A 57,671-nucleotide genomic window follows, 5' to 3' on the forward strand; every position below is an offset into this window, starting at 1 on the left:
TGCGGGGGCCGGATTTGAACCGACGACCTTCGGGTTATGAGCCCGACGAGCTACCAGGCTGCTCCACCCCGCGTCCGTGGATGCGCACTATACGGATTACGCCGATCTTTGCAACCTTAAATTTTCAATAAACCGAAAAAAAGTCTATTTCTGGTTGATTATTACTCGTAAAGCCCTTTTTTTAGTCAATTTTTGCGGTGACGACGCTTTCCAGTTTTAATCTATTAGGTGCTCTGCTATCTTCGCCAACAGATATTGAGCGATAAGAGAGACTCATGAAATTCCCATTACTGAAATTAGCCGTAACAGGCTCATTGGTCGCGATACTACTCTCTGGATGCTCATCGAAGCCGACAGACCGGGGCCAACAATATAAAGATGGCAAAATTACGTCGGAATTTGCCTTGCGTAACCAGCCCAATGCGATTGGTGCACCGGTTAATGGCGGTGATTTTGTCTATCAGGTTCAGCAAATACAAGGGGCTTCATCACGCCTTTATCAGCGCCAGCAAAGTACCTTTAATGCCATTCAAAGTTGGTTGAATGCAGGGGGGGATACCCGTCAGCTTCGTAATTATGGGATTGAAGCGTGGCAAATGGAAGGGGCTGATGATTACGGCAATGTGCAATTTACCGGCTATTATACCCCAGTGATCCAGGCTCGCTACACGCGCCAAGGTGAGTTCCAATACCCGATTTATCGGATGCCGCCTAAACATGGTCGCTATAAACTGCCGCGTCGCGCTGACATCTATAATGGGGCGGTGGATTCTCGCTATGTTATCGCATGGAGTAATTCGTTAATCGATAACTTTATGATGGATGTACAAGGCAGCGGCTATGTTGATTATGGCGACGGAAGGCCACTCACATTCTTCGGTTATGGTGGAAAAAATGGCTGGGCCTATCACAGTATTGGCAAAGAGCTGATTGATCGAGGTGAAGTCAAGCGTGAAGACATGTCGATGCAGGCAATTCGTGACTGGGCCAACAATCATTCTTACGCTGAAGTCAGGCAACTGTTAGAAACCAATGACTCATTTGTCTTCTTCAAACCCGAACCTTTTACGCCCGTACGTGGTGCGAGTGCGGTTCCTCTGGTAGCGAAGGCCTCCGTCGCCGCTGATCGTTCATTGATACCACCAGGGTCAGTATTGCTGGCTGAGGTTCCTCAACTGAACGAAAAAGGCAAATTTAACGGTAAATATCAGTTACGCCTAATGGTTGCATTGGATGTGGGGGGAGCCATTAAAGGGCAACACTTCGACATCTATCAAGGTATTGGTGATGAAGCCGCCCATCTGGCAGGGTTCTATAACCACTACGGTAGAGTTTGGATCTTAAAGTCAGCACCGGGAACGGGGCTCTATTCGGCGAATCCAGTCTTTGGTCAGTAAGAGAATAGGGCGTTTTTTATGTTAAGAGTTGAATTACGATGACAGAAGCATGGCAGCAACGTTTTTCCGGTATTGAACGACTGTATGGTCGACAGGCCGCTTATTTTTTCTCTCAAGCCCATTTTTGTGTCATTGGTATTGGCGGGGTTGGGTCGTGGGCCGCTGAGGCCCTCGCTCGAACAGGAATTGGCCATATAACGCTTGTGGATATGGATGATGTTTGTGTTACCAACACGAATCGTCAGCTACATGCGTTGAAAGAAACGGTGGGCAGTCAGAAAATCGAGGTGATGGCTGAACGAATTCGGGCTATCAACCCAGAATGTCAGGTGACCTGCATCGACGATTTCATTACGCCGGAAAACGTTGCCGAGTATTTACATCAATCGTTCGACTATGTGATTGATGCGATTGATGCCATCCGCCCGAAAGCGGCACTGTTAGCCTATTGTCGACGTTACAAAATCCCGGTTATCACGGTAGGGGGAGCTGGTGGTCAGCTCGATCCTACGCAGATCTCTGTGGTGGATTTAGCCAAAACGATTCAAGACCCTTTAGCGGCTAAGTTACGAGAGCGATTAAAAAGCGATTTTAATATCGTTAAAAACAGTAAAGGAAAACTGGGCATCGACTGTGTTTTTTCGACGGAAGCGCTGCGTTACCCCCAAGCTGATGGCTCAGTCTGTCATGCACGGGCAACAGCGGAAGGCCCGAAACGTATGGACTGTGCTTCGGGATTCGGTGCAGTGACTATGGTCACTGCTTCCTTTGGTTTTGTTGCGGTTTCCCATGCACTGAAAAAATTTATTGCGCGTAAACAGCGACAACTGCCTCATTGATCGTGATGCAATGCGGCGCGTGCCGCATTGTTGATGGCTTCAGCGACCGCACGTAAACCACTATTGCGAGTTGTAGACAGATGTTGCGCTAACCCCAGTTGGCCAAATATCGCTAACAGATCGACATCGGCGATGTTCTGCGGCGGCTGCCCTTCACATTGACTCAATAAAATCGCCAATAACCCTTTTACAATCCGGCTTTCACTTTCCAATACAAAATGAAAATTACCTTGTGGCGTAAGGGTATAAGCCAGCCATACACGATTCTCACACCCAAAAATCTCATTGTCAGTGGTACGCCACGCTTCCGGTAACGTTGGCATTTTACGGCTTAGTCGAATCAATTCACGGTAGCGATCTTCCCAATGAGGGCTTTTATTCAGCGATTTTGCGATATCTTTAAGCGTGATCGCGGTACCAAACGGATGCTGGGGTAACTGCATGATTTCGGGCCTTACTCTTCTTCGGTTAACAATTGATAAGCAGAAGTTACGGCGCGCACTAATTGCTCTACATCATCGTAAGCATTATAGGCGGCGAATGAGGCTCTAAGCGTACCACTTACCCCTAATGCTTGCATTAAAGGTTGGGCACAATGTTGTCCGACCCGTAATGCGACGTTGTATTCGTTGATTAGACTGAAAAGATCATGACTATGGAGTTGCTCAAAAACAAAAGAGATAATCGGTGAGCCGGGTGCGTGGAAAAGTTTAATACCGGGCAGTTGGGCTAATTGTTTCACGGCATGTTCAGCAAGTTGACAGGTCCAGGCTTCAGCGGCTTGCCAATCGATGGCGCGATGAAAGTCGAGGGCGCTGCTCAGACCTATAACACCGGCGGTATTCGGTGTTCCGGGCTCAAAACACCAAGGAGCCTGTTGCAAGCGATAACCGTTAAAATCAACATGAGTAATCATCTTTCCTCCTCCTTGCACCGGACGCATTTGTGCTAAACGATCACTGCGCGCGTAGAGTATCCCGATACCGGTTGGCCCATATAATTTGTGGGCGGAAAAGAGATAAAAGTCAGCATCCAGCTGTTGCACATCCGTAGGCTGGTGCACGATGCCTTGTGCACCATCGATCACTACCGCGACCCCGGCCTTATGTGCTTGGTGAATTATTGCGGCCAAGGGGGGCCTATAACCAGTCACATTTGACATCTGCGTGACAGCCAGTAGCCGTGTACGTGGTGTGAGAAGGGGGGCTAAATCATCGACAGCCAGTTCCCCGTGTGCCGTGATTGGCCAACGCACCACTTTGGCGCCGGTTTTCTCGGCCAGCATCAACCAAGGTAAAAGATTGGCATGGTGCTCTAACTCGCTGACAATAATTTCATCGCCGGGATGCAGTAAAGGCTGAAGCCAAGATTGGGCAACTAAATTAATCGATTCAGTGCTACCCCGTGTCCAGATAATCTGCTCAGCTTGCGGGGCATTAATCAGCTCAGCCACTTGCTGACGACAGGCTTCGTAACGTTCAGTGAGCTGTTTGGCTTGCAAATAGTGGCTGCGATGAACGCTGCCTCCCGTTTGGTAAAACTGGTGAGTTGCGTCAATAACGGTTTGTGGGCACAGACTGGTTGCTGCGCTATCAAGGTAGCACTTCGATTCACGAAGTGCCGGGAACTGGTGACGGAACCCTTCAGGAGAGAATTTTCTCATAGTATGTGTGACAGCCCTTTTTTTAATCTCTACCCGTGGCAAATTTTACCGCTTGGCCTATGGTATTAATACGAACTAAAAAATAATCAGCGCTAGAGTGTCTGAAGATATACGATATGGAGATAATAAATGAAAAAACATCTTTTAGCTGTATTAGCGGTTGGTGGAGTCGTGTTTACCCTTGCGGGCTGTTCGAGTAATTACGTTATGCATACTAATGATGGCCAGACGATTGTGACTCAAGGTAAACCGGCAATTGATGAAGACACCGGACTTATTGTTTACAAAGACGGTACAGGTGTCAAACAACAGATTAACCGTTCAGATGTGAAAGATCTGACAGAAATCGGCCAATAATGACGTTTTGATACTGGCTTTTTTACAGAGCCAGTATCTCCTCTCTCTTCCTATCCCGACCTTTTTAGCATGAATTAAATCTATCCATGCTAACGCAAACGATTGGCATATTTCCCACTCCGATATCGGTAATCCTAGAAGACCGCGCATAGGTATAGGCAAAAAAAAACACCGCATAAGCGGTGTTATAAAAAATATACTATGGACAGACAGGGTGTATATCACAGGAAATTATGGACTCGAAACTTCCGAGTCAAATGCAAACACAACATCACCACCTAGAGCCGCTTTTAATAAATGTCTCACTCATTAAAAGACTACCGTCGGAAGTGGGCGCAACTATAGGTATTTAGTGGAAGTTACACAATGGACAAATTATAATGCTTCACATTATAAAAACTAATGCTGAGGTAGCAGCTTGCTATCCGCAAATCGAGCACCCTAGGTTATGTCAAAACGTCTTCCTCCTCTTAACGCACTCAAAGTCTTTGACGCTGCCGCTCGTCACTTAAGTTTTACCCGTGCTGCCGAAGAGTTATTTGTCACGCAGGCAGCAGTGAGTCATCAAATTAAAGGGTTAGAAGATTTTCTAGGCCTTAAACTTTTTCGTCGACGTAATCGCTCTTTGTTATTGACCGAAGAGGGGCAAAGTTACTATCTCGATATTAAAGAGATCTTCTCCGCCTTAAATGATGCCACCCGTAAATTACAGGCGCGCAGTGCCAAAGGTGCACTGACGGTTAGCTTACTTCCTAGTTTCGCTATTCAGTGGTTGGTACCACGATTGACCAGCTTTAACCAACAACATCCTGGGATTGATGTCCGTATCCAAGCGGTTGACCGTGAAGAAGATAAGTTGGCCGATGATGTCGATATCGCAATCTTTTATGGCAGAGGAAACTGGCCGGGATTACGGGTTGAAAAATTATATGCGGAATATTTATTACCTGTCTGTTCACCGGTATTGCTTACCGGCGAGCGTCCGTTACAATCCCCCGCAGATTTAGAGCACGTGACATTACTGCATGACGCTTCGCGTCGTGATTGGCAAAGCTGGGTAAGACAAGTCGGGTTACCCCATATCAATGTGCAGCAGGGGCCGATCTTTAGTCACAGTGCGATGGTGCTCCAAGCGGCTATTCATGGCCAAGGGATTGCTTTAGCGAATAACGTTATGGTGCAAAGCGAGCTCAGTTCTGGCCGTTTGGTCTGTCCGTTTAACGAGGTATTATCAAGTAAAAATGCTTTTTATTTGGTTTACCATGACAGTCAGGCAGAACTCGGTAAAATAGCCGCCTTTCGTCAATGGATTATTGATACCGCATCCCGCGAGCAAGACAGCATAAAGGCCTGACCGATTAGGGTGAGGGCTTAAAGAGGGCTTAAGATGAGTAGTCGAATGATCTATATTTTTGTTGCGATCAGTGGCTTTTTCCTGGTGGCATTCGGGGCTTTTGGTGCACATGTGCTAAGCCATATGTTAAGCAGTGAGCAACTGGCTTGGATTCATACAGGTCTCCAGTATCAGGCTTGGCACACCTTAGCGATATTGGGGTTGGGTACGGCAATGCAGACTCGCTGCAATATCTGGTTTTATTGGAGTACAGCGAGCATAGCGTTAGGGATTGTTCTATTTAGCGGTAGCTTATACAGCCTTGCGCTATCCCATCTTCATTTTCTTGTGTTTATTACGCCAATCGGGGGAATGTTTTTTCTGATTGGTTGGTTATTGATGTTAATTGGCGCACTGCGTCTGAGAAATAGGGCGAGTCGCCATGAATAAAGTATTACTGTATTGCCGACAAGGTTTCGAGAAAGAGTGTGCGGCAGAAATTTCGGCGAAAGCCGCAGAACACAATGTGTTTGGTTTTGCACGAGTGAAAGATAATTCTGGCTATGTCTTATACGAATGCTATCAATATGAAGATGCGGATCGACTGGTGCGTGAGTTACCTTTCGACAGTCTTATCTTCGCCCGTCAATTGTGTGTGGTGGGTGAGTTACTAAAAAATCTTCCCCCAGAGGATAGGATCACGCCGATTGTCGGTATGCTAACGGGCGTAGTTGAAAAGGCGGGAGATATTCGTGTTGAAGTGCCCGACACAAACGAAGCAAAAGAGCTTCTGAAATTCTGTCGTAAATTTACCGTACCTCTGCGTGCTGCCTTACGCCAAGAGGGATTACTCCTTAATTACGAAAGTGCCAAACGACCGGTTATCCATGTGTTCTTTATCGCACCGGGTACCTGCTATGTGGGTTACTCGTATTCCAATAACAACTCAGCGTTATTTATGGGGATCCCGCGATTAAAATTTCCCTCCGACGCACCGAGTCGCTCGACGTTAAAATTGGAAGAGGCTTTCCATGTATTCATTCCTGAAGATGAGTGGGAAGAACGATTAGCCAGTGGGATGTACGCTGTTGATTTAGGCGCTTGTCCGGGAGGATGGACTTATCAGTTGGTTAAACGATCAATGATGGTGTATGCCGTAGATAATGGCCCTATGGCACCGTCATTGATGGATACCGGGCAGGTCACACATCTGCAAGAAGATGGTTTCCGTTTCCAACCGCCGCGTAATAACATTAGTTGGTTAGTCTGTGACATGGTTGAAAAGCCGATTAAAGTGGCTCATCTCATGATGCGTTGGCTGGCTCAGGGGTGGTGTCGCGAAGCGATTTTTAACTTAAAGTTACCGATGAAAAAGCGTTATGAAGAGGTGACACAAATTTTGGCGTTGATGGAAACGACCCTTTCTGAGCAAGGGATCAACATCCAAATTCGTGCGCGTCATCTTTACCATGATCGTGAAGAAGTCACCGTCCATGTCCGCCGGATTTGGAGTGCTTGGGCAGGACGGTTAGACGAACGCTAACCTCCCGCTGGCGGGAGGTAACGTAACTGGCGTAAATTACCGCTAAGGATAAGGTCAGTTTTAAGTTGAGCGAGTTGGCGGCTTATAAATGCCAACTCGCGTCCCGCATCAAGTTTTGCTTGCCACTTAGCAGGAATCGCATCGCGGTTCTGATAGATCTGCTCTAACTGCCCATATTGGGCGATCAGTGCTTGGGCACTTTTCTGACCTATTCCTGGAACGCCCGGGATCTTACTGCTCGCTATTCCACACAATCCCCAATAATCCACAAGTTGTGAGGCAAGAACCCCATATTCTTGTTGAATAAAGGGAACATCTAACCAACGTTTTTGAAAATAATCGCGGATCTGGATCCGTGGCGAAAGTAACTGGCAGTAGCCTTTATCGGTAGAGACCAGTGTTACTTGATGGCCAGCGTGAGCCATTTTTGCAGCCAAAGTCGCAGCGAGATCATCGGCTTCTTCGTCAGGCGACGTCCAACTTTGAATTCCTAAATCGGCCAGTGCGGCTTCAATGTGAGGAAGTTGTTGTGCGAGGTCTTCCGGCATCGCGCTGCGTCCTGCTTTATAGTCAGGAAAGTATTGATGTCGCCAGCCGCTCTTTCTATCTGGATGATCAAAGACGGCGACAACATGTGTCGGTTGGCTATGATGGAGAAGCTGCTTGGCCGCAGAAAGACAACCGGATAAGCATTGACTGCCTTGTACCGCGTGTAAACGCCGAATTAAATTCAGCGCGTCAATAATCAACAGATGGTAAGTCATTAATTTTAAAATCTCTGAGGCTACGCCGGTAGCGTAGCCTTTTGAGTTAGCGGATAATTTTATAGCAGGGAACGTAAGCACTACCAGGAAGTTTCATGCGCTGTTGCGAGACAAAACCTTGTAGCATCTCATCCATTCTTGCCATGATGTCACTGTCACCATTAATCAAATATGGGCCATGTTGTGTGATTTCGCGGATACCGACTTCTTTGACATTCCCCGCGACAATACCTGAGAACATCCGCCGTAAGTCTGCCGCTAATTTTTCGACCGGCTGATCTTTAAATAATTTTAAGCTCGCCATGTTTTCATGAGAAGGGTAGAACGGGTGTTGAAGATCGCTATCGATATGTAATGACCAGTTAAAACTGTAGGCATCACCGGTATCGCGACGGTACTGTTTCACCGCGGGCATAGCCTCTTTCATGACCCGAGCAACTTCTGGAGCATCACCGATAATAATGCGATAGTGCTTCGTTGCGGCTTCACCCAGCGTATGACGAATAAATTCATCTAACATGGTGAAGTAGTCTTCACTCTCTTTGGGGCCAGTGAGTACAAGCGGCAAGACTTGCTGATCATTGTTTGGATGCATCATGATACCCAGCAAATACAGTAACTCTTCTGCTGTCCCCACGCCACCAGGGAAAATAATGATACCGTGCGCAATACGCACAAACGCTTCAAGCCGCTTTTCGATATCTGGCATGATAATCAGCTCATTCACCAGCGGATTCGGTGGCTCCGCGGCGATGATTGACGGTTCTGTCATGCCGATAAAGCGACTTTCATGGTAACGCTGCTGGGCATGTCCGACGGCGGCTCCTTTCATTGGGGCTTCCATCGCGCCCGGACCGCAACCGGTACAGACGTTAAGCTCGCGAAGCCCCAACTGTTTGCCCACTTCTCGGCAATATTGATATTCAATTGGATTAATAGAGTGACCGCCCCAACAAACGACCATATTGGGGAGTTCGCCGACATGTAACGCACGAGCGTTACGCAGTAAAGAAAACACCATGTTAGTGATGTATACGGAATCGGTCGGGGCGTGCTGTTTTATACGCTTGTCGGTATTTAGTTGTGCGGTGACGAAAACAATATCGCGAAGAACGGCAAATAGGTTGGCTTGCAGTGAGCGAATAAGGTGGCCGTCGACAAATGCGGCTTGTGGCGGGTTAATTAATTCAAGTTTTACACCACGTTCACGGCGCAACACATTAATTTCAAAGTCTTTATAAAGGGAAAGGATTGCCTCGCTACTGTCGGTCTGACTACCGGTGTTGAGTACGGCCAGAGAACAGTTGCGAAACAGATGATACAAGTCACTGCTCGCGGTATCTTTAAGCATATCGACTTCAAGTTGCGATAACAGATCCATCGCTCCTAACGGACTGACATGTGTAATCAAGTGAGCTCCTTAGTGTATTTCCAGAAAGTGTCGCGATTAGCCTCCACTTTCTGCGAGTGACGTCCAGACTACGGTGTGACAGTAACGATTAACAAACCCTTTTTAGTATAATGCTATTATTGTCGAGCTAGTCGACGATTATGTGGAGCAAAATGCTCATTCGTACGCCAAGGGTTAATATCTAAGCCTCCTCGCCGTGTATAACGCGCGTAAACCGTCAAGCTTTCCGGTTGGCAAAGTGCCATAACATCGGTAAAAATCCGTTCAACACACTGCTCGTGGAACTCATTATGCTGACGGAAAGAGAGCAGATACCGTAATAACGCTTCTCGATTAATCTTTTTACCTTTATAGCGGATCATCACCGAACCCCAATCGGGCTGCTGAGTGATTAAGCAGTTTGATTTTAGTAAGTGGCTGACTAAGGTCTCTTCCACGATATCGCCGGACGTTGCATTACGCAGATAATCTCGGTTGAATTGGTAGTTATCGATAGTGATCGCTTGCTCATCGATCACCTCTCCAGCAAAATCATCGATAGGTTGGGCGGTAAAATCCTGTAAGCGATGCAGGGTTACCCGCACATCACCCTGTGCACAGTTGCTCAAATCGCGCACCAATGTTTGCTCTACGTCTTGCCAATGGCTAAAGCGCGTTTGATTGAAGCTATTAAGGTAGAGCTTAAAACTTTTTGATTCGATCAAATTTTTGCTGGTGGCCGGTAGAGCGACATCACCAATTGCGACTTGCGGAATGCCGTGATCATTGAGCCAAGATAATTCATAAAGCGTCCAAAAGTCTTCACCGTGAAAAGGGAGCTTTTCTTCGTCTAACGCAAGGCTATCCCGGTTTAAACTTCTCGGCACAGCTTGTAATAGGTCAGGCTGATAATCGGCAATATAAGCGGTTGCTTTGCCTAACGTCAGTTCGGATAAGGAAGGATGGTTTTCGTAGTCGGCCATTGCATCTGTGCCCAAGTAAATGGATGATGGCCGTAATTGTAACTGATTCAGAGTAATAAATAGAATGTTAGATGAGACCTCTCAACAACTTAGCGAGTTTACACAGCGTTATTGTCAATTTTGGCAGCAAGCGAGTCACAGTGCACCCCGCAATACGTCGTTACTCGGCGTAGACTCTCCTTGCCTTGTCGCCACCTACGAACAAGAAATCACTTGGTTGCCCCAGCCTTTTACACTACCGAAAAATTTGGATGGGGTAGCAAAAGGGGTTGATCTTCTGTTGCAGCCTTCGGTCGTTGCTTTTTACACCACACAATTTGCTGCAGAAATGCCGGCAACGTTTGAGGGAACGCCAATTACTCTGCTTCAGGCGTGGAACGAAGAGGACTTTACGTTGTTACAACAGAATCTGTTAGGACATCTGGTGATGAAACGACGTTTAAAGCACAGCCCGACACTGTTTATCGCAACAACCGAAGACGATGAAACGATCATTACTGTAGAAAATATTTCTGGCCATGTCGTGCTGGAGACCTTAGGTCAGCAGCAATATAAGGTCTTAGCCCCATCGTTGACACATTTTCTTCAGTTACTTTCTCCTCGCCGATAACGCTGTTTTATTGGTAAAGGTGTAAATGAGAATGATCTTATTAAATTGATCTGGATCACTAAATCACACGATAAGTCAAACAAGCTATCTTATGAATTATATTTTGAATCAATTGGTTAAGTTTTTAACAATCAATAAATCAAGATTGTTAGGAAATACACTGAAATAATCTGGTTGTTTATCCCCAGAACTTTGAGAAAATAAGCGAACCAGAAGGATGTTATAAGTTCTAAGGATAGGCTCAAGGATGGAATCGCTTTACAGTGAGTGAAGCTCGGAAATAGCGGGTCAGGATGATGAGCTGTTTTCTAAACATTAGGGAATCTTCTGCAGAAGGATAAGCTACAAAGGAAATGTAGCTGAGTTCATAGGATTATGTAGTCAGGAAGACACATCCTTCTGGATTGTCGAATCCTATGAATTAGCAGGATGCATATAGCGGTAGGAAGCCGTATTAAATTAGGGAGTACCGAGCTTTCGGTACTCCCTTTTTTTCGTTTATCGTTACTAACATGCTATGATCAGCCATCGATGACCCAATGTGTATGTGTTTTAGCCGCCGGTCTAATCGTATATTAAGAATAGCTCCCGCATCCCTCATCACCTACGTGTTAAATACGGCCTTAATCGCGTTAAAAAGATGAGTTCGGAAAGGCATGGCTGAAGTAACTACCCTTTTTATCCCTAGGTAAATTTGTGCTCGAAATTATTTATCAAGATGAGTGGCTTATTGCCATCAATAAGCCGGCTAATATGTTAGTACACCGTAGCTGGTTAGCCCGCCACGAAACGCAGTTTGTTATGCAGACCTTACGCGACCAGATTGGTCAGCACGTTTTTACCGTTCATCGTTTAGACCGCCCAACTTCAGGCGTGCTGGTATTTGGTCTTTCCAGTGAGGCTGGACGTGAGCTGTCACAACTTTTTGAACAGCATAAAATGAGTAAAACCTATCATGCGATTGTTCGTGGCTGGCTAGAGGGCGAAGGGGTTATTGACTATCCTTTACGGGAAGAGCACGACAAAATTGCCGATAAGTTTGCTACGGGTGAACCGGTTACACAATCTGCGGTAACTGAGTATAAAACGCTCGCTCAAGTTGAGATGCCTTATCCAGTAGGACGTTATACCAGTTGTCGTTATAGCTGGGTTGAGCTAAAACCAAAAACAGGACGTAAGCATCAACTGCGCCGACATATGTCCCACTTACGTCATCCCATTATCGGTGATACGGCGCATGGTGATCTGAAGCAAAATCGTGGTGCTGCAGAACATTTTGGATGTCAGCGTTTAATGTTACATGCCTCAATGCTCTCTTTTACGCATCCCTTTACTCATCAGCCGCTGACTTTAGTGGCGAAAGTGGATGAGACGTGGCAACAGATGCAACAGCAGTTTGGCTGGGCTGGTTAGCATCCTGACCGGCGAAACGATCTAGGATATTATTTTTAACCAGTGAGATGTCATTGCGATGGTGCAATTTTATAAAGCAAAAAAAAATACGCCTACTCGGCAAAAGTTCGCCATCAGCGTAGAGGGTCTGGATCAATTTGGTCAGGGCGTTGGGCATTATCAAGGCAAGACCTGCTTTGTCGAAGGATTACTACCCGGTGAGTCTGGTGAGGTGGCGGTGATCGACAACAAGCGCCATTTTATTCGTGCCAAGTTAATCACGCTGACGCACACCAGTCCGGAACGCAGAAAACCACTTTGTCCTATTTATTCGCAATGTGGTGGCTGCCAACAGCAACACATCAGTGAAGCGTTGCAACATTCATCGAAAGCCGAGGCATTACTCAGGCTATTAAAGCCTGTTGGTGTCGAGAAAATGGATAGGGTGATCCACGGACAGAGTTGGCATTATCGTCGTCGTACCCGATTGAGCTTACGCGTTGATCAGGCAGGCCAGTTGGTCATGGGGTTTCGGCGTAAAAAAAGTAGCGAGATTATTGCGGTCAAAGAGTGTCCCGTTTTAGTGCATAAATTGAATACCTTACTGGTGCCGCTCCAACAGTGCCTTGCTCAACTTGATGCGGTAGCACAACTGGGTCACGTAGAACTGGTGGCGGGGGACAACGACAAGGTGACGGTAGTATTACGACACTTACGCCCACTTTCTGCGGCGGACTTAAAAATATTGGAACAGTTTTCGCATAACCATTCTGTTTCACTTTTCTTAGCCGATGGACAGCAACACACTCTGCTGAGTGGTGAAATGCCGTGGTATGGTATAAATCAATTAAATTTATACTTTAACCCCCAAGGGTTTATTCAAGTTAATGCGGAAATTAATCAACAAATGATTGATAACGCTATAAAATGGCTTGATATTAAACCGACCGACCGTATTCTTGATCTCTTTTGTGGGGTAGGAAACTTCACTCTTCCTTTAGCAAAATTCGCGAGATCAGTCACAGGCATTGAGGGTTTAGCAGAATTAGTATCAAAGGCGGCGTACAATGCTCAGCACAACGGCATCACGAATGTCGCCTTTTACCAACACGATTTGGAACAAGATGTATCGCGCCAATCATGGGCCAAAGAGGGCTTCGATAAAGTCCTGCTGGACCCAGCCCGTGCGGGGGCCGCTGAGATAATGCCTTATATCTGTGCGTTACAGCCAGAGCGTATTGTTTATATCTCGTGCAACCCTGCGACATTGGCACGGGATAGTCAACTTGCGCGCCAATTAGGATATCGAGTGATAAAAGTGACAATGTTGGATATGTTTCCACACACTGAACATCTTGAATCAATGGTGTTATTTGAACGTCATTAAGCATTAAGTCAACAGTTATGCGGGAGACATCATGGTTGCAGTAAGAAGTGCACACCTCAATCCGGCGGGGGAATTTGCCGCCGAGCAGTGGATTCAGAGCTTACATAATATCTCTGAGCCGACTGCGCAAACCCTGACTGCCTGCTGGAACTACTGTCACGAAAAAACTCTCCATCACCCATCACAGGCGATCTTACTCAGCCGTGGTATTGAGATGGTCGAGATTTTGACGACGCTGAGTATGGATTGTGACACCTTATGTGCAGCACTGATTTTCCCGCTAGCAAATGCCAAAGTGCTTGAAGCGGAGCAAATTGAGGCGTCTTACGGCACCAGTATTCTCTCCCTTGTCAATGGCGTACTGGATATGGACGCCATTCGTCAGCTCAAAGCTATTCAAAATGACTCGATGGCCTCTGAACAGGTCGATAATATTCGCCGTATGCTGCTGGCAATGGTGGAAGATTTTCGTTGCGTAGTCATTAAATTAGCAGAGCGTATTGCTTACTTACGCGAAATGAAAGATGCCCCGGAAGATGAAAGAGTCTTGGCGGCGAAAGAGAGTACCAATATTTATGCCCCTCTTGCTAACCGGCTTGGCATTGGGCAATTAAAATGGGAACTGGAAGATTATTGCTTCCGCTATCTACATCCTGAAGAGTACAAGCGCATTGCCAGTCTGTTACACGAACGGCGTATTGACCGCGAAATGTATATCGACAACTTCGTCACGCAAATCCGCGATATGATGAGCAAAGAAGGGGTACGAGCAGAAGTCTACGGCCGGCCTAAGCACATCTACAGTATTTGGCGAAAAATGCAGAAAAAATCGCTCGCCTTTGATGAGCTTTTTGATGTGCGAGCGGTACGGATCGTCGCTGAACGCCTTCAAGACTGTTACGGTGCGCTCGGTATTGTACATACTCTATTCCGCCACCTACCCAATGAGTTTGATGATTATGTGGCCAACCCTAAACCGAATGGCTACCAGTCGATTCACACTGTCGTCTTAGGCCCCAAAGGTCAAACCGTCGAAGTGCAAATTCGCACTAAGCAGATGCATGAAGATGCGGAGCTGGGTGTCGCAGCGCACTGGAAGTATAAAGAGGGCAGTGCCACACCAGCAGGTAGGGGCGCTGCGGGGCATGAGGGACGTATTGCTTGGTTACGCAAGCTCATTGCGTGGCAAGAAGAGATGGCTGACAACGGCGAAATGCTCGAAGAGGTTCGTAGCCAAGTCTTCGATGATAGGGTTTATGTTTACACCCCTAAAGGCGATGTTATCGACCTTCCCGCGGGGTCGACGCCACTTGATTTTGCTTACCATATTCACAGTGATATCGGCCATCGTTGTATCGGTGCGAAAATCAGTGGGCGGATTGTTCCTTTCACCTATCACCTCCAAATGGGCGATCAAGTTGAAGTTATTACCCAAAAACAGCCGAATCCAAGCCGTGACTGGCTCAATCCGCATTTAGGCTACATCACTACAAGCCGCGGTCGCGCAAAAGTTCATGCGTGGTTTAAGAAGCAAGACCGAGATAAAAATATTCTTGCCGGTAAGCAAATTTTAGATAACGAGCTTAACCAGCTTGATATTAGCTGGAAAGATGCGGAAAAATATCTATTGCCTCGTTATAACATGACCTCAATGGAAGAGATATTGGCGGCAATTGGTGGCGGTGATATTCGCCAAAACCAGATGGTCAATTACTTACAAGCGAAAGTCTATAAACCCAGCGCGGAAGAAGAAGATCAAAAGGCGTTAGCGCAGCTGACTCAAAAGTCGGCGAATAATCAAACCGCTCGTAAAGACAGCGGGCGGATAGTGGTTGAGGGGGTGGGTAACCTGATGCACCATATTGCGCGCTGCTGCCAGCCGATTCCGGGGGATGATATTACCGGGTTTATTACGCAAGGTCGTGGTATCTCGATTCACCGCGCCGATTGTGAGCAATTAGCTGAGTTAATTAATCATGCGCCGGAAAGAATTGTCGATGCGGTATGGGGCGAAAACTATTCCAGTGGTTACACTCTGGTTGTGCGTGTAATAGCGAATGACCGCAGCGGATTATTGCGCGATATCACCACAATTTTGGCCAATGAAAAAGTTAACGTACTGGGCGTATCTAGCCACAGTGATACGCGTAAACAACTTGCGACGATTGATATGGATATTGAAATCTATAATCAACAAGTGTTGGGCAGAATCATTTCGCGATTAAACCAAATTCCTGATGTCATCGATGCAAAGCGGCTTCACTAACATCAGCTAAGCCACTCTCAGGAGTGGCTTTTTATTATTAAGAGGTTTTTATGAGTGATTCATCATTATCGCAACTGCTTTCAGTCATGCAACGTTTGCGTGATCCTGAACAGGGCTGTGTGTGGGATAAACAGCAAACCTTCGCCTCCATTGCTCCCTACACTTTAGAGGAGTGTTATGAAGTTCTCGAAGCAATCTCCCGTCAGGACTTTACCGATCTAAAGCAAGAGCTTGGGGATTTACTCTTTCAAATTGTTTTTTATGCCCAGATGGCTTCAGAACAAGGGCATTTTAATTTTGATGATATTTGCCAAACGATTACACAAAAATTAATTCGCCGTCATCCTGAGCTGTTTCATCCACAGGGCCCTTCAGCAAGTTGGGAGCAGATTAAGCAGCAAGAGCGCCAAGAAAAACAACAATATTCACTTCTGGATAATATCCCACACGCGATGCCCGCACTGCTTAGAGCCGATAAAATCCAACAGCGCTGCCAAACCGTGGGGTTTGATTGGGAGACGCTAGGCCCGGTTGTTGATAAGGTCAAAGAAGAGCTCGAAGAGGTGATGGAGGAAGCGACTAAGCAGCCGCGTAATCCAGAGCGTTTGGAAGAAGAGCTGGGGGATTTGCTTTTTGCTACGGTTAATTTGACTCGCCATTTAGGCAGTCGTGCTGAGACGACGCTGCATAAAGCTAACGTGAAGTTTGAGCGCCGTTTTCGTCACGTCGAACAGATCATGGCTAAACAGGGGCTGACACTAGAGCAGGCAAGTTTAGCGCAGATGGAATCGGCCTGGCAGCAAGTTAAATACGAAGAAAAAGCAGAGAACGAGAGCCATGCTGAGTAATGCTGATTGAAATCAACAGAGAGCCGTGGCAGATTAGTGACCATCATTGTTAGTCAAACGGCGAAGGAGGGCGAATGAGCAATTGTGACCATTCACAGTTTCGGGTATACTGCTTTCCCGTCCTGGTGCATCCACCGTCTTTAAACCTAAACCTTCAGGTTCTGCATGACAACTAACTATATTTTTGTGACCGGCGGGGTCGTTTCCTCTCTGGGTAAAGGCATTGCCGCAGCCTCTCTGGCAGCCATTCTTGAAGCTCGTGGTCTAAAAGTGACCATTATGAAGCTCGATCCCTACATCAACGTCGATCCTGGGACAATGAGTCCTACTCAACATGGTGAAGTCTTTGTCACGGACGATGGTGCTGAAACTGATCTCGACCTTGGGCATTATGAGCGTTTTATTCGTACCCGCATGAGCCGTCGTAATAACTTTACGACTGGACGTATCTATTCTGAAGTTTTAAGAAAAGAGCGCCGTGGCGACTATTTGGGTGCAACAATCCAAGTTATTCCGCACATTACTAATGCTATCAAAGAACGTATCATCGAAGGTGGCGAAGGTCACGACGTCGTATTAGTTGAAATTGGTGGAACGGTGGGTGATATTGAATCACTGCCTTTCCTCGAAGCTATTCGCCAAATGGCAGTTGATGTTGGCCGTGAGCATACGCTTTATATGCATTTGACTCTGGTGCCATATATGGCAGCCGCTGGCGAAGTCAAAACAAAGCCTACGCAACACTCCGTTAAAGAACTGCTTTCTATCGGTATTCAGCCTGATATGTTGATCTGTCGTTCAGACCGTGCGGTTCCGGCTAATGAGCGGGCTAAGATCGCATTATTCTGTAACGTCCCCGAAAAAGCGGTTATTTCTCTAAAAGATGTTGATTCCATTTATAAAATCCCTGGAATGTTAAAATCACAAGGATTAGATGACTACATCTGTAAGCGCTTTAACCTTAACCCACCGGTTGCGGATCTCTCTGAATGGGAACAAGTCATCTATGAAGAGGCTAACCCAGGAGGCGAAGTAACGATTGGGATGGTCGGTAAGTACATCGAACTGCCAGATGCTTACAAATCTGTTATTGAAGCCTTAAAACATGCAGGCCTTAAAAACCGTGTCACCGTCAACATTAAACTGATCGATTCACAAGATGTTGAAACGCGGGGTACTGAGGTGCTGAAAGATCTGGATGCTATTCTCATTCCAGGTGGTTTCGGCTCGCGGGGTATTGAAGGTAAAATTATGACCGCTCAATACGCTCGCGAAAATAAAATTCCTTACCTGGGTATTTGCTTAGGTATGCAGATCGCTCTGATCGAGTTCGCACGTAACGTAGCCGGTATGAAAGGTGCAAACTCAACTGAATTTGATGCTAACTGCCAATCCCCGGTTGTTGCGCTAATCACAGAATGGCGTGACGAAGAAGGTAACGTTGAAGTGCGTGATGAGAAGAGTGACTTAGGCGGTACTATGCGCTTAGGAAGCCAACCTTGCCAGCTAAGCGATGACAGTATTGTGCGTAAACTTTACGGTTCAAGCACCATTGTTGAACGCCATCGTCACCGTTACGAAGTCAATAATTTCCTATTAAAACCTATTGAACAAGCAGGTCTGCGTATCGCAGGTCGTTCTGGTGATGATCAATTGGTAGAAATTATCGAAAACCCTAACCATCCGTGGTTCGTTGCGTGTCAATTCCATCCGGAATTTACGTCGACGCCTCGTGATGGCCACCCACTATTTTCAGGTTTCGTGGGCGCCGCGATAGATTTTCAAAAGCGGATGGATAAGTAAGCTTTTTGGTGCAGCCAGTGAACCTTTTGCTGGCTGTGTGTCTTAGATTTAAGAACGTTAGCTTAACTAGTACTGAGGAACAACGAATGTCCAAAATCGTAAAAATCATCGGTCGTGAAATTATTGATTCGCGTGGCAATCCGACTGTTGAAGCAGAAGTGCATTTAGAAGGCGGTTTCGTAGGTTTAGCGGCAGCGCCATCTGGCGCGTCAACAGGTTCTCGTGAAGCATTGGAATTACGTGACGGTGATAAATCACGTTTTCTGGGCAAAGGTGTGACCAAAGCGGTTGCAGCAGTTAACGGTCCTATCGCTGATGCGTTAACCGGTAAAGATGCGAAAGATCAAGCTAACATCGATAACATCATGATCGAGTTAGACGGTACTGAAAATAAATCAAAATTCGGTGCTAACGCAATTTTAGCGGTTTCCCTTGCTGCAGCAAAAGCGGCGGCGGCGTCAAAAGGTCAACCTCTTTACGAGCACATTGCTGAGCTTAACGGCACCCCAGGTAAATTCTCTATGCCATTACCAATGATGAATATCATCAACGGTGGTGAGCATGCAGACAACAACGTCGACATTCAAGAATTTATGGTGCAACCCGTCGGTGCTTCTAGCCTGAAAGAAGCCGTTCGTATGGGTTCAGAAATTTTCCATCATTTAGCTAAAGTATTAAAAGCTAAAGGCATGAATACCGCAGTGGGTGATGAGGGTGGCTATGCGCCAAACTTAGGCTCCAACGCCGATGCGTTAGCCGCTATCGCTGAAGCTGTCAAAGCAGCAGGCTATGAGCTGGGTAAAGATGTTACCTTGGCGATGGACTGTGCAGCCTCTGAGTTCTATAACAAAGAGACTGGCAACTACGAGCTGAAAGGTGAAGGCAAAACCTTTACTTCACAAGAGTTTACCCATTACTTAGAAGAACTGACTAAACAGTATCCAATCGTCTCTATTGAAGATGGTTTGGATGAATCTGACTGGGACGGTTTTGCTTACCAAACAAAAGTACTGGGCGACAAAATTCAATTAGTCGGTGATGATCTGTTCGTTACCAATACCAAAATCCTTAAAGAAGGGATTGAAAAAGGTATCGCTAACTCAATCCTGATCAAATTTAACCAAATTGGTTCACTGACTGAAACGTTAGCCGCCATCAAAATGGCGAAAGATGCAGGCTATACCGCAGTAATTTCTCACCGTTCAGGTGAAACAGAAGATGCTACGATTGCTGATTTAGCTGTCGGTACCGCAGCAGGTCAAATCAAAACCGGTTCAATGAGCCGTTCTGACCGTGTTGCTAAGTACAACCAGCTGATTCGTATTGAAGAAGCACTGGGTGGTAAAGCGGCTTTTAATGGCTTAAAAGAAGTGAAAGGCCAAGCGTAAACCTGACATGATGCGATAAGGCCCTCATTATGAGGGCTTTTTTTTTAGCTGTACCCATCGTTTAGGAGCATGACTGCTCAGCGACTTTCTCTAACTCTGCGAGACTGAGTAACGCATAAGGAAACAGAAAAGGAAGCGTTGCGTTGGACGAAGGCGAAGTGGAGAGGATTGGGAAGAAAACAGTATTGAGGAGTTCTTGAGGGATCTCTTCTTGGCCTGCAGAAAAAGAGCAGAAACCCGCCTCATCGATAAAATTTAGCGTACGAAACCGGAAATGCTCAACACAAATCTTATGCGCTAAGGCTGCCTTTTGTTGGCGTTCGTCAACGAGCATCGTCAGATACTTCATAAAATAGGAGGAGGCGAGAAACGTTTTCACAATATCGAAACTGGCAGGAGGGTAGGTACTGACCATTGTACGGTGCGTAATCTGCAACGTCTGACTGAACGATTTTGGTAATATAAGAATAGCCAGATTGTAAGTGGTCCCTACTAATTCAAAGAGATGGGTGAGATAAAAAATTGGGATATCGGTATAGGTACTAAATAGCGGCAGCGAGCTGTTTTTACCAAAACTGAGCATCGTATAGCGATCATCCTCAATGAGGATCGCTTGGTTTTTTACTGTCCAGTCGTGAAGTTGCTGCCTGCGAGACTCACTAAGCCTTGTGGCGCTCGGATAGTGTAACGTTGGCATACAGAGGAGTGTTGCGTAGCGGATATTCGGTAATGCCTCTACGTTTAATCCATGATGGTCGGTAGGCACATCGATAGTCTCAAACCCATACTGAACAAATAACTCCCTCACTTCCCAAGAGCAGGGGGCCTCTAGGATGATAACGTTCCGACCTGGTTCCCGCTGAAGAAACAGTGCAATAAGGCTTAACGCTTCTTGGATACCGGGAAAGAGGAGGAGTGAATGGTCTTCAATATCTAAGCAGCGTGACAGTTTAAGAAAACGAGTAATTGGCGAAGAGGGCTCAAGGGTCGCGCGCTGAAAATGGCTTTTTTCGTAATTGACTAACCAGCGCCTGACGAAATGCATAGGCAGTCGACAGGGTTTTCTCTCTACCAACTTAGTGAGCGGATCATGGCTGGGATAAGAACAGAATTTAATATAGGGGGGATCGGTAAGGGGTTGTTGTGAAAGGGGCAGTGATTGTGTATTTTTGAGAACGACGTACCCACTTCGCTCGAAACCCTGGATATAGCCTATTGATTCTAAATACTTATAGACCACAAGTATTGTCCCACGAGAGACATGGTAGCGCATACTCATGCTGCGGATGGAAGGTAAGAAATCGCCTTCACTTAGGTTTCCCTGAATAATCATAGAAATAATATCATTAATTATTTCTACTTTTACTATTCCTTTAGCCTTTTTCACACTGTCCTCAAAACTTTTATGAGTTTATTTCTTTAATTATATAAAGTATAAAAAAAATTTCTATAGTCGCATCATTACTATTTTTATTGACTTAATTAACTGATGGAGCTAATTGGGAATAAATTAAATATTTTATTTAATATAAATTAGGAATGGAATATTTAACAGGTTCTGACATTTTTTTAAAAAAGAATTGTATCTTGAACTAAAAAGACAATAAAGTAATATCTGCCGTGTAAGTGGCCATTTGGATACTAGCCTCTTATTTATTTTACTAATATAAGCAATATTAACCTCTGAAATTGGATAAGGAAAGCTAATGAAAGATACTATCATGTATGGAATTGTGCATGGACAGAACTATGCCTACGATAATCTCAAGAAAATTAAAGCGCGTCTTAGCAAAGAAGATGGCGTAACGGCTATTGAATATGCAGTTATTGCCGTTGCCATTAGCGCAATGTTATTGACAGTATTTGGATCGGACAAAGAGTCATTCATTTCTGCAATTACGCAGAAGTTTAATCTTCTATCGAGTAATATAAAGGGAACTGTTAATAAGTAAACTTATCAAAATTTATGCCGATAAAGGAGTTAGCGCTCCTTTATCTAATTTGTGTGCCTATGATTATTATTTTAATAGCATTACTTTTAAGAGTCTGTTATACAGATATACGCTACAGAATTATCGAGAATAAGTGCGTAGCAGTAATAATATTAGTTAATATACTATACTTATATTCGATAAACCAACCAGTGAGTTTTATAAGTGCCGTAGTTATATTCGGTATTGGAATTATTATTATATTAACTAATTTTGTTGGGGCTGGAGATATCAAACTCCTATCGGCGTTAGGACTCGCCTTCCCACTACGTGAGTTGCCTGATTTCATATTCTTGGTCACTGTATCAGGGCTGCCACTAATTTTAATTGTCTTCTGCTTACATAAGTGCTCACCGAGAAGATTTTCTAAGACCCTCCCTTACGGCGTAGCGATAAGCAGTGGGTATTTACTTAAATTATTGATATAAATTAGGGGTTAACGTGAACCAAAGGCTGATTGTCATAGTTTCTATCATACTTTTGCTCTCAGGTATCTTAGGGATCTATTTTTCTGACTCAGATAGTACCTCCGTGGAACAAGAACCACAGACACCGCATATTACCTACTATGTTACTAATAGAGTCATGGCAGCCGGCGAGATGGTCACGAAAGATGATTACGAAGAAAAAACAGAAGACCTTGAAGAGGGTGCCCCTGTGCCGGAAAAAGTGGAGGATGTTGTTGGGTATTATCTGACTGAATCCGTCGACGTCGGTACGAAATTAGTTCCCTCATTATTAACTAAAGATAAACCAGAATATAACACGAACAATCAGCACTTTCGATTTACCATAAATCTTAATAAACGATATGTAAATAATATAAATGGTCTCCTACCTGGTGCCCTGGTAGATGTGTATTTACGATTTGAGTCACCAAAGAGAGAACATGACAATAAGTCAACGATATATCGTGGCGAATCTGTGGTGAGAATAGTTAAGATATTTAAAAATAAAAAATTACTGACTCCCGCACTGAAGGGAAGGATGCCCCCCGCTGATGATGAAACTAGCAATTTCACAACAAGTAGGTTACTTGATAATAACGAAGACTATTCAGTCGATATTGAACTTAGTCGAGCGGACTTAAAGAAAATTTATCAAATAGATAATAAATATGAAATGATTATCTTTCCCGCTGATGCGAGAATTACCGATAAAAAAAATGAAAGTATCATTAAAAAAGGTAGCAAGTAATGAAGAGACTCTATGCGGGAATTTCCTTAAAATCTATATTGATGATTTTAGTCATCGCATTACCTTTTTTTGCGACAGCAGAAACGATTTATCTCTCGAAAGGCACGGCAAGAACAATAAAAAGTCATGCGCCTATCGATACTGTTTTCACTACAGATGCTAATGTCGTTAATTATAATATGATTAGCGATAACGAAGTAGTGATCTATGGCGTCGATAATGGTGAGGGAGAAATACTTATCGTACAAAACGATATGACTCGCAATATAAAAGTCATTGTCGACCCTTTAATCGGAAAATTAGCCAAGCAGATTGAAGATCAATTTGTCGGCTCCACTATCGGCTTAAAAAAAGTGGGGGATGGCTATATTCTCACGGGGACCGCCGCTGATGAAGAAAGTCGTGATGCGATCTATCAAATCGTTGGCGAGGCATTAGGCTTAGAACGAATTGAGGTAAAAACCAAATTTACCAGCGAAACGACCGGCTTTGAACAGGATAACATCCCTTATTTAAGTCAATACAGCTATCGTAAGTTACAAAATAAAATGACCCTCCCTTTTGCTAACCAGGTCAACGTCAAAGTTTCTATCGTCGAGTTAAACAGAAACTACAGCGATGCCTTAGGGATAGAGTGGGGGCAGGCGATGGATGTCGGAAGCTTCGTATTAAATAAGCTCAAGTTCAATGCCACACAGCTCACCTCTGTGATCAATGCACTAGGCAATGAATCCGTTGCAAGGGTATTGGCTGAACCTAACCTTTCTGTCTTGTCAGGGGAAACGGCTGACTTCCTCGTCGGCGGAGAGATCCCTGTGTTAACGAGTTCCTCTAATGGTAGTAGCGTCGAATATAAAGAAGTGGGTATTAAGATGTTAGTGGCGGCCAAGGTTGAGAATAGCCAGAAAGTACGGCTGACGCTCTCACAAGAGGTGAGTAATGTCGATAGTAACAACGTCACCAAAACCAACGAATTACTTTTACCCGCCATTAAGTCACGGAAATCGCGCACGACAATTGAACTCGCAGATGGTGAAAGCTTTGTGTTGGCCGGGTTACTGAGTGAGTCGGAAAAAGAAGTTTTAAAGAAAATTCCGTATATCGGGGATATACCTGTACTCGGCGCATTTTTTCGTTCGACATCCTCACAGCGCGAGCGCACTGAGCTGGTGGTCGTGGCAACAGTGAATTTGGTACGCCCTATCTCATCATCGCAAGTCTCATTACCTAACTGGCAAAGAAGCACATTGCTAGAACGCTATTTAAATATCGGCAGTTCAGGCAGCCACACCTCTAAAAAAGCGGTTGTCGATTTTCTCGAACAGGGAGGTTTTATTTACTGATGATGAACTTACTCAAAAAAATAATAGTGGGAACGACCCTGTCCCTTTCACTCAGTACACTATGCTCGGCGAGTGATTATATCTTTAATGTTCAGGGCCGCAGCGATATAGAGCAGGAAATTAGCGTCGCGAAGATACTGCCTTTTTATCAATACCTGCATGGTGCAATAGAAATTCAATGGGCAAATCCTGAACTCCTTAGCTCTGTAAATAAACTGGCCTTGTTGTTAGAGAAAGAAGGGGTGCGTAAACAAGATATTGTCCGCAATTTCTCTCAGAGTATGGCATACAAAAACCACACCCGTGATTCTATTACGCTGGTACTTAAAACCTCTAAAACAAGTACCCACTGCGCCCCCTATAACCTCCGCACGCCTTTTAAGGTGATGGGCGAAGAGAGTTGTGCAATCAATGACAATCTTGATGCGATGAAAATACGCAGATAATCTGACAACGGGTAACACAAGGATGAATTATGTTACTTTTCTCCGAAAATACTAAACAAGATGACTCACTGGGCGATTCCATACTCGTTGTCACACCCGATCTGGGGAGAATGGAAAAGGTATGTGAACAATTATCTCTCCGCGATGTGGGAACGGTTAAGCAGTTTCATGGCGATATACGACAATTAGATCAATTTGAAGACACCGCTAATACCGATTGTATTATTTTCGATGCTTCGGAGCTTGATTCGCCTGATAGCGTTATCGATATTATCGATCTACAGTTATCAAAAAATGTAACTAAAATAGCCTTTAGTACTAAGGACTCACTCCTCTTAGCCGAGGAATTTCTAAAAAAAGAGATCCATTACTGTCACTATCCAACCCAAATTAATCGTATTGGTAGTTTAGTCCAAAACGATACGCAGCAATCTGTCGCAATCGGCAACAGTGCAGTACGCATTACCCTATTAGGCTGTAAGGGGGGCGTAGGCAATTCAATGCTGAGTTACCATGCTGCGCAATTTATTGCTAATAAACGCCAATCTTCTACCTTACTGGTACAGGGTGCCTTTGGAAGTAAAAATTTAGATTTAATTTCTAAGGTCGCTATCTCTAATGAAGTCACTCTTTTAGAGAAGAACCTATCAGCCTTATATGAAGAGCGAAGTGGGGCTTGGCAATATTACAACTCAGTCTACGACAATTACGAATGTATTATTTTCGATTTTTCTGCTTATAACGCCGCTGATGAGAATATTGAAAATGTATTAACCCATACCGATTGCTTGTTATTGGTGTGTGATAGGGATCTCTCATCGGTAAGAACCGCGAAGAAAATTATCGAAGCCAATAATCACTTAATGAATAGTAATAATGGCGTACGGCGAATCTATGTCTGCCATAACCAACACCACAGTAAAGTTAATGGAGAAATCAGTAGTCAGGAGGTTAGCGGACTATTAGGAAAACCCGTTGATGTGACTATCCCTTATCTTTTAAAGCCCGGTGACCCTTCGTTAGTGCTTAATTTTCAAGGAAAAAACCATCAGCATTTAGAGTCCTTATGTAATTTACTGCTAGGAAGAAAAAATAAACACCAGGAAAAAATAAGTTTATTTGACTCAATAAAAAAAATAACAGGAAGAGGGTAATATAAGGTGGCGGATAAGTACGAAGACATAGCTAAACAATTACGTGGTCTAGTTCTGCCTGAGCTGGATATCGATTTAGTCGAAAACTTACTCAGTGATCGGGTGGGGTTAATTCGCGAGATCTCGAAAACGATCCAACGAGTCAGTATCGAGCGCAACCTCTACCTCCCCTCAGAGAATACGCAAATATTAGCGATTGCTGTCGCAGATGAAATTCTCGGCGTCGGCCCGCTACGTGAACTGATGGAGGATCCCAGCGTCAGCGATATTTTGGTCAATGGCCCTGAAAAAATCTTCGTGGAACGCAGTGGTAAGCTGGTACGCACCAATAAGCGATTTATCGACAATCAGCAGTTGACCGAGATAGCGAAACGCTTAGTAAACCGCGTCGGCCGGCGCATCGACGAATCACAACCGTTAGTCGACGCACGAATGAGCGATGGCAGCCGGTTAAATGTTGTTATCAATCCGGTCGCACTGGATGGAACCTCCATCTCAATTCGTAAGTTTAGTAATGTCTCTAGAACACTGAAGGATCTAGTGAATTGGGGGGCGATGAATGAGCAGATGGCCAATTTTCTCGCCCTCGCGGTCAGTTGTCAGGCGAATATTATTATCTCTGGAGGAACCGGCTCCGGGAAAACGACGCTGTTAAATGCCTTATCTCGTCATATTAATAGCGATGAAAGGGTGATCACGCTGGAAGATGCCGCCGAATTAAAATTACAGCAAGAGCACGTTGTCAGGCTCGAAACCAAAATGGCGGGTATTGAAAGCAGTGGGCAGGTGACTATGCGTGACCTCATGATCAATACCTTACGGATGAGGCCGGATCGCATTATCGTCGGTGAGTGTCGGGGGGGAGAGACGTTCGAGATGTTACAGGCGATGAATACCGGCCACGATGGTTCGATGACCACCCTACATGCCAACTCCCCGCGCGATGCCGTAGCGCGGCTTGAAAATATGGTGATGATGGCCGGGTTGAATCTTCCTTTAGAAGCGATTCGACGTAACATCAGTTCGGCGGTCAACTTAATCGTACAAGCTAACCGACTCCATGATGGATCGCGTAAGATTACTCATATTGCAGAGATTATGGGGCTAGAAGGGGAAACCATCATCCTGCAAGAAATATTCTCCTTTCAGATAGGTGAGTCCTCCTCGGGCAAAGTGAGTGGTAAGTTTGTTACCCCAGGACTCTCTACTCGGTCAAACATTTATAGCCGTGCCAAAATGCATTCAAAAGATCCCTATTTGAAACAGATATTTGGTCAATGATATGAAACAGATCTCGCTCATTTTAATTGTTCTCGCATTTCTTTTTTTTATGATGGTCGTCATTCGGAATAGAACGACACGCAATGCTTTTACTAAGGGAGACGACCGTAAAAATATGCTCATGACATTACTTGGGCAAAATTCGGCGGAGAAAAGTGATGAATCTCTAAATTTTATTATTTTACGAAAAATCAATGATACCCTATTTAAAATTAAGCATGTCTTTATTGCAGATAACTTTTATGACTTTGTGAAAAGGTTAGCGGTACCTCTAGTTTTTATCATTGCTGTCGAAGCCATAAATGTAAATTTTTTTCATTTTCCAAGCGTACCTATTGCGCTAGTCTTAACGCCGATAAGCTATATTTTTTGGTACAAGATGCTATTGAAAAAAAGGAAGAAAATATTTGAAGTCGATTTCACAGAATCTATTTCATCCATAAACGGTGCTATCTCGTCCGGACGTACATTTCTACAGGCAATGGATGATTATAGTCGTAATAATACTAATAAGTTGGCGAAAGAGTTTGGGATTATTACCCGTCGTTTAAACTTTGGTGATAGCCCTGAAGTGGTGTTTCTCGATTCTTGGAAGGTTTACCCCTATAAAGAATATTATTTCTTTATTGTTGCGATACTGCTTAATATTAATAGTGGTGGCCGACTGCGCGAAGTATTGGGGAAACTACAACGTTCCTTAGCGAATAATACGGCGATGGAAAAGAAAATGCTGACCCTGACGTCAGAAATGCGAATGGCATCAAAAATTACCGCAGCGATACCGTTTCTTTTCCTTATCTTACTCAAGTTTATTAGTGAAGATAATTTTAATTTTATTTTTGAGGACCCCCGCGGAAATATACTTCTCTATTATTTATTAGGCAGCGTTGGTGTGGGTACTTTAATAATTAAATTCCTAATGAGGAAAATATAGTATGGTTATCTTCCTTATTATGATTATCATTCCATCTATTGTGGTTCTGTCCTTCATTATGCGTAAGGCCAGACAATCCGCCATTGAAAAAAGTATGACCCTGGTTGATGCAAAAACCCAGGAATTAAAAATACAGGAACATAAAGATCATTACGAAACCGAAGCCGTACTCGGGCAAAACAGCCAGACGTTAAACCTCTATCGACGTATTGACGCAAGTTTTATTCTCAAAATCGGGCTAGCGATCATGTTAACTGTGTTGGGAATAGTCGTAAGCCAGTTGATGGGGTGGGAGTTAGCGGGTAGCGATTATGTGGTAGTCGGGATTATTAGTTTAGTGATAACTATCGTCTTACCCAGTACCCTTAGGGCGATGTATGTCAAAAAGCGGGTCAAAAAATTAACGGCTGAGCTGCCTTGGATGATCGATCTTTTGGCGGTGAGTATTCAATGTGGGATGACCCCTGAGCAGGCGTTCAAATTCTTAGCGACAAAAATGTCAGGAATTAATCCTGACTTCGTTCCCTTTTTACAGCGTTTAGTCAGACGTACCGAGATGAGCGGTTTAAGTAATGCGCTGTATCACTTTAGTCGAGAAATTCCCTCGACGGAGACGCGGCTATTCTGCGCCATGCTTGAACAGAGCTTACAATACGGTTCATCGCTCTATGAACAACTCATGGAGCTGTCACGAGAGATACGCGAAATTCAGTTACTGGCCACCGAAGAAAATATCGGAAAGTTGTCGGCGAAAATGAGCGTGCCATTAATACTCTTTTTTATGTTTCCCGTTGTTATTATCGTTGCCGCACCAGGCATTATGAGGGTTTTCTCTAATGGTTAAATTGCTATTAATTCCGCTATTTCTCTTTTCTTCCGTGGTGATGACCAGTGCGTGTAGCAGTGGGAATGCAACATCATTTAAAAAAAATCCCTTGGCAAATGAAAGTCTGCTCCTTAAGGTGAAAAATTACTCTGGACTGATTAAGATTAAACGCGATGAACTTAAAAAAAATAATAATCCAAAGGTTCGTTATGAACTGGCTAATTATTATTATCTCTCGCAAGATTATCGATCGTCGATGTATTACCTTACTCCTTTGTTAGCCTCTGGTGCATCCGCGGATATTTATCTTTTACAAGCAAAGAATCTGGCGGCATTAGGGGAATATAAAAAGTCACTGAGCTTTGTTGATATTGCATTGAGTAAACAGCGTAATAATGCACAAGGATTAAATTTAAAAGGGGTAATCCAAGCGCAAATGGGGGAGTTGGATGCAGCCTTGTCCTCCTTTACACAAGCGAGAGCGAGCTACGAAAAAGAAGAGGATGTCGTGAATAATATGGCAATGATTTATATTATTCAGAAAAAATATACTGAGGCAGTACAACTGCTTCTCCCTATCTATTTGCGTGGATACAGCAATCCACAGCTTGAACATAATCTTATTTTTGCTTTAGCGAAGAGCGGAGACTTACGGTATGCCAAAGATATTATGAAAAAAAGAAACTTTTCCAAACATCCTGATCTACTCGCGACCGACCTATTTAATGTGCAAACTTTTTAAAGGATGTCAATGATGCAACGGTGGTACCGGAAGTTATTCGCCCAGGATGGCGTGATTTCGATAGAGTTTTCGTTTCTTTATATAATATTTGTTGCCTTCGTATTTATTATATTTGAAATCAATAAATTTATATTCATTATTACCGCTATGGATTATTCGCTCTCTGAGGCGGCACGTAATAGTGCATATCGAGATAATAGTACTTCGGTTGTCGATTATCAGCAGGTATTTGACGAGTACTTTTTTAGTCAGAATGCCTTTTGGAGTATGTTTATTAATCCAGAAGATATTAAAGTCGAGGCGAGTTTTTGCAGTACCGTCAATGAGGTTATTAAAGGTCATTGCTCATCGCTTTATAACAGTAAAAAGAGGCTTGCGCTGTACTCAGTCAGCTATCAATACCGGCCTTTAAAAATAATCAGTCAGGTCGCGTGGTCAGAGTCGTTATTCAGTCAGTTGGATGGGCTATTGACTCGTAAGGTTACTTATATGATTGAGTCGTCGAGGTAAGGATGCTAGCGAGAATATATTCAGTCGTTAAGGATACTCGGGGAAGTATCGTGGTCGAGGCCGCCTTTATCTTCTCTTTTTTGTCGATTATCACGGTCGCCAGCTTGGAATATGGCTTCTGGCTTGCGGCAAAAAGCCAAGCGGAGCGGGTCAATTACTCGTTAGCCTCGTTGGTACGGGAAAGAACGCAATTCTATGGTAAGCGAGAGAGCTTTTCTAATGATGATATTAAACAGCTTTATGAGTTAGCGAAATCCCTTACCTATCATCGTTACGACAAAGAGTTATGCCTTCGTGTGGAATCAATTGGTTTCACTCCTGCGCTAAAAAAGACAATTAGCTATCAACAAAAATTGGATTACGGCTCGACACTTTGTAATAGCATCACTACGCCTCCGCTTAAAAACAGTATTGAATTTTCGCCCTTTAGCAGTCGTCAGCGCTGGTTACCGCTGTATCAGGTCACCCTGATCTTGCCAACGCCTAAAGGAACGCTGCACCAATTGCTTAAAAGTGTCGATCTCCTTCCTGAGTCTGTCTCGGCCTATACCATCCTGTTGGCTCGCTAACCATGAATAGGCTATGGCTCTTTGGGGTACTGCTCTTTTTATTCGGCTTCGGGGCAGATGCCGGAAAGGTGCAGGGAAGGGTAGAGTGTTTCGTTTTTATCGATGCAGCGATACCCGAGCAGCTCGCGTTATTTAAACAATTTAATCGTGAATATTATTTGAGTCCGACATTGCAACGGTTAGGCTCGATGACGTTTATTAATATCGGCCTACAGCCGCTGGCCAATACCACAACCGTACCCCTCATCAACGATACGACGGGGATCTGGGTACGAAAATTTAAACCGCAAAGTTTACCTGCGATGTTTTCGATGTACCAAGGCAAGCCTATTCAACAGGCGCTCAAGGATACTAGGGAGATAAGACAATGCTTACAAGGATAGTAAAGCAGATCCTAACCAGATGCCGTGATCAGCGCGGTACCATAATGATCTCCTTTGCCGTGTTATTACCGATATTGATGATCCTTGTCGCGCTGGGGATTAATTCGGTCAAGATGTTTATCGCGAAAGCTAAACTGACTGATGTGGCAGCGGAGACTGGCTTAATCGTCTCGGCAAGTAGCTCGGTGACCGATAAAGGCCAGTACCCACCGGAAATGAAAAATTTAGTCACCCGCTACGTTAAAAATTTCTTTCCAGAGGCATCGAAAACGCCTGAGGTGACTTTCAAATTCTCGAAAGTAGCGGCGGACACGACCAATAATGCCGAGTACATGACCTATCACCCTAGCATCAAGCTCGAATTACCCTTTCCTTTCTACCATGCCACCCTGAGCGAAGGCGCTAAAAATTTTGCGATCTCCGCCACGCCGTTGACCGTTAAAAAACAAGTCTCACGGCCGGTAGATGTCGTGTTTGTGATGGACTTCTCAACCTCTCAACAGGGAGCTCGGATGCGCATACTTAAAGAGGTGTTTCGAGAACTCACCGACTATATCTTAACCAGCAACCCCGGCTCGAAAATAGGGATGGTACCTTTTAGTGCTGGCGTTGCAGTGAAGTACCCCGAGACGAATCAGCGCGGCGGCCCCAAAGCCGGTTGCAGCGTCTTATTCGTCCCTAAAAAAGAGTGGGCGATCGATTACGCATTTTGGGGGGATAAATATGTTAATAAAAAATACACTAAACTCTCTGATCAGAGCTATTACATCGATGAGACCCGTAGAAAATATTATCTCAATCGGGTCGCCAAATCTCGACCGGCGCTAACCGCGAATGCGCTTAATGAGCAGTGGTGTCGTAAGAACGATGTATGGGGGACCAATGTGGGTCAAACCCAATATTCGTGTTTCGATCATCGCTTTAAAACACTCGATCTCGATGGCAGTGTGGTCGCTAAAGATGATATCTACACTCAGCGTGCGCAACAGATTATCGAACAGCAATATGTCATGGCGCTCAAAGTTCGCGAACGCCAACGCACCACTATAACTATTGAGCATGATGATGCGATCGATTATGAAGCGACGCTAAACCAGATGTTTGGCGAAGAGGCGATCATTACCTTCCCTATGTTATGGACCTCTGTCGATGATTATAACTATCGTGTCTATAACCAGATGTGCCATAACACCGGATGGTGGGGTCACTCTGGCGATCTTAGCAGCGCACGCCTGTACTCGTGGCTGATCGAATTAACCAATAACGCCAATGAACTGCATCAGTTCCAAAACATGGAACCGCAGGGATGGACGGCAACAAGCTCCGGGCTGGTACGTTCGGTACCGGTGATGATGAAGGGCACTAACCCGCGGAAAATATTTGTTGTAATGTCTGATGGTGATGATAGTACCTATCCTGCGAAAGTCACTGATCGATACCTAAAGCAATATAACCTCTGTGAAAAAATTCGTAGTGGCATTATAGAACGATCGCAAACCCATACTGAACGCGTCGATATTTATTATGTCTCGACGACCAACTCAGATAAACGGGTGAATTATTGGAAAGACTACTGTACGGGGGAAGGGAATGCAGCGAAAGCAGTTAACCGCCAAGCGATAGTGACGTTAATCAAAGGATTCTTAAGCGATGAGATCGGTAGCTTCTCCCAGTAAGCATGATCGGGACATGGTAATTAGGGGATTTTCTGCGATAATAGACGTTTTCGCGCAACGATTGAGTCTCCATGCTTTACCCCATTAATGAAATGTTCCAAACCTTACAAGGCGAAGGGTTTTATACCGGCGCACCAGCGATATTTATCCGTCTACAGGGCTGCCCTGTCGGCTGTAGCTGGTGCGATACTAAGCATACCTGGGAAAAGTATGCCGATAAGCAGCAGTCGCTGTCCGATATCGTAAATAAAACCGCAGAAAGCGAGGCTTGGGCCGACGTCAGCGTCGAGCAGCTACTCGCGGTTGTTCGCGAACATGGCTGGACGGCAAAGCATATCGTCATTACCGGCGGTGAACCTGCGCTCTACGATCTGACGGCACTGACTGAATACTTTGAGCAACAGGGTTTCCAATGCCAAATCGAAACCAGCGGCACACATCCCATTCGTTGCTCTGACGCGACCTGGGTGACGGTCTCGCCTAAAGTCAACATGCGTGGGGGCTATGATGTCCTTAACAGCGCGTTATTACGGGCGAATGAGGTGAAACACCCGGTTGGACGTCAGCGTGATATCGACGCGTTGGATCTGTTATTGAGCCAAGTTCCACCTTCGAGCCAGCGGATTATCGCGTTGCAGCCCATTAGCTGTAAGAAGGCGGCTACCGAGTTGTGTATCGCCACCTGTATTGCAAGAAACTGGCGTTTTTCAATGCAAACTCACAAATACCTGAATATCGCCTAGGCTTATTCGCCGCGATAGGTACAACCTGCGGTGCAGGTTTCTTTAATCATCACGGCACTTAGCAATGGCAGCAATGGTTTCATCTGCTGCCAAATCCATACCGCCAAGACTTCGCTGGTCGGATTCTCAAGACCGGGAATATCATTTAAATAGTGGTGATCAAGTCGCTCATACAGCGGCTTAAAGGCGGCTTTCAGCTCAGCAAAATCCATGACCCAGCCTGTATTCGCGTCAATTTCCCCCATAATTTCAAGACGAACAAGGAAAGAATGTCCGTGTAGGCGTCCACATTTGTGGCCTTCAGGAACATGGGGAAGCAAATGGGCGGCTTCAAATTGAAATTCTTTAAACAGAGTGGTTACAGCCATAATAAATCGTCGATTCCGCGGTAGTTAAGTCGAAAAGTAGCAGTTTAGCGTAAAAGTGCCTTCGGCTCACTCTTTTCACCTTATCAGCCAGCGATCGGCCGCCTTTTACTGGGTTAACCAGTTTTATCGATAAGACTTAGCATTAAAACAAGTTAGTGTATTTAGTTATTTAATATACCTAAGCCGTCTTTATCAGTAATAATCGTACGGTTACTCTACACTTACTGAATTTTTAGCCATTGGCACTGGAATACAAAACGCAATGACCAACCAAGTCCCTCAGCTGCCGCTTAGTGCGGAGCAACTTGCCCGCTTACAAGAAGTGACTCAAGAATTTACCTCGCATCAACTTGCGTGGCTTTCTGGGTATTATTGGGGGCGGCTTAACGATTCATCCCCGGCACAAAGCACCCCGGTTTTATCAAGTGTCGCCCCTGAAGTTGCCCCACTGAGTATTACCCTGATTTCAGCCTCTCAAACCGGGAATGCTCGACGTTTAGCTGAACAGCTGCGCGATGACCTATTAGCCGCGACGTTGCAGGTAAACTTGGTCAATGCTGCGGACTATAAATTTAAGCAGATTGCGTCAGAAAATATTGTCTTGGTCGTCACCTCGACACAAGGTGAAGGTGAAGCCCCTGAAGAAGCCGTGGCGTTTCACAAGTACCTGCACTCTAAAAAAGCGCCAGCTCTGCCCACAGTAAGTTTTGCCGTGTTTGGACTGGGTGACTCCTCTTATGAGTTTTTCTGTCAAGCAGGTAAAGATTTTGATCAGCAACTGGCTGCGCTCGGTGCAGAACGATTACTGCCGCGGGTGGATGCTGATGTTGATTATACGCTGGCTGCCGAACAGTGGCGTGCTGACGTTGTAACATTACTCAAAGCTCGTGTCCCAAGCAGTTCTTCGCAAGCACTTGCCCAAGCCTCGTTAGGCAATAGCGATACGCTTGACAGTACGCCCTACAGTAAAGAATCCCCTTTAACGGCCAGCTTGGCGGTTAGTCAGAAAATTACCGGCCGCGATTCCGACCGTGACATTCGCCATATTGAGATCGATATCAGCGAATCAGGTCTTCGCTATCAAGCGGGTGACGCGCTAGGGGTTTGGTTTAAAAATGATCCGGCCTTAGTTCGCGAAATGCTAGAGTTGTTATGGATTGACCCTACTCAGACAGTGATGATTGAGGGGGAGTCGTTAGTGATCGCTGAAGCATTGCGCGACCGCTTTGAGTTGACGGTTAACAGTGCCAAAATTGTCGAACAATATGCACATCTTTCCGCCAACGAGGCCTTACTTGCTTTAGTGAAAGAGAAGGGGGCGCTTCAAGAGTTTGCTCAACAATGGCCAATAGCCGATATGATCCGTCATGCTCCAGCGCCATTAAGTGCTGAGCAGCTTGTTGGATTACTGCGTCCTCTTACTCCGCGCCTTTATTCCATCTCTTCTTCTCAAGCAGAAGTTGAAGATGAGGTTCACATTACTGTCGGCGTTGTGCGCTACGAAATTGAAGGGCGTGCTCGCACCGGCGGAGCCTCAGGTTTCTTGGCTGACCAGTTACAAGAAGATGATGTCATTGATATTTTTATCGAGCATAACGATAACTTCCGACTGCCAGCCGATGGCGATACGCCTGTCATAATGATTGGCCCAGGAACAGGTATTGCGCCCTTCCGTTCATTTATCCAGCAACGGGATAACGATGGGGCACAAGGGCCGAATTGGCTATTTTTCGGTAACCCACACTTCACCGAGGATTTCTTGTATCAGGTGGAGTGGCAGAAGTATGTAAAACAAGGACTCCTCACGCGCATCGATCTGGCCTGGTCTCGTGACCAAGCGGAGAAAGTTTACGTCCAAGATAAACTTCGCGAACAAGGTGAGGAAGTGTGGCGCTGGATTGAACAGGGCGCCCATATCTATGTCTGTGGTGATGCAACGCGCATGGCAAAAGATGTCGAAAACACCTTATTGGCGATCATCGCTGAATATGGCGGAATGGACACTGAGTCTGCAGACGAATACTTAAGCGATTTGCGCATTGCTCGTCGCTATCAGAGAGATGTCTACTAATGAGTACAAAATACCCTGGCCCTTTGGTTGTAGAGGGAAAATTATCCGATGCCGAGCGTTTAAAGAAAGAGAGCAATTTCTTACGCGGAACGATCAGTGAAGACCTTAACGACGGGTTAACTGGCGGCTTCAACGGTGATAATTATTTACTAATTCGTTTTCACGGCATGTATCAACAAGATGACCGGGATATTCGTGCCGAGCGTAATGAGCAGAAACTTGAGCCGCGTCATGCCATGATGCTACGTTGCCGACTACCGGGGGGAATTATTACCCCTCAGCAGTGGCTGGCTATCGATCGTTTCGCGCAAGAGAAAACGATCTACGGCAGTATTCGTCTGACTAACCGTCAAACCTTTCAGTTTCACGGTATTTTAAAGAAAAACGTTAAACCCGTTCACCAGATGCTGCACGACGTTGGGTTGGATGCCTTGGCGACCGCGAACGACGTTAACCGTAACGTCCTCTGTACCTCGAACCCCGTCGAATCTGCGCTGCATCAAGAAGCGTATGAGTGGGCGAAGAAAATTTCAGAGCATCTACTCCCGCAAACCCGCGCTTATGCAGAAATTTGGTGGGATAAAGAAAAAGTCGCCACCACCGATCAGGAACCGATTCTGGGTGAAACCTATCTTCCTCGTAAGTTTAAAACGACGGTCGTTATCCCCCCACATAACGATGTTGATCTGCATGCGAATGACTTGAACTTTATCGCTATCGCGGAAGAGGGCAAACTCGTCGGCTTCAACTTATTAGTGGGCGGTGGGCTCTCAATCGATCATGGTAATAAAGCGACTTATGCGCGCACGGCGACGGAATTTGGCTTCTTGCCACTGGATAAAGTCCTCGATGTTGCCGAAGCAGTCGTTACAACGCAACGGGATTGGGGCAATCGTACCGATCGTAAAAATGCCAAAACTAAATATACCTTGGAGCGCGTCGGCCCTGACGTCTTCAAAGCAGAAGTAGAGAAGCGTGCGGGTCTGACCTTCGCGCCTATCCGTCCTTATGAATTTACGACTCGTGGCGATCGCTTCGGCTGGATTAAGGGAATCGATAACCAGTGGCACCTCACGCTATTTATCGAGAATGGTCGGTTACTGGACTACCCAGGACGCCCGTTAAAGTCAGGGATCGCGGAGATAGCGAAAATCCACCAAGGTGATTTCCGCTTGACGGCAAACCAAAATTTAATCGTCGCTGGCGTACCCGAAGACCAGAAAGCGGCAATTGAAGCCTTAGCGGTAGAACATGGTTTGATGGAAAAGGTGTCACCTCAGCGTGAAAACTCAATGGCCTGTGTGGCTTTTCCAACCTGCCCGTTAGCGATGGCGGAAGCTGAGCGTTTTCTACCGGGATTTATCAGTGAAGTTGAAACCTTAATGACACGCCATAATGTTGCTGATGAAGCCATCGTTATGCGAGTTACCGGTTGTCCGAATGGCTGTGGGCGAGCACTATTAGCCGAAGTAGGGCTAGTAGGGAAAGCTCCGGGACGCTATAACTTACACTTGGGTGGAAATCGTATCGGCACACGGATCCCGGCGATGTACCGTGAAAATATTCAGGAAGCGGAGATTCTCTCGATTCTTGATGAACTTATCGGACGTTGGTCACAAGAACGCCAACCGGATGAAGGTTTCGGGGATTACACCATTCGTAGCGGGATCGTTCGAGAAGTCGTTGATCCGGCTAGATATTTCTGGGCTGCGGTGGAGGTATAATGTCAAAACTCGATCTTACAGAACTTGCGTCGCTCGATAAAGCGACGCAGCAGGCTGAATTGACAGCTGTTAATCAACAACTTGAGTCATTGAGTGCCGAAGAGCGGGTAGCGTGGGCACTGGAAAACTTACCGGGACAGCATGCGCTGACCAGTAGTTTTGGGATCCAAGCAGCGGTAAGTCTACATTTAGTGAATCAGCAATCCCCGCAAATACCGGTGATTTTGACCGATACGGGCTATTTATTTCCTGAAACTTACCAGTTTATCGATAGCTTGCAGGAACGCTTGCAGCTTAACCTGCAAGTTTACCGGGCTGAGCTATCCCCAGCCTGGCAAGAGGCGCGTTACGGTAAACTCTGGGAGCAGGGCGTCGAGGGTCTTGAGCGCTATAACCAGCTTAACAAGGTCGAGCCGCTAACGCGGGCGCTGGGGGAGTTACAGGTGAGCACTTGGTTTGCCGGGCTACGCCGTGAGCAATCGGAAAGTCGTTCGCAACTGGAAATTCTCTCCGTTTCACGTGGGATTTTTAAATTCCTCCCCATTGTTGATTGGGATAACCGACAAGTCTATCAGTACCTTAAACAACACGGGCTAACGTACCACCCACTGTGGGAAGAGGGATACTTGTCGGTAGGCGACACCCATACTACTCGCAAATGGGAGCCGGGAATGCGTGAGGAAGAGACCCGTTTCTTTGGGTTAAAACGAGAATGTGGTCTTCACGAGGGATAACCCTCGAATTTGAAGAAAACCCAACCCCCTTTCGTCGTGATATCGCTATAGAACCGCACGATAGGGGGATAGCCCATCTATTGACCGACTTAATGGGTTAATGATTTAGTCCGTCATCGAAAGGGAACGGCTCAGCATCCCTCCGCTAGCGAAAATAGATTAATCTTTCTGATAATTAATAAGCGGGAATCAAGGGATTAGAGGCCGTTTCCCTCTCCATAGAGAGCTGACAGTCGCCTTTGTTTTGCATCATTGATATAACAGAATGTGTTTATAACATCCTGTTTTTCAGGTTATATCCTCGTCAATATCTTCCTTTATATCCCCTAAAGCAAAAAAGTTGCTAAGCTTATTCCATAAAGTTACAGCTCATTCCAAAACAACATTTCATCTCTAGGTAATTAACCTTATATAGTCTAGTGATTGAACGGCTAACCTGATTGAGCGCCTGTGGATTACTTACCTCTTTTTGCTGAACTAAAACAACGCCCAGTGTTAGTGATTGGGGGCGGTGAGATTGCATCGCGCAAAATTGACCTCTTATTACGTGCGCAAGCCACCGTATTGATTGCTGCACGTGAATTATCAGACGAAGTTAACCGTTTGGCGGAAGAGAAGAAAGTGACATGGATCGATACCGAGTATCATCCCGAGCAAATCGACTCAGTGTTCTTTGTGATAGCCGCCACCGACGATAATGCGTTAAATGAGCGAGTCTATCAGGACGCACAACGTAAATTTAAGTTGGTCAATGTTGTGGATGACCAAGCCCGATGCAGCTTTATTTTTCCCTCTATCGTCGACCGTTCACCAATTATTGTTGCCATTTCTTCGGCGGGAACCGCCCCCGTATTGGCGCGTTCATTGCGTGAAAAGTTTGAAACCTTACTTCCTGCGCGTCTTGGTGATGCCGCGCACTTAGCGGGACGTTGGCGCGATCAGGTCAAACAGCGTTTTCAGCGTATGCCGGATCGGCGTCGATTCTGGGAACGTCTTTTTAATGGCGAGTTTTTACACCAAGCAACGGCTGGAAATTTAGTACAGGCTGAAAAAATATTGGCTGAAAGTTTACAGCAGCCGATCGCCCAGCGCGGCGAAATCTACCTTGTGGGAGGTGGGCCTGGCGATCCGGGGCTACTGACATTACGAGGGCTGCAAGTGATGCAGCTTGCTGACGTAGTGCTCTACGATCACCTTGTTAGTGATGAGGTTTTAGATCTTGTCCGTCGTGATGCCGAACGTATTTGTGTAGGTAAACGCGCGGGCGCACATTCAGTGCCACAGCAAGAGACAAACCAATTGTTAGTCAGCTTGGCGCAGCAAGGTAAGAAAGTCGTTCGCTTAAAAGGTGGCGATCCCTTTATTTTTGGCCGAGGGGGCGAAGAGCTTGAAGCCGCGGTGGAAGCAAATATTCCTTTCCAAGTTGTCCCGGGGATCACCGCAGCAGCAGGGGCGACCGCTTACGCAGGGATCCCTCTTACCCACCGTGACTACGCTCAAAGCGTGGTATTTATTACCGGACATTGCCGTAAAGAGGGCCGAGAGCCGGATTGGGCGGCGTTAGCATTGACGGATCAAACGTTGGCTATCTATATGGGAACAGTAAAGGCTGCAGAGATTAGCCAACGTCTTATTGACCATGGACGCGCTGCAGACACACCGGTAGCAGTGATTGGACGTGGTACGCGTCAAGATCAAACCGTACAGACCGGCCGCTTAGACCAATTAGCGGTCTTAGCGGCTGAAGCACCTTCGCCCGCCCTAGTGGTCATTGGCGAGGTCGTTCACTTACATCAGCATTTAGCCTGGTTTCAGAAGTCATCCACACTGATGGCCTCCTCTTCAGCGCTTACTCCTATTATTTGAGGTATCGTATGGACCAACAACGACTGACTCATCTGCGTCAGCTAGAAGCAGAGAGCATTCATATCCTGCGCGAAGTGGCCGCAGAGTTTTCCAATCCGGTGATGATGTACTCGATCGGAAAAGACTCCTCGGTGATGTTGCACCTTGCGCGTAAGGCCTTTTACCCAGGAAAATTACCTTTCCCACTTCTGCACGTAGATACCGGCTGGAAATTCAAAGAAATGTATGAATTTCGCGACCGTATGGTTAAAGAGATTGGCGCTGAATTGATTGTTCATCGTAATCCTGAAGGTGTCGCAATGGGGATTAATCCCTTTGTGCATGGCAGTGCCAAACATACCGATATTATGAAAACGGAAGGCTTGAAGCAGGCGCTGAATAAATACGGCTTTGACGCTGCTTTTGGTGGCGCACGCCGCGATGAAGAGAAATCGCGGGCGAAAGAGCGTATTTACTCATTCCGTGATCGTTTCCACCGTTGGGACCCGAAAAATCAACGTCCAGAGCTATGGCATAACTACAATGGCCAAATTAATAAGGGCGAAAGTATTCGTGTATTCCCGCTCTCAAACTGGACGGAACTGGATATTTGGCAATATATCTTCTTAGAAAATATCGATATCGTCCCACTGTATCTCGCGGCTGAACGTCCGGTGCTTGAGCGCGATGGAATGCTGATGATGATTGATGATGAACGGATCGATTTACAACCCGGTGAAAAAATTGAGCAGCGTAAAGTGCGTTTTCGTACCTTAGGGTGCTGGCCACTTACCGGAGCCGTCGACTCTTCTGCCGAGACGTTACCGGAAATTATTGAAGAGATGTTGGTCTCTACCACTAGTGAACGCCAAGGACGGGTCATTGACCGAGACCAAGCGGGATCGATGGAAATGAAAAAACGTCAGGGTTACTTCTAAGGATCTGATTATGAATAACGCATTAGCACAACAAATTGCCGATCAGGGTGGGGTAGAAGCCTGGCTAACCGCTCAACAATATAAAAGTTTACTCCGTTTCTTAACCTGCGGCAGCGTGGATGACGGCAAAAGTACGCTTATTGGCCGATTATTGCACGATACCCGTCAGATCTATGAAGATCAGCTCTCTTCGTTGCATAACGATAGCAAACGCCACGGTACGCAAGGTGAGAAACTGGATCTCGCTCTCTTAGTCGATGGACTACAAGCTGAACGTGAGCAAGGTATTACTATTGATGTGGCTTACCGTTATTTCTCCACCGAAAAACGTAAGTTTATCATTGCTGATACTCCGGGACATGAACAGTACACTCGTAACATGGCAACGGGGGCTTCGACCTGTGATCTTGCCATTTTACTGATCGACGCGCGTAAAGGTGTTCTGGATCAAACTCGTCGCCACAGCTTTATCTCGACCTTACTCGGTATCAAGCACTTGGTCGTTGCGGTGAATAAGATGGATTTGGTGGAGTATAGCGAGACGACTTTTAATGAGATTGTCCAGCAGTACCTCGATTTTGCCAAGCAATTACCGAATGACCTCGATATTCGTTTTGTGCCGGTCTCAGCGTTAGAAGGCGAAAATATCGCAGCAGTGAGCCAACATATGCCGTGGTACACCGGCCCGACGCTGTTGGATATCTTAGAAACCGTTGATATCAATAAAGTGGTCGATGGGCAAGCGATGCGCTTCCCTGTGCAATATGTGAACCGCCCTAATCTTGATTTTAGAGGTTATGCTGGCACCATCGCATCCGGCACGGTATCGGTAGGCCAACAGATAAAAGTGCTGCCTTCTGGTGTGACTAGCCGCATTGCTAAGATCACGACTTTTGATGGCGACTTAACCCAAGCCTCTGCCGGTGAAGCTGTCACTCTCGTGCTTGATAGCGAAATTGATATCTCTCGCGGTGACTTGCTGGTGGACAGCGAAGAGCAACTAAGCCCAACTCACTCAGCGGAAGTGGATGTAGTCTGGATGGGTGAAAATGCTCTGCAACCGGGGCAAAGTTATCAAATAAAGGTGGCGGGTAAAACCGCCCGTGCAGTGGTTGACGAGATTATTCATCAGGTCAATATCAACACCCTAGAAACGGGTGATGCGCAATCTCTGCCACTCAATGCAATTGGGCGGGTGGTATTAACCTTTGATGAGCCATTAATGCTCGATCCTTATACCGTTAACCCGGTGACCGGCGGCTTAATCTTTATCGACCGCCTGAGTAATGTGACCGTTGGTGCGGGTATGGTGTATCAAACGCGTACAACTCATGTCTCACAAGGACAATTTAGTGCGTTTGAATTAGAGCTTAATGATTTGATCCGTAAGCATTTCCCGCATTGGGATGCGAAAAATTTAAGAGAAATACTTAAATGAGTCGACAGGCTGAGAATATCGTTTGGCATCAACATGCTGTCACACCCGAAATGCGCGAATCACTGCATAAACATCGTGGTGCTGTCGTGTGGTTTACTGGGCTATCGGGGTCGGGAAAGTCCACCCTATCGGGTGCTGTAGAGCTTGCGCTGCATCAACGAGGGGTTAGCACTTTTTTACTGGACGGAGACAATGTACGACAAGGGTTATGTCGTGACCTTGGGTTTAGCGATCAAGACCGTAAAGAGAATATTCGTCGCATCAGTGAAGTGGCTAACTTAATGGCCGATGCCGGATTACTGGTACTGACCGCCTTTATTTCACCCCATCGCAGTGAGCGGCAGCTCGCTCGAGAACTGATTGGTGAAGAGCGGTTTTTCGAGGTATTTGTCGACACGGCGCCAGAAATTTGTGAAGCCCGAGATCCCAAAGGTCTTTACCGTAAGGCGAGAGCCGGTGAGATTAAGGATTTCACCGGCATTGGCTCTGGCTATGAGGCGCCTCTTGCACCTGAGTTACGGGTCGATGGTGAACAATTCGTTACAAAAGTGAGCGAAGAGATCATCAATCTCCTGCGCGAGCGCGCTATTATCGCTGCTTGACCCTTATAGGATAAGCTACGATTTCTATGCCAGATCTGCCAGACCCAGTCATTAATATGCCTCCCCATACCAAAGAATGGCCCTCAACACTTGTTGCGGGGGGCTGTTTTGGTATATTTGCTTACTGTCTTTCACTGCTCTCTCCCTTTGTCGCTTTTGGTTCCAGTGTTCTATTTTTTTTCCTCTATACTTGGCCTTTCTTTTTGGCACTCTTACCGGTTGCCATTTTTTTAGGGATGGCTGTCTCGGTATGGCAACCGCAAAAACTCTTGGTGACCTTTATTCTTACGCTTGTCATCGTCAGCGGCAGTTTTTGGGTACTGTTTTATATGTTTGTTGGGTGGTAATACTGACTAAGCGGGTATTATCAGACTAAAACTTACTATAAAACGCTGACTTGCCGAATGTTACTGTGGAGTCAGACGCTAACTTGTGGGAAGATTAGCGAATCTGTCGGGGGGAAGGATGGGAAAACTCACTTTATTGTTACTGATTTTACTGGGATGGTTACAATATTCATTGTGGCTCGGTAAAAATGGTATCCATGATTACAGTCGCGTCAGCGAGGAAGTTGCACAGCATCAAGAGACGAATGCTAAGTTAAAAGCACGCAACGACCAGCTATTTGCTGAAATAGACGATCTTAATGGTGGATCTGAAGCCATTGAAGAACGTTCTCGTGACGAACTTGGTATGATCCGTCCAGGTGAAACCTTCTTTCGCTTAGTGCCTGAACAGAATCGTAACGCCGTCAACACTCCGGCCTCAGGACAATAACAACGACGAAAATCCATGAAGACAACCCTTTCGACTGCGGGAATTATTGCTGTAGTTCCTGCCGCTGGTATTGGCAGCCGCATGCAATCATCTTGCCCTAAACAATATCTTTCCATCGGCAGTAAAACTCTTCTCGAACACAGTATTGCCGCATTATTCCAACATCCCTTGATTACCAAGGTTATTGTTGCCTTGCATCCTGATGATGACCACTTTACATCCTTACCCATTGCTAATGACCCACGCATCAGTTATGTCGTTGGCGGAGCAACCCGTGCAGAGTCGGTATTAGCTGGACTCGCGGCGATCGCGCCACAAGCTAGCCAGTGGGTAGTGGTTCATGATGCGGCGCGTCCTTGTTTAACCAAGGACGATTTAGCGCGATTATTGGCACTGACCACGCACAGTAAAGTCGGCGGTTTGTTAGCCACGCCGGTCAAAGACACCATGAAACGGGCGATTGTTGGGGAGAGTCGTGTCGCGCATAGCGTTGAGCGTGCCGATCTCTGGCATGCCCTGACTCCGCAGCTCTTTCCACTCGAATTATTAAGAGAGTGTTTACAACAAGCGCTTTACCAAGGTAAAGCCATCACTGATGAAGCCTCAGCCTTAGAACACTGCGGCTATCATCCAGAATTAGTCGATGGTCGGAGTGACAACATAAAAGTCACTCGTCCTGAAGATTTAGCGTTAGCGGAATTCTATCTTTCTCAAAAAAACCAATAGGGGCATAACGATGCGTATTGGGCACGGTTTCGATGTTCATGCTTTTGGGGGGGAAGGTCCCCTCATCATTGGTGGGGTGCGTATTCCCTTTCCACAAGGTTTTCTGGCGCATTCTGATGGTGATGTCGCCCTGCACGCGTTAACCGATGCATTATTAGGGGCTGTTGCACTGGGCGATATTGGAAAACTATTTCCAGACACCGATCCCGCTTTTAAAGGCGCGGATAGCCGGGGCTTGCTGCGTGAAGCTTGGCGTAGAGTTCAAGAAAAGGGCTATACCATTGGTAATGTCGATGTCACCATCATTGCACAGGCGCCAAAAATGCTGCCACATATTCCGCAAATGCGAATTAATATCGCGGAGGATCTCGGCTGTCATATGGACGCGGTTAATGTTAAGGCGACCACAACAGAAAAACTAGGCTTTACGGGGCGTGGTGAAGGGATTGCCTGTGAAGCGGTGGCATTACTGGTTAAGGTTGAAGGATAATGGAGATAACGCCTCTGCATTGGCTGCTAGGTAAGCCTAGCGCTACAGGTTTGATTAAACAATCGACCAGCGATTTCCGTGTGATTGAAGATCTTGGCTATACTGCTGATCATCAGGGCGAACATCTATTGATTCGCATCCGGAAAACAGGGTGTAATACTCGTTTTGTCGCAGATGCGTTGGCAAAATTTTTGAAAATCCCAGCGCGTGAAGTCAGTTATGCCGGAATGAAAGACCGTCATGCGGTGACGGAGCAGACGTTTTGCGCGCGCCTTCCAGGAAAAGAGATGCCCAGTTTTGCGGCATTTGAATTGGAAGGTGTTGAAATTCTTGAGGTTGCGCGCCATCAACGTAAAGTACGTATCGGCGGTTTAGCCGGAAATTATTTCCAGCTGGTGATTCGCGATATCAGTGATGCACAGAGTGTTGAGCAGCGTCTAGCACTGATCAGCACACAAGGCGTCCCTAATTACTTCGGTGAACAACGTTTTGGTCGTGATCGCCATAATTTAACGCTTGCTGAACAATGGGCAGCCGGTGAAATTCGTATCAAAGATCGGGCTAAGCGTAGCTTGCTCCTTTCAGCGATACGCAGCGATATTTTTAATCAAGTGACCAGTGCTCGTATCGCTGAGCAGTCAACGTTAACCACACTGTGGGTGGGCGATTGTGTGCAGCTGACAGGGCGGGGCAGTTGGTTTATCGTTAGTGATGACGAGTATGACGAGACGGTAACCCGGGTTCGTAACGGCGAGTTACGTATTACTGCGCCATTGGTCGGAAAAGGGAATCCGGTAGTCACCGGTAGCGCTGCTGAGTTTGAACAACAGCATATCGTTAGCCAGCAACCTTTTATCGACTTGCTGATCCGCGAAAAAGTCGATGCCGCTCGGCGCGCAATGTTAGTGTGCCCCCAAGAGATGGCATGGACATGGATAGATGAACATACTTTACAAATGAATTTCTGGTTACCAGCGGGCAGTTTCGCAACCAGTGTCGTGAGAGAACTCGTATTACAGGGAGAAATGATTGAGGATCCTGCTGAGTAATGATGACGGTGTCTTAGCACCAGGTATTCAACGGTTAGCCCAAGCGCTGCGAACGATGGCGACGGATGTCCGTATTATTGCTCCTGACCGTAATCGTAGTGGGGCGTCCAGTGCCTTAACCTTAGATATGCCATTACGGACATATCACTATGCGAACGGAGATATTGCCGTCCAGCAAGGCACTCCTACTGATTGCGTTTATCTTGGCGTCAATAGTTTGATGACGCCGGGACCCGATATTGTGATCTCGGGGATTAATGCGGGGCCTAATCTTGGTGATGATGTGATCTACTCAGGTACGGTTGCCGCAGCAATAGAAGGGCGTCATTTAGGTCTCCCCGCGCTTGCCGTTTCTTTAAATGGCCATACCCATTATGACACTGCGGCAGAGGTCACTTGTCAGATCTTACGCAAATTGAGCACTCACCCATTACGCTTAAGTCCAGTGCTGAATATTAATGTTCCTGATCTGCCTCTCGCGGATATTCGCGGATGGAAAGTGACACGATGTGGTTATCGACACCCGGCTAATAAGGTGATTACGCAGCAAGATCCTCGAGGTGAAACACTTTATTGGATTGGCCCACAAGGTCATCCTAACGATGCCGGAGAGGGAACCGATTTTGATGCGGTGGAACGGGGCTATGTTTCTCTCACACCTCTAGGGATTGATTTGACTGCTTATCATGCAGTATCTCCTTTAACAAAGTGGCTAGGGAATGTTGAGGGTCAAGGCACATGCTGAGTCGGCGTGTAGAAATGTTGCTCGATTATTTACGTCAGCATGGTATTGCTGATGAGGCGATACTGCGTGCAATCTCGGTGGTTCCACGTGAAAAATTTGTCGATGAGGCTTTTGAACATAAAGCCTGGGACAACAACGCCTTGCCTATCGGTTATGGTCAGACAATTTCGCAACCTTATATGGTGGCAAGAATGACTGAACTGTTAGGGCTGACACCTTTTTCACGAGTGCTTGAGATAGGGACAGGATCAGGGTATCAAACGGCTATTTTAGCAAATTTAGTAGAGCACGTTTACTCAGTCGAACGGATTAAGGGATTACAGTGGGCAGCTAAGCGGCGTCTTAAGAACTTAGATTTACATAATGTGTCAACGCGACATGGTGACGGATGGCATGGATGGCGTTCACGAGGGCCATTTGATGCTATTATCGTTACCGCAGCATCACCGCAGATCCCGCTTGAGCTGCTTGAACAATTAGCTGATGGTGGTGTGATGGTATTACCGGTCGGTGAAGAACAACAATTTTTACAGCGCATACAGCGTATAGGTGAAACCTTCACCGATGATATCATTGAACCCGTTCGGTTTGTCCCGTTAATTCCAGGTGATCTGGCGTAACGTTTTTCCTGACATCGTCTCATAGCCTGACTTGGCGTTGCCTGCTACTATCAGACGATAATTTCATTTTGGTATTCTAAAATCTGAGCTTGGATCTCAATACCGATAGCCGTAAGCCTTTATGGGGGAATGAATGAGCAAAGGAAGCAAAAATTTTAATTATCGCCAGATGGCGCTCGCCTCATTGATTGCTGCCAGCTTGGCAGGATGTAGCACTGAGAGTACCGATTCACAGGCACCTATTACCGCCATCGGCGCAAGTGGTGGCGCGCCAAGAGGATCGACCCAGCGTGCTGTATCACAATACCCTTCGACGATTGTTCCCAGCACGCCCAGTTCATTGACATCACAACCGATCACGCAGCCTCAACCCGTGACACATGTTCGTTCTGCCCCGGTGACAGAGCAGGCGGTGATTAGCCAGCCGGTGAAAGTCCGTAATGGGAAAATCGTCTATAACCGAAATTATGGGAATATTCCTAAGGGTAGTTATAGCGGCAGCACCTACACTGTTAAGCGCGGTGATACATTATTTTATATCGCATGGATCACTGGGAACGATTTCCGTGATCTTGCACAGAAAAATAATGTTGCCGCACCTTATAGCTTGAATGCTGGGCAAGTGCTTCAAATTGGGAATGGAGCAGGGCAACCGATAACAGGGCCTAATGAAATTAGTAAAGCCGACAACATTACTCCTAATGAAAATAGTGCAAATAATGTTCAGAGAACCGTTCCCAAAGAGGTTGCACAACAGCCAATAGTTACGTATTCTGAAGATAATGACGAACAAAGTAGTAATAATACTGTTCAATCCAACAGTAAGTTATTACCCGGTAAGACGACTGTATTAGGAAGTGCTGCTGCGCCAATCGTGGCACCAACCTCAGCACCGACGGTCAGCAGTACTACCAGTTCAACACCGATTACGACGTGGCGTTGGCCGACAAACGGAAAGATTATTGATAGTTTTTCTGCAGCGGAAGGTGGTAATAAGGGAATTGATATTGCCGGTTCTCGCGGACAACCGGTGGTCTCTACCGCAGCAGGTCGAGTTGTTTATGCAGGTAATGCATTACGCGGTTACGGTAACTTAATCATCATCAAACATAACGATGATTATCTCAGCGCCTACGCACACAACGAGACGATGTTGGTGAGAGAGCAGCAGGAAGTCACGGCAGGCCAAAAAATCGCTACGATGGGTAGCACAGGGACGAGTTCGGTAAGATTACACTTTGAAATTCGTTATAAAGGAAAATCCGTCAATCCGTTGCGTTACTTACCGCAACGATAGATGCAGGGCCTTCTGGCTCTGCCCAGGACCAGGAGGCATCACAATGAGTCAGAACACGCTGAAAGTTGAAGAGTTACATGACATTGACTATGACGATCATGAGAATGTAGCTTTTGAAGAGCAGAATGCGACAAGCGATTCAAAAGATGATTATGAGATCTCTAGTGCGGAAGAAGATCTTTTTTCGCCGAATTCCTCCCAACGGGTACTGGACGCGACTCAACTCTATTTAGGCGAAATCGGCTTCTCACCGCTGCTTACCGCAGAAGAAGAGATCTATTTCGCACGTCGTGCCCTGAGAGGGGATGTCGCTTCTCGCCGTAGAATGATCGAAAGTAATCTACGACTGGTCGTTAAGATCTCGCGCCGCTACAATAACCGTGGTTTACCACTTCTCGATCTTATTGAGGAAGGTAACTTAGGGCTTATCCGTGCGGTAGAGAAGTTTGACCCAGAGAAAGGCTTCCGTTTCTCAACGTATGCTACGTGGTGGATCCGTCAAACCATTGAGCGTGCGATCATGAACCAGACGCGTACCATTCGTCTGCCTATCCATATCGTGAAAGAACTGAATGTGTACTTACGTACCGCTCGTGAGCTGACTCAGGTATTAGACCATGAGCCAACGGCGGAAGATATTGCACATAAATTGGATAAGCCAGTCGAGGATGTCAGTCGAATGCTTCGCCTGAACGAACGTATCGCTTCAGTCGATACGCCAATCGGTGGGGATTCCGAAACCTCACTGCTTGATATGATTTCGGATGACGATGACAATTCGCCAGAATATACCAATCAAGATAACGATATGAAGCAAAGTATCGTTAAGTGGTTGTATGAACTGAATGCTAAACAGCGTGAAGTGTTAGCGCGCCGTTTCGGTCTATTAGGTTATGAACCCGCTACACTTGAAGATGTCGGTCAAGAAATTGGCTTAACTCGTGAGCGAGTTCGTCAGATTCAGGTTGAAGGTTTACGCCGTCTACGTGAAATCCTTGAAGATCAAGGCTTAAGTTTAGATGCTCTGTTTCTGTAGTCGCGATTAAAGCGAAAAAAGCCATCCAATTTAGATGGCTTTTTTTTTACCTGAGTTTAGAGCAGTGTCTTAAGTCGATAGACCCACTCTAATGCTTGGCGTGGGCTGAGGCTATCAGGGTCTAGCGCCTCTAATGCATCAAGGGCGGGCGAAGTCTCTTCCTTCAGAAGTGAAAGTTGATTCGTGTCGCCTGCTTGGCTAGGGCGCTGGCTGGGCTGGGTTTCCAGTTCACGCAACTTTTGCCGCGCCCGCTTAATCACCTCTTTGGGAACACCTGCTAAGGCGGCGACCGCCAAGCCATAACTTTTACTTGCCGCGCCCTCGCTAACCGTATGCATGAACGCGATGCTATCGCCATGCTCTCGGGCATCGAGGTGTACGTTCTCTACGCCTTGGATCTGATCGGGCAGGGCCGTTAACTCAAAGTAGTGGGTGGCAAACAGTGTTAGCGCCTTTAATTGATTCGCTAAATTTTCCGCACAAGCCCATGCCAGAGAAAGACCATCGTAGGTCGATGTGCCCCGACCGATCTCATCCATTAACACCAAACTATGCTGAGTGGCGTTGTTTAGAATGTTCGCCGTCTCGGTCATCTCCACCATAAAGGTCGACCGTCCCGAGGCTAAGTCATCGGCCGCGCCAACGCGGGTGAAGATGCGATCGATAGGGCCAATAGTGACGGCGTCAGCCGGGACGTAGCTCCCCATCCAACTAAGAAGCGCAATCAACGCCGTCTGACGCATATAGGTGCTTTTCCCGCCCATATTCGGCCCTGTGATGATTAGCATTCGGCGCTGAGGTTGTAATGACACAGGGTTGGCAATAAACGGTTCTTTTAACACTTGCTCGACGACCGGATGGCGGCCATTGGCGATGGTAATGCCGGGCTGCTCCGATAAGGTCGGGCAGACATAACGCAAGGTCTCGGCACGTTCTGCCAGGTTTGCTAAGACGTCCAGCTCTGCCAGAGCAGTGGCACTGCGTTGTAACTCGGCGAGATGTGGCAAGAGTTGGTCGAATAGCTGCTCGTAGAGCATTTTTTCTAAGGCCAGCGCTTTCCCTTTGGAGGTTAATACTTTGTCTTCGTACTCTTTCAACTCTGGGATGATATAGCGTTCGGCATTTTTCAGCGTTTGGCGGCGCACGTAGTGGATGGGCACTTGATGGCTCTGCCCGCGGCTCACCTGAATAAAGTAGCCGTGTATCGCATTATAGCCGACCTTTAAGGTATCGAGTCCTAAGCGCTCGCGCTCACGGATCTCTAAACGATCCAGATAGTCCGTGGCCCCGGCGGCTAATGCTCGCCATTCGTCCAACTCCGCGTGATAGCCTTCGGCGATCACCCCGCCATCGCGCACCAGTACGGGAGGGGCTTCAACGACCGCCTGATCCAGGAGTTCGCGCAGTGCACTAAAGTCGCCGCAGCCTTCAGCGAGTGCGGTCAGCGATGCGCCAGTCGTTTCGGCGAGTAGGGCTTGGATCTCAGGAAGTTGGTGGAACGCATGACGCATCCGTGCGAGATCACGAGGACGGGCGGTACGCAGCGCCAGCCGGGCGAGAATACGCTCTAAATCACCGACCTGATGGAGCAATGGCTGCAGCGAGGAAGCGATCGGCTGTAATTCGGCAATCGCCTGCTGACGCGCGGCGATAACCTTGGCATCGCGCAGGGGGGTATGTAACCAACGCTTAAGCATCCGACTGCCCATCGGGGTGACGGTACGATCCAGCACCGAGGCCAACGTGTTGTCCGTTCCCCCGGCGAGATTAGAGGTAATCTCTAAATTTCTACGCGTAGCGGCATCCATGATGATGGTGTCTTGCTGACGCTCCATCGTGATACTCCGCAGATGGGGTAGGGCGGTACGCTGGGTATCTTTCGCATATTGCAGTAGGCATCCGGCGGCAGGCAGCGCGAGTAAGGCCTGTTCGACCCCAAACCCTTGTAGATCACGAGTTCCGAATTGCAGCGTCAGTTGCTGGCGAGCCGTCGCAAGATCGAACTCCCACACTGGGCGGCGACGCAACCCACGACGCTGCTCGATCAAGTGAAAAGCCGTGAAGCCTTCCGGGTAGAGCAGTTCTGCGGGATTAGTGCGTTGTAGCTCTGCTGCGAGCGTTTCTTCGCTCTGTGCCTCGGTAAGCAGAAAACGACCCGAACCGATATCCAGCGTGGCATAGCCAAACCCTTGTTTGCTCTCGTAGACGGCGGCCAGCAAGTTATCTTGACGTTCGTTTAATAACGCTTCATCGCTAATCGTTCCCGGCGTGACGATACGTAATACTTTACGTTCAACCGGGCCTTTACTGAGTGCGGGGTCGCCAACCTGTTCGCAGATCGCGACCGATTCGCCCATCTGCACCAGCTTCGCTAAATAGCCCTCCACGGCATGATAAGGCACACCCGCCATAGGAATCGGTTGTCCTGCGGAGGAGCCACGCTTGGTTAAGGAGATATCCAGCAGTTGTGACGCCCGGCGAGCATCATCAAAAAAGAGCTCATAAAAATCCCCCATGCGATAGAACAACAGGATATCCGGATGCTCGGCTTTTAGGCCAAGATACTGCTGCATCATTGGGGTGTGGGCGCTTAAGTTGTCGTGAGTGGTCATTAGCTTGGGTATCCATTTCCGTGGTTTTCAATGTGTCAGTGAATATTATGGTTATTGTTTTTTTCACGTTGTCGCATTGAAATCATGAAATTATTAATTTGCAGATAAGGTTAAGTGTCACTGGCCGACTTACTACCGGCTAAGAGGTGAGCGCATGTTGCGTGACCTACATCGACATTCATGACTACATGATAACCGAGTCTGTAGGGCAGGAAAACACAGAGGGAAGCGACTTTACTGCAAAATGAGAGAAATGACGAAGATAGGTGGTAACGATAAGGCTGATCTAGGGGAAAGCTTGGGGCGGTGTTTTGCGGGGCAACTTCCCGCAGACTGCTCTCGCTACTGCTCGTCTTAAACTCCACCAATTAACGCTCCTCCGACGGGAAGGTCGGTGCCCTACGAATGAACTCAAACAAGACAAGTTCCAGCGTACGATTGAAGCTGAATAGGCCAAGCGCACTGAATTGAAAGTATATGGATTAGTTGAACTGTATCTAAGGATCGAAAAACGAAGGACGGGAAGTTCATTCCCGGTGCACGATGTTGTGATCTGGTTTATCACCCTCATTTCGTTTCATAAAATCAGACTTCTCCCGGAAGAAATTTTTCCCCTATCCTGTCGCGTAGGTGTACGATAAGTGAGCAAATAATTAGAGATTATAAGGTTACTGATGGATACAGTAGAAGAGCTAAACGGAACGTACTTCTATGCGGGAAAATCGAATCTAAGTGCTGCCGACCTTCTGTTTATGATTTTTTGTGAGAATACCGCCAGCCAGTTTGGGATCGGCGTTGCTGATTTCGGTGCAGTGGTTGCCTTTGTATCGGGAAGAAACAATTTAGGTACGAGGGGCAAATTTGCCAATACGACAAAAGGAACCTCTTACGCTTCAAAGGCTGCACGAGCGGTTTTTAAGAAGAGTAAATTCCCCTTTGGTATCTCGCTTCCGACCTGGTTAGGAGGTTACACACTCTGGACGGCTCGACGTGTTATGGTTCGTAATATTGCGCCGTTTGTTGGCCGTTCAATTCCCCTGATTGGTCAAATTATACTTGCTTCTGATGTGTCGCAAATCACCTACCGCACCATACGCGAGTACAACACCATAGCGCGGGGCAACGATAAGTTATGGTAGATAGTATCGAACAGCGCGTTTATGAGCTTGTACGGCCTTATGCTGGCACTTATCTGTTCAACGTTAAGCCGGTGAAGCTTACACCTGAAACTGATCTCGATATCGATTTAGGCATTGATGAGCTTGAAGCCGAAGATCTCATGAATGAATTTTTCGAGAAACTCAACGTTGAGCGCGACAACTTCCAGATAGAAACCTACTTTCCCAATCTCCCTTTTTCATGGAATCCGTTCAAGAAAACGGAACCCGTACCCGTTCCAGATTTTACTATCGGTATGCTGATCGAGTCAGCTAGAGCCGGGAAATGGTTATACGACTAATAGCAAGGAGCTTAATAAATAGCTGTACCTGTTCACCTAATTTTAAAAGACGAAGGCGGTTATCAGATTATGGGATCTTGTGATATTTACGGACGTGATGGAAGCATGTAATTACGCAGTTTGCAGTATGGCGTTGTTATTCCCACCGATCCCCTCACTGGTAAAGTTACTGGTAGCCATTTTCTCTATCATATTCATTTAGAGTATTAATATCCTCATATCTATGGTCGTTTTGAAGTGGTTATAAAGATATTATTTTTTTTCAAAAGATTGAGAGTATGACAGTTTGAAATTATTAATGATTTATTAAAAGGGTTATGATGATTATGTTTACTATCTTGAAAATATACGCTGTTATTTTGAATAGATGCATCCTTCCGTCATTTTGTAAACTTGTGAATCAGATCACGTTAATTCTGTTATAGGAACGCTGTCGCCCTAAGGAATTCTACCCTCAAGCTAATAAAAACACTTTAGCTAACAACATCATGAATTAAAAGGAAATTATTTCTTTCTTTAGTAGCAAACCTCTCAGCATCATTGATATGCTTATGTCAATTTATTGTTTGCAGATTTTTTGTCGATTCCCCCTTATCAAGCAGGTTTGATAAGGGCATTGTTCATCTGAGGTTGTAGAGGTGGCGTCGTTTAAAAGTTTTGGTATAATACTCCTTCGCACAGCTTCATGCGTAACGTCATTGGATGTAGAGGAGGCTTAATGATCAATAACAGAAAAAAAGAGCATGCAACCTATGCTAAACCTTCTCGCTCGGACATTATGCGTTCTGTGGCGACATCAACAGCCGTCGAAACCGGCCAGCCGTCAGCTAGCGTTGAAGCTTCACTTGAAGCCGCACGCAAGAAATTCGCGCATCTTCGCCTCGCTTAGATCTTTCTTAATGCTTCACTGACCCAGTGTTTCATCGGTTCGTAGTCCATTGATATGCCAGCATGGATAGCCGAGATATACTGGGATTTGTTTTGCTCCCAGCTTTGATAATCCAGCGATTTGTATCCCCCCTGAACAGCCATCACGTCAGCTAATAGTCGTGATAGGCGTCCATTTCCCTCTCTGAATGGATGGATAAGTATCAACTCGACATGAGTTATGGCGATAGCGGTGATGAGTTGTTCTTCTTCCATGTTGCGACATGGCGTGTATTGAGCCAAATACTTGGTGTCGAACTCATTTAGCAGTTTTGGCAACTGCGCTGAGGGGGCAAACATAAAGCCGCCTTTGCTGATATTCACCGCTCTTTCTTGTCCCGCCCACTCGTAGATGTTGCCTAACCAGCGGCGATGCCAGTTTTTTAGCATGGCTACGCTGAGCTGCCCTTCCGGGAACTGTTCTTCAAAAACAGACTGGTAGAGTTGTTCTAACAAGACAAGTTCAGCCTCATCCATCTCATCAGAAGTAGCGAGCCCCAGCTTATTAGCCAAAACCTGCTCGCCAGAGTCTTTCTGATACTGGCCTTCACTGCTGGATACATGGTATCGGCTCATGGAGATGCCTTGTACTTTTAGAAGGGTGGGGAAACAGAGGGAGTATAACGCTGGATGAGTACAGCAAATAATATACATAAAACCAGATAGTTACAAAAGTATGGGCTAAATTGTAGTTTTTGTTATCTTTATAAAAATAATCGTTAATAAGCAGCTGCATCACACCAATGCATCATGGGCATGTGGGCGGGTAAGTTGTCATGAGTGGTCATTAGCTTGGGTATACATTTCGTGGTTTTCAATGTGTCAGTGAATGTCATGGTTATCAATGATATCCGTTAATGCGGTTAGACAGGCTTCTTCCACTATTGACATACTACTCACTCAGTAGTTTACTATTTTTTATATTGTTAAACCAATGGTGAATCTATGCCATCAAAATTAAACTGGCTTTTGCAGAATACTGAGCCAGGTTCTTTGGTATTACAGTCTTGGCTAACGAAAAATGGTATTAGCCCTTCGTTAGCGAATAAGTATATGCATAGCCATTGGTTACAAAAGCTTCGTGCCGGTGTTTATGCGCGGAGTGGACGTGATCCCCAGTGGCGCGATGCCGTCTTATGTTTACAAAATCAGCTAGGGATCTCTGTGCATCTGGCGGGGCTTACTAGCCTGACCTATCAGGGACGCTCTCATTATCTTCACTTAACGCATCAGTCAATTTGCCTTTGCGTAGAAGATAAAGTTTCATTACCAAAGTGGTTTAAAGAATTTCCCAACGTTGAGTGGTTTTTAATATCAAATCAGAAGCTTAATATGAATAACCCCAAGTATCTGACAGAGATTGAAATTAAAGGGGAAAGGTTGAAAGCGAGTGTACCGGAATTAGCCGCTTACGAGATTGTTAATGCCGTGCCTAGTTCGCTTTCATTTGAGCACGCTGCGGAGCTATTTCAGGGGTTGGTAAATCTGAGCCCACGTAAAGTTGAAGGGTTATTACAATCCAGCCGAGCAGTGAAAACGAATCGACTTTATCTGTTTCTAGGCGATCACTATGCTCATCCATGGGCTAAGCGAATAGATAAATCCAGTATTGATTTGGGGACTGGAAAACGGCAGATCGTGTCGGGCGGCACGTTGGACCAAACATACCAGATCACTGTTCCAGAGCACTTGGTTAATAAAGGGAGTTTGCATGGATAAGCACTCACCGTATTATCGGCAGGTTGTATTGCTGCTTAGGGCATTACCTATTGTGGCATCAGAGCGATGCTTTGCGCTAAAAGGTGGGACAGCGATAAATTTGTTTATCCACGATTTTCCACGTTTGTCGGTTGATATCGATTTGGCGTACCTTCCATTGGAAAGTAGAGATGTGGCATTACCAAATGCTCGGGCTGCTTTGATGCGTGTTGCTGAGGTACTACAACATCAGGCTGGTATTTCGGCGGTACTACAAACGAATAATCCTGATGAAATACGCATTGTAGTTTCTTCTCAGGAGGCACAGATAAAGATTGAAGTTTCGCCTGTTGCACGAGGTACACTGTATGCACCAGAAGAGCGTGATGTTGTTGAAGCGGTAGAAGACGAGTTCGGTTTCGCTACTATTCAAGTGGTATCGCTTGCCGATCTCTATGGTGGAAAGCTTTGTGCTGCGTTGGACAGGCAACATCCCCGTGATTTTTATGACGTCAAGATGTTACTCAGAATGCAAGGTATTGATCGCCACATTTTTAATGGTTTCATCACCTATCTACTAGGACACCCTCGCCCAATATCTGAGGTTCTTAATCCCCGCTGGAAAGATATTTCTGAACTATATGCGAATGAGTTCAACGGGATGACAATTGATGCGGTTTCTTTGGAAGAACTCAATGCGGTACCCAATTTAATGGTTACTGCTCTCAAAGCACAATTTACGCAGAGGGATTATGAT

General features: G+C 46.1%; 58 protein-coding genes and 1 tRNA gene (1 of these 59 running past the window's edge). 49 read left to right on the top strand and 10 right to left on the bottom strand.

Annotated elements, in window-relative coordinates; all coding sequences use genetic code 11:
* Window positions 1–73, bottom strand: a tRNA-Met gene (locus HGT73_RS11240).
* Window positions 74–275: 202 nt separating this feature from the next.
* Here HGT73_RS11240 and mltA point away from each other — a divergent pair.
* Window positions 276–1,397 carry a murein transglycosylase A gene (mltA, locus tag HGT73_RS11245; RefSeq protein ID WP_214215029.1) on the top strand — a complete coding sequence of 374 codons (1,122 nt, stop codon included), beginning with the start codon at window positions 276–278 and terminating at the stop codon, window positions 1,395–1,397.
* Window positions 1,398–1,435: 38 nt separating this feature from the next.
* Window positions 1,436–2,236 carry a tRNA cyclic N6-threonylcarbamoyladenosine(37) synthase TcdA gene (gene tcdA / locus HGT73_RS11250; protein ID WP_214215031.1) on the top strand — a complete coding sequence of 267 codons (801 nt, stop codon included), beginning with the start codon at window positions 1,436–1,438 and terminating at the stop codon, window positions 2,234–2,236.
* Here the strand turns inward: tcdA and csdE are convergent.
* Together csdE and csdA are read right to left on the bottom strand one after the other, a co-directional pair.
* Window positions 2,230–2,679: a cysteine desulfurase sulfur acceptor subunit CsdE gene (csdE, locus tag HGT73_RS11255; RefSeq protein ID WP_214215033.1), complete on the bottom strand. Its 450-nt coding sequence runs from the start codon at window positions 2,677–2,679 to the stop codon at window positions 2,230–2,232. The two genes, tcdA and csdE, sit on opposite strands and share 7 nt — an antisense overlap.
* 11 nt (window positions 2,680–2,690) lie before the next feature.
* Complete coding sequence (csdA, locus tag HGT73_RS11260) at window positions 2,691–3,899, bottom strand: cysteine desulfurase CsdA (protein WP_214215035.1); 1,209 nt, start codon at window positions 3,897–3,899, stop codon at window positions 2,691–2,693.
* 129 nt (window positions 3,900–4,028) lie between these two features.
* On the opposite strand from csdA, the gene HGT73_RS11265 reads away from it, so the two are divergent.
* The 4 genes from HGT73_RS11265 to rlmM all read left to right on the top strand — a co-directional run bounded on the left by HGT73_RS11265 (window position 4,029) and on the right by rlmM (window position 7,132).
* Complete coding sequence (locus tag HGT73_RS11265; RefSeq protein WP_214215037.1) at window positions 4,029–4,256, top strand: YgdI/YgdR family lipoprotein; 228 nt, start codon at window positions 4,029–4,031, stop codon at window positions 4,254–4,256.
* 448 nt (window positions 4,257–4,704) lie between these two features.
* The gene (locus tag HGT73_RS11270) at window positions 4,705–5,610 is read left to right on the top strand and encodes a transcriptional regulator GcvA (RefSeq protein WP_214215041.1); all 906 of its coding nucleotides are present in this window, start codon (window positions 4,705–4,707) and stop codon (window positions 5,608–5,610) included.
* A gap of 33 nt (window positions 5,611–5,643) precedes the next feature.
* Window positions 5,644–6,039, top strand: a complete 396-nt coding sequence (locus HGT73_RS11275) for a DUF423 domain-containing protein (protein WP_214215043.1) — start codon at window positions 5,644–5,646, stop codon at window positions 6,037–6,039.
* Window positions 6,032–7,132: a 23S rRNA (cytidine(2498)-2'-O)-methyltransferase RlmM gene (rlmM, locus tag HGT73_RS11280; protein ID WP_214215045.1), complete on the top strand. Its 1,101-nt coding sequence runs from the start codon at window positions 6,032–6,034 to the stop codon at window positions 7,130–7,132. Before HGT73_RS11275 ends, rlmM begins: the two co-directional genes overlap by 8 nt.
* Here rlmM and xni read toward each other — a convergent pair.
* The 3 genes from xni to queF form a co-directional block, all read right to left on the bottom strand.
* Window positions 7,129–7,896 (bottom strand): flap endonuclease Xni, encoded by a 768-nt coding sequence (xni, locus tag HGT73_RS11285; protein WP_214215051.1) that lies wholly within the window; start codon window positions 7,894–7,896, stop codon window positions 7,129–7,131. The two genes, rlmM and xni, sit on opposite strands and share 4 nt — an antisense overlap.
* A gap of 46 nt (window positions 7,897–7,942) precedes the next feature.
* Entirely contained in the window at window positions 7,943–9,307 is a 1,365-nt protein-coding gene (gene ppnN, locus HGT73_RS11290; protein ID WP_214215052.1) for a nucleotide 5'-monophosphate nucleosidase PpnN, read from the bottom strand.
* Window positions 9,308–9,423: 116 nt separating this feature from the next.
* Window positions 9,424–10,269 carry an NADPH-dependent 7-cyano-7-deazaguanine reductase QueF gene (queF, locus tag HGT73_RS11295; protein WP_214215053.1) on the bottom strand — a complete coding sequence of 282 codons (846 nt, stop codon included), beginning with the start codon at window positions 10,267–10,269 and terminating at the stop codon, window positions 9,424–9,426.
* Between the two features lie 64 nt (window positions 10,270–10,333).
* Here queF and syd point away from each other — a divergent pair, with 64 nt between their 5' ends.
* The 7 genes from syd to eno all read left to right on the top strand — a co-directional run bounded on the left by syd (window position 10,334) and on the right by eno (window position 19,963).
* The gene (gene syd, locus HGT73_RS11300) at window positions 10,334–10,879 is read left to right on the top strand and encodes a SecY-interacting protein (RefSeq protein WP_214215054.1); all 546 of its coding nucleotides are present in this window, start codon (window positions 10,334–10,336) and stop codon (window positions 10,877–10,879) included.
* Window positions 10,880–11,575: 696 nt separating this feature from the next.
* Entirely contained in the window at window positions 11,576–12,292 is a 717-nt protein-coding gene (gene truC, locus HGT73_RS11305; RefSeq protein ID WP_214215055.1) for a tRNA pseudouridine(65) synthase TruC, read from the top strand.
* 58 nt (window positions 12,293–12,350) lie between these two features.
* A complete protein-coding gene (gene rlmD / locus HGT73_RS11310) occupies window positions 12,351–13,658 on the top strand; it encodes a 23S rRNA (uracil(1939)-C(5))-methyltransferase RlmD (protein WP_214215062.1) in 1,308 nt (435 codons plus the stop codon).
* 31 nt (window positions 13,659–13,689) lie between these two features.
* Window positions 13,690–15,924, top strand: coding sequence for a GTP diphosphokinase (gene relA / locus HGT73_RS11315; protein ID WP_214215063.1), 2,235 nt, complete (start codon window positions 13,690–13,692; stop codon window positions 15,922–15,924).
* A 50-nt stretch (window positions 15,925–15,974) separates the two neighbouring features.
* Window positions 15,975–16,772: a nucleoside triphosphate pyrophosphohydrolase gene (gene mazG, locus HGT73_RS11320; RefSeq protein ID WP_214215064.1), complete on the top strand. Its 798-nt coding sequence runs from the start codon at window positions 15,975–15,977 to the stop codon at window positions 16,770–16,772.
* 165 nt (window positions 16,773–16,937) lie between these two features.
* On the top strand, window positions 16,938–18,575 hold the full coding sequence (gene pyrG, locus HGT73_RS11325; protein WP_214215065.1) for a glutamine hydrolyzing CTP synthase: 1,638 nt from the start codon (window positions 16,938–16,940) through the stop codon (window positions 18,573–18,575).
* Window positions 18,576–18,661: 86 nt separating this feature from the next.
* A complete protein-coding gene (gene eno / locus HGT73_RS11330; protein WP_048912576.1) occupies window positions 18,662–19,963 on the top strand; it encodes a phosphopyruvate hydratase in 1,302 nt (433 codons plus the stop codon).
* A gap of 61 nt (window positions 19,964–20,024) precedes the next feature.
* Here the strand turns inward: eno and HGT73_RS11335 are convergent, their stop codons facing one another.
* Window positions 20,025–21,350, bottom strand: coding sequence for an aminotransferase class I/II-fold pyridoxal phosphate-dependent enzyme (locus HGT73_RS11335; RefSeq protein WP_214215066.1), 1,326 nt, complete (start codon window positions 21,348–21,350; stop codon window positions 20,025–20,027).
* Between the two features lie 319 nt (window positions 21,351–21,669).
* Between HGT73_RS11335 and HGT73_RS11340 the strand changes: the two genes are divergently transcribed.
* From HGT73_RS11340 to queE, 15 genes are all read left to right on the top strand, one after another.
* Window positions 21,670–21,915 carry a Flp family type IVb pilin gene (locus tag HGT73_RS11340; RefSeq protein WP_214215072.1) on the top strand — a complete coding sequence of 82 codons (246 nt, stop codon included), beginning with the start codon at window positions 21,670–21,672 and terminating at the stop codon, window positions 21,913–21,915.
* A gap of 59 nt (window positions 21,916–21,974) precedes the next feature.
* Window positions 21,975–22,382, top strand: coding sequence for an A24 family peptidase (locus HGT73_RS15085; RefSeq protein WP_214215074.1), 408 nt, complete (start codon window positions 21,975–21,977; stop codon window positions 22,380–22,382).
* Between the two features lie 13 nt (window positions 22,383–22,395).
* Entirely contained in the window at window positions 22,396–23,151 is a 756-nt protein-coding gene (locus tag HGT73_RS11350) for a CpaB family protein (RefSeq protein WP_214215076.1), read from the top strand.
* A complete protein-coding gene (locus tag HGT73_RS11355; protein ID WP_214215078.1) occupies window positions 23,151–24,494 on the top strand; it encodes a type II and III secretion system protein family protein in 1,344 nt (447 codons plus the stop codon). The genes HGT73_RS11350 and HGT73_RS11355 overlap by 1 nt, the downstream gene beginning before the upstream one ends.
* Window positions 24,494–24,940, top strand: a complete 447-nt coding sequence (locus HGT73_RS11360) for a hypothetical protein (protein ID WP_214215080.1) — start codon at window positions 24,494–24,496, stop codon at window positions 24,938–24,940. Before HGT73_RS11355 ends, HGT73_RS11360 begins: the two co-directional genes overlap by 1 nt.
* 29 nt (window positions 24,941–24,969) lie before the next feature.
* Complete coding sequence (locus HGT73_RS11365) at window positions 24,970–26,094, top strand: hypothetical protein (RefSeq protein WP_214215082.1); 1,125 nt, start codon at window positions 24,970–24,972, stop codon at window positions 26,092–26,094.
* Between the two features lie 6 nt (window positions 26,095–26,100).
* A complete protein-coding gene (locus HGT73_RS11370; protein WP_214215084.1) occupies window positions 26,101–27,375 on the top strand; it encodes a CpaF family protein in 1,275 nt (424 codons plus the stop codon).
* A gap of 1 nt (window position 27,376) precedes the next feature.
* Window positions 27,377–28,309, top strand: a complete 933-nt coding sequence (locus HGT73_RS11375) for a type II secretion system F family protein (protein ID WP_214215086.1) — start codon at window positions 27,377–27,379, stop codon at window positions 28,307–28,309.
* Between the two features lies 1 nt (window position 28,310).
* Complete coding sequence (locus HGT73_RS11380) at window positions 28,311–29,153, top strand: type II secretion system F family protein (RefSeq protein ID WP_214215088.1); 843 nt, start codon at window positions 28,311–28,313, stop codon at window positions 29,151–29,153.
* Window positions 29,146–29,877, top strand: a complete 732-nt coding sequence (locus HGT73_RS11385) for a tetratricopeptide repeat protein (protein WP_214215090.1) — start codon at window positions 29,146–29,148, stop codon at window positions 29,875–29,877. The genes HGT73_RS11380 and HGT73_RS11385 overlap by 8 nt, the downstream gene beginning before the upstream one ends.
* A gap of 9 nt (window positions 29,878–29,886) precedes the next feature.
* Window positions 29,887–30,387, top strand: coding sequence for a TadE/TadG family type IV pilus assembly protein (locus tag HGT73_RS11390; protein ID WP_214215092.1), 501 nt, complete (start codon window positions 29,887–29,889; stop codon window positions 30,385–30,387).
* Window positions 30,388–30,389: 2 nt separating this feature from the next.
* Window positions 30,390–30,956 carry a tight adherence pilus pseudopilin TadF gene (tadF, locus tag HGT73_RS11395; RefSeq protein WP_214215094.1) on the top strand — a complete coding sequence of 189 codons (567 nt, stop codon included), beginning with the start codon at window positions 30,390–30,392 and terminating at the stop codon, window positions 30,954–30,956.
* A 2-nt stretch (window positions 30,957–30,958) separates the two neighbouring features.
* The gene (locus HGT73_RS11400) at window positions 30,959–31,339 is read left to right on the top strand and encodes a hypothetical protein (RefSeq protein ID WP_214215096.1); all 381 of its coding nucleotides are present in this window, start codon (window positions 30,959–30,961) and stop codon (window positions 31,337–31,339) included.
* A gap of 44 nt (window positions 31,340–31,383) precedes the next feature.
* Entirely contained in the window at window positions 31,384–33,015 is a 1,632-nt protein-coding gene (locus HGT73_RS11405) for a pilus assembly protein (RefSeq protein WP_214215098.1), read from the top strand.
* Between the two features lie 71 nt (window positions 33,016–33,086).
* A complete protein-coding gene (gene queE, locus HGT73_RS11410) occupies window positions 33,087–33,758 on the top strand; it encodes a 7-carboxy-7-deazaguanine synthase QueE (RefSeq protein WP_214215100.1) in 672 nt (223 codons plus the stop codon).
* 2 nt (window positions 33,759–33,760) lie between these two features.
* Here queE and queD read toward each other — a convergent pair whose 3' ends face one another.
* On the bottom strand, window positions 33,761–34,126 hold the full coding sequence (gene queD / locus HGT73_RS11415) for a 6-carboxytetrahydropterin synthase QueD (RefSeq protein WP_214215101.1): 366 nt from the start codon (window positions 34,124–34,126) through the stop codon (window positions 33,761–33,763).
* Between the two features lie 262 nt (window positions 34,127–34,388).
* Between queD and cysJ the strand changes: the two genes are divergently transcribed.
* The 16 genes from cysJ (at window position 34,389) to rpoS (ending at window position 50,218) form a co-directional block, all read left to right on the top strand.
* Window positions 34,389–36,197: an NADPH-dependent assimilatory sulfite reductase flavoprotein subunit gene (gene cysJ, locus HGT73_RS11420; RefSeq protein ID WP_214215102.1), complete on the top strand. Its 1,809-nt coding sequence runs from the start codon at window positions 34,389–34,391 to the stop codon at window positions 36,195–36,197.
* Window positions 36,197–37,921 carry an assimilatory sulfite reductase (NADPH) hemoprotein subunit gene (gene cysI / locus HGT73_RS11425; RefSeq protein WP_214215104.1) on the top strand — a complete coding sequence of 575 codons (1,725 nt, stop codon included), beginning with the start codon at window positions 36,197–36,199 and terminating at the stop codon, window positions 37,919–37,921. The genes cysJ and cysI overlap by 1 nt, the downstream gene beginning before the upstream one ends.
* Window positions 37,921–38,655 (top strand): phosphoadenylyl-sulfate reductase, encoded by a 735-nt coding sequence (locus HGT73_RS11430; protein WP_214215106.1) that lies wholly within the window; start codon window positions 37,921–37,923, stop codon window positions 38,653–38,655. The genes cysI and HGT73_RS11430 overlap by 1 nt, the downstream gene beginning before the upstream one ends.
* 450 nt (window positions 38,656–39,105) lie before the next feature.
* Window positions 39,106–40,521, top strand: a complete 1,416-nt coding sequence (gene cysG / locus HGT73_RS11435; protein WP_214215108.1) for a siroheme synthase CysG — start codon at window positions 39,106–39,108, stop codon at window positions 40,519–40,521.
* 8 nt (window positions 40,522–40,529) lie between these two features.
* On the top strand, window positions 40,530–41,438 hold the full coding sequence (gene cysD / locus HGT73_RS11440) for a sulfate adenylyltransferase subunit CysD (RefSeq protein ID WP_214215110.1): 909 nt from the start codon (window positions 40,530–40,532) through the stop codon (window positions 41,436–41,438).
* Window positions 41,439–41,448: 10 nt separating this feature from the next.
* Window positions 41,449–42,876 carry a sulfate adenylyltransferase subunit CysN gene (gene cysN, locus HGT73_RS11445; RefSeq protein WP_214215112.1) on the top strand — a complete coding sequence of 476 codons (1,428 nt, stop codon included), beginning with the start codon at window positions 41,449–41,451 and terminating at the stop codon, window positions 42,874–42,876.
* Window positions 42,873–43,478, top strand: a complete 606-nt coding sequence (gene cysC, locus HGT73_RS11450) for an adenylyl-sulfate kinase (RefSeq protein ID WP_214215114.1) — start codon at window positions 42,873–42,875, stop codon at window positions 43,476–43,478. The genes cysN and cysC overlap by 4 nt, the downstream gene beginning before the upstream one ends.
* Before the next feature lie 26 nt (window positions 43,479–43,504).
* On the top strand, window positions 43,505–43,825 hold the full coding sequence (locus tag HGT73_RS11455) for a DUF3561 family protein (RefSeq protein ID WP_214215116.1): 321 nt from the start codon (window positions 43,505–43,507) through the stop codon (window positions 43,823–43,825).
* Window positions 43,826–43,943: 118 nt separating this feature from the next.
* The gene (gene ftsB, locus HGT73_RS11460) at window positions 43,944–44,255 is read left to right on the top strand and encodes a cell division protein FtsB (RefSeq protein WP_214215117.1); all 312 of its coding nucleotides are present in this window, start codon (window positions 43,944–43,946) and stop codon (window positions 44,253–44,255) included.
* Between the two features lie 15 nt (window positions 44,256–44,270).
* Window positions 44,271–44,981, top strand: coding sequence for a 2-C-methyl-D-erythritol 4-phosphate cytidylyltransferase (gene ispD, locus HGT73_RS11465; RefSeq protein ID WP_214215118.1), 711 nt, complete (start codon window positions 44,271–44,273; stop codon window positions 44,979–44,981).
* A 10-nt stretch (window positions 44,982–44,991) separates the two neighbouring features.
* Entirely contained in the window at window positions 44,992–45,471 is a 480-nt protein-coding gene (gene ispF, locus HGT73_RS11470; protein ID WP_214215119.1) for a 2-C-methyl-D-erythritol 2,4-cyclodiphosphate synthase, read from the top strand.
* On the top strand, window positions 45,471–46,520 hold the full coding sequence (truD, locus tag HGT73_RS11475; protein ID WP_214215120.1) for a tRNA pseudouridine(13) synthase TruD: 1,050 nt from the start codon (window positions 45,471–45,473) through the stop codon (window positions 46,518–46,520). The genes ispF and truD overlap by 1 nt, the downstream gene beginning before the upstream one ends.
* Entirely contained in the window at window positions 46,501–47,265 is a 765-nt protein-coding gene (surE, locus tag HGT73_RS11480) for a 5'/3'-nucleotidase SurE (protein ID WP_214215121.1), read from the top strand. Before truD ends, surE begins: the two co-directional genes overlap by 20 nt.
* The gene (locus HGT73_RS11485) at window positions 47,259–47,885 is read left to right on the top strand and encodes a protein-L-isoaspartate(D-aspartate) O-methyltransferase (RefSeq protein WP_214215122.1); all 627 of its coding nucleotides are present in this window, start codon (window positions 47,259–47,261) and stop codon (window positions 47,883–47,885) included. Before surE ends, HGT73_RS11485 begins: the two co-directional genes overlap by 7 nt.
* 133 nt (window positions 47,886–48,018) lie before the next feature.
* Entirely contained in the window at window positions 48,019–49,182 is a 1,164-nt protein-coding gene (gene nlpD / locus HGT73_RS11490; protein ID WP_214215124.1) for a murein hydrolase activator NlpD, read from the top strand.
* A gap of 43 nt (window positions 49,183–49,225) precedes the next feature.
* Window positions 49,226–50,218 (top strand): RNA polymerase sigma factor RpoS, encoded by a 993-nt coding sequence (gene rpoS, locus HGT73_RS11495; RefSeq protein WP_214215126.1) that lies wholly within the window; start codon window positions 49,226–49,228, stop codon window positions 50,216–50,218.
* A 56-nt stretch (window positions 50,219–50,274) separates the two neighbouring features.
* Here rpoS and mutS read toward each other — a convergent pair whose 3' ends face one another.
* Window positions 50,275–52,830, bottom strand: a complete 2,556-nt coding sequence (mutS, locus tag HGT73_RS11500; RefSeq protein WP_214215128.1) for a DNA mismatch repair protein MutS — start codon at window positions 52,828–52,830, stop codon at window positions 50,275–50,277.
* A 674-nt stretch (window positions 52,831–53,504) separates the two neighbouring features.
* Between mutS and HGT73_RS11505 the strand changes: the two genes are divergently transcribed.
* The 3 genes from HGT73_RS11505 (at window position 53,505) to HGT73_RS11515 (ending at window position 55,178) form a co-directional block, all read left to right on the top strand.
* Window positions 53,505–53,969, top strand: a complete 465-nt coding sequence (locus HGT73_RS11505; RefSeq protein WP_214215134.1) for an STM2901 family protein — start codon at window positions 53,505–53,507, stop codon at window positions 53,967–53,969.
* Window positions 53,963–54,289 (top strand): DUF1493 family protein, encoded by a 327-nt coding sequence (locus HGT73_RS11510; protein WP_214215140.1) that lies wholly within the window; start codon window positions 53,963–53,965, stop codon window positions 54,287–54,289. The genes HGT73_RS11505 and HGT73_RS11510 overlap by 7 nt, the downstream gene beginning before the upstream one ends.
* A gap of 718 nt (window positions 54,290–55,007) precedes the next feature.
* Window positions 55,008–55,178, top strand: a complete 171-nt coding sequence (locus HGT73_RS11515) for a hypothetical protein (protein WP_214215251.1) — start codon at window positions 55,008–55,010, stop codon at window positions 55,176–55,178.
* Here HGT73_RS11515 and HGT73_RS11520 read toward each other — a convergent pair.
* Window positions 55,175–55,792, bottom strand: a complete 618-nt coding sequence (locus tag HGT73_RS11520; RefSeq protein ID WP_214215144.1) for a Fic/DOC family protein — start codon at window positions 55,790–55,792, stop codon at window positions 55,175–55,177. The two genes, HGT73_RS11515 and HGT73_RS11520, sit on opposite strands and share 4 nt — an antisense overlap.
* Before the next feature lie 369 nt (window positions 55,793–56,161).
* Between HGT73_RS11520 and HGT73_RS11525 the strand changes: the two genes are divergently transcribed.
* Together HGT73_RS11525 and HGT73_RS11530 are read left to right on the top strand one after the other, a co-directional pair.
* A complete protein-coding gene (locus HGT73_RS11525) occupies window positions 56,162–56,935 on the top strand; it encodes a type IV toxin-antitoxin system AbiEi family antitoxin (RefSeq protein ID WP_214215145.1) in 774 nt (257 codons plus the stop codon).
* Window positions 56,928–57,671, top strand: the 5' portion of a protein-coding gene (locus tag HGT73_RS11530) for a nucleotidyl transferase AbiEii/AbiGii toxin family protein (protein WP_214215146.1). The gene runs 174 nt beyond the window's last position; only the first 744 of its 918 coding nucleotides appear in the window; its start codon is at window positions 56,928–56,930; its stop codon lies beyond the right edge, outside the window. Before HGT73_RS11525 ends, HGT73_RS11530 begins: the two co-directional genes overlap by 8 nt.

This window comes from Rosenbergiella australiborealis (assembly GCF_018494035.1).
Lineage (GTDB): Bacteria > Pseudomonadota > Gammaproteobacteria > Enterobacterales > Enterobacteriaceae > Rosenbergiella > Rosenbergiella australiborealis.

Bases quoted from the DNA above. Each gene is read 5' to 3' on its own strand.
- HGT73_RS11365 (WP_214215082.1), top strand. From the start codon at position 24,970: ATGTTACTTTTCTCCGAAAATACTAAACAAGATGACTCACTGGGCGAT.
- truD (WP_214215120.1), top strand. From the start codon at position 45,471: ATGGAGATAACGCCTCTGCATTGGCTGCTAGGTAAGCCTAGCGCTACA.
- ispF (WP_214215119.1), top strand. From the start codon at position 44,992: ATGCGTATTGGGCACGGTTTCGATGTTCATGCTTTTGGGGGGGAAGGT.
- mutS (WP_214215128.1), bottom strand. From the start codon at position 52,830: ATGACCACTCACGACAACTTAAGCGCCCACACCCCAATGATGCAGCAG.
- HGT73_RS11515 (WP_214215251.1), top strand. From the start codon at position 55,008: ATGATCAATAACAGAAAAAAAGAGCATGCAACCTATGCTAAACCTTCT.
- syd (WP_214215054.1), top strand. From the start codon at position 10,334: ATGTTAGATGAGACCTCTCAACAACTTAGCGAGTTTACACAGCGTTAT.
- queF (WP_214215053.1), bottom strand. From the start codon at position 10,269: ATGGCCGACTACGAAAACCATCCTTCCTTATCCGAACTGACGTTAGGC.
- HGT73_RS11375 (WP_214215086.1), top strand. From the start codon at position 27,377: ATGAAACAGATCTCGCTCATTTTAATTGTTCTCGCATTTCTTTTTTTT.
- ispD (WP_214215118.1), top strand. From the start codon at position 44,271: ATGAAGACAACCCTTTCGACTGCGGGAATTATTGCTGTAGTTCCTGCC.
- mltA (WP_214215029.1), top strand. From the start codon at position 276: ATGAAATTCCCATTACTGAAATTAGCCGTAACAGGCTCATTGGTCGCG.
- relA (WP_214215063.1), top strand. From the start codon at position 13,690: ATGGTTGCAGTAAGAAGTGCACACCTCAATCCGGCGGGGGAATTTGCC.
- HGT73_RS11525 (WP_214215145.1), top strand. From the start codon at position 56,162: ATGCCATCAAAATTAAACTGGCTTTTGCAGAATACTGAGCCAGGTTCT.
- HGT73_RS11385 (WP_214215090.1), top strand. From the start codon at position 29,146: ATGGTTAAATTGCTATTAATTCCGCTATTTCTCTTTTCTTCCGTGGTG.
- HGT73_RS11360 (WP_214215080.1), top strand. From the start codon at position 24,494: ATGATGAACTTACTCAAAAAAATAATAGTGGGAACGACCCTGTCCCTT.
- HGT73_RS11510 (WP_214215140.1), top strand. From the start codon at position 53,963: ATGGTAGATAGTATCGAACAGCGCGTTTATGAGCTTGTACGGCCTTAT.
- tadF (WP_214215094.1), top strand. From the start codon at position 30,390: ATGCTAGCGAGAATATATTCAGTCGTTAAGGATACTCGGGGAAGTATC.
- HGT73_RS11275 (WP_214215043.1), top strand. From the start codon at position 5,644: ATGAGTAGTCGAATGATCTATATTTTTGTTGCGATCAGTGGCTTTTTC.
- nlpD (WP_214215124.1), top strand. From the start codon at position 48,019: ATGAGCAAAGGAAGCAAAAATTTTAATTATCGCCAGATGGCGCTCGCC.
- cysN (WP_214215112.1), top strand. From the start codon at position 41,449: ATGAATAACGCATTAGCACAACAAATTGCCGATCAGGGTGGGGTAGAA.
- queD (WP_214215101.1), bottom strand. From the start codon at position 34,126: ATGGCTGTAACCACTCTGTTTAAAGAATTTCAATTTGAAGCCGCCCAT.
- HGT73_RS11455 (WP_214215116.1), top strand. From the start codon at position 43,505: ATGCCAGATCTGCCAGACCCAGTCATTAATATGCCTCCCCATACCAAA.
- HGT73_RS11505 (WP_214215134.1), top strand. From the start codon at position 53,505: ATGGATACAGTAGAAGAGCTAAACGGAACGTACTTCTATGCGGGAAAA.
- xni (WP_214215051.1), bottom strand. From the start codon at position 7,896: ATGACTTACCATCTGTTGATTATTGACGCGCTGAATTTAATTCGGCGT.
- eno (WP_048912576.1), top strand. From the start codon at position 18,662: ATGTCCAAAATCGTAAAAATCATCGGTCGTGAAATTATTGATTCGCGT.
- mazG (WP_214215064.1), top strand. From the start codon at position 15,975: ATGAGTGATTCATCATTATCGCAACTGCTTTCAGTCATGCAACGTTTG.
- HGT73_RS11405 (WP_214215098.1), top strand. From the start codon at position 31,384: ATGATCTCCTTTGCCGTGTTATTACCGATATTGATGATCCTTGTCGCG.
- HGT73_RS11340 (WP_214215072.1), top strand. From the start codon at position 21,670: ATGAAAGATACTATCATGTATGGAATTGTGCATGGACAGAACTATGCC.
- HGT73_RS11355 (WP_214215078.1), top strand. From the start codon at position 23,151: ATGAAGAGACTCTATGCGGGAATTTCCTTAAAATCTATATTGATGATT.
- cysC (WP_214215114.1), top strand. From the start codon at position 42,873: ATGAGTCGACAGGCTGAGAATATCGTTTGGCATCAACATGCTGTCACA.
- queE (WP_214215100.1), top strand. From the start codon at position 33,087: ATGCTTTACCCCATTAATGAAATGTTCCAAACCTTACAAGGCGAAGGG.
- HGT73_RS11265 (WP_214215037.1), top strand. From the start codon at position 4,029: ATGAAAAAACATCTTTTAGCTGTATTAGCGGTTGGTGGAGTCGTGTTT.
- HGT73_RS11485 (WP_214215122.1), top strand. From the start codon at position 47,259: ATGCTGAGTCGGCGTGTAGAAATGTTGCTCGATTATTTACGTCAGCAT.
- HGT73_RS11390 (WP_214215092.1), top strand. From the start codon at position 29,887: ATGATGCAACGGTGGTACCGGAAGTTATTCGCCCAGGATGGCGTGATT.
- cysI (WP_214215104.1), top strand. From the start codon at position 36,197: ATGAGTACAAAATACCCTGGCCCTTTGGTTGTAGAGGGAAAATTATCC.
- cysJ (WP_214215102.1), top strand. From the start codon at position 34,389: ATGACCAACCAAGTCCCTCAGCTGCCGCTTAGTGCGGAGCAACTTGCC.
- HGT73_RS15085 (WP_214215074.1), top strand. From the start codon at position 21,975: ATGATTATTATTTTAATAGCATTACTTTTAAGAGTCTGTTATACAGAT.
- HGT73_RS11380 (WP_214215088.1), top strand. From the start codon at position 28,311: ATGGTTATCTTCCTTATTATGATTATCATTCCATCTATTGTGGTTCTG.
- csdA (WP_214215035.1), bottom strand. From the start codon at position 3,899: ATGAGAAAATTCTCTCCTGAAGGGTTCCGTCACCAGTTCCCGGCACTT.
- rpoS (WP_214215126.1), top strand. From the start codon at position 49,226: ATGAGTCAGAACACGCTGAAAGTTGAAGAGTTACATGACATTGACTAT.
- rlmM (WP_214215045.1), top strand. From the start codon at position 6,032: ATGAATAAAGTATTACTGTATTGCCGACAAGGTTTCGAGAAAGAGTGT.
- HGT73_RS11430 (WP_214215106.1), top strand. From the start codon at position 37,921: ATGTCAAAACTCGATCTTACAGAACTTGCGTCGCTCGATAAAGCGACG.
- rlmD (WP_214215062.1), top strand. From the start codon at position 12,351: ATGGTGCAATTTTATAAAGCAAAAAAAAATACGCCTACTCGGCAAAAG.
- HGT73_RS11270 (WP_214215041.1), top strand. From the start codon at position 4,705: ATGTCAAAACGTCTTCCTCCTCTTAACGCACTCAAAGTCTTTGACGCT.
- tcdA (WP_214215031.1), top strand. From the start codon at position 1,436: ATGACAGAAGCATGGCAGCAACGTTTTTCCGGTATTGAACGACTGTAT.
- HGT73_RS11520 (WP_214215144.1), bottom strand. From the start codon at position 55,792: ATGAGCCGATACCATGTATCCAGCAGTGAAGGCCAGTATCAGAAAGAC.
- pyrG (WP_214215065.1), top strand. From the start codon at position 16,938: ATGACAACTAACTATATTTTTGTGACCGGCGGGGTCGTTTCCTCTCTG.
- cysD (WP_214215110.1), top strand. From the start codon at position 40,530: ATGGACCAACAACGACTGACTCATCTGCGTCAGCTAGAAGCAGAGAGC.
- ftsB (WP_214215117.1), top strand. From the start codon at position 43,944: ATGGGAAAACTCACTTTATTGTTACTGATTTTACTGGGATGGTTACAA.
- csdE (WP_214215033.1), bottom strand. From the start codon at position 2,679: ATGCAGTTACCCCAGCATCCGTTTGGTACCGCGATCACGCTTAAAGAT.
- HGT73_RS11400 (WP_214215096.1), top strand. From the start codon at position 30,959: ATGAATAGGCTATGGCTCTTTGGGGTACTGCTCTTTTTATTCGGCTTC.